Annotated in this window: 58 protein-coding genes (2 of these 58 cut by a window edge); 1 reads left to right on the top strand and 57 read right to left on the bottom strand. The window is 29.0% G+C overall.

Translation table 4 applies throughout. The annotated features are described in order from the left end of the window. From QPK10_RS05095 to rsmG, 47 genes are all read right to left on the bottom strand, one after another. Nucleotides 1-2,559, bottom strand: partial view of an Mbov_0397 family ICE element conjugal transfer ATPase gene (locus tag QPK10_RS05095; RefSeq protein ID WP_368486924.1) — the 5' portion only. Its footprint begins 336 nt before the window's first position; the window shows 2,559 of its 2,895 coding nt (coding positions 1-2,559); the start codon lies at nt 2,557-2,559; its stop codon lies off the left edge, out of view. After that, nucleotides 2,552-5,479: an Mbov_0399 family ICE element protein gene (locus QPK10_RS05090; RefSeq protein WP_368486923.1), complete on the bottom strand. Its 2,928-nt coding sequence runs from the start codon at nt 5,477-5,479 to the stop codon at nt 2,552-2,554. The genes QPK10_RS05095 and QPK10_RS05090 overlap by 8 nt, the downstream gene beginning before the upstream one ends. Then, on the bottom strand, nt 5,479-5,868 hold the full coding sequence (locus tag QPK10_RS05085; RefSeq protein ID WP_368486922.1) for a hypothetical protein: 390 nt from the start codon (nt 5,866-5,868) through the stop codon (nt 5,479-5,481). Before QPK10_RS05085 ends, QPK10_RS05090 begins: the two co-directional genes overlap by 1 nt. Nucleotides 5,869-5,879: 11 nt before the next feature. Beyond that, the gene (locus tag QPK10_RS05080; RefSeq protein ID WP_368486921.1) at nt 5,880-6,158 is read right to left on the bottom strand and encodes a hypothetical protein; all 279 of its coding nucleotides are present in this window, start codon (nt 6,156-6,158) and stop codon (nt 5,880-5,882) included. Beyond that, nucleotides 6,158-7,561 (bottom strand): relaxase MobL, encoded by a 1,404-nt coding sequence (gene mobL, locus QPK10_RS05075; protein ID WP_368486920.1) that lies wholly within the window; start codon nt 7,559-7,561, stop codon nt 6,158-6,160. Before mobL ends, QPK10_RS05080 begins: the two co-directional genes overlap by 1 nt. Then, nucleotides 7,561-7,725 carry a hypothetical protein gene (locus QPK10_RS05070; RefSeq protein WP_368486919.1) on the bottom strand — a complete coding sequence of 55 codons (165 nt, stop codon included), beginning with the start codon at nt 7,723-7,725 and terminating at the stop codon, nt 7,561-7,563. The genes mobL and QPK10_RS05070 overlap by 1 nt, the downstream gene beginning before the upstream one ends. A gap of 177 nt (nt 7,726-7,902) precedes the next feature. Further along, nucleotides 7,903-8,610 (bottom strand): hypothetical protein, encoded by a 708-nt coding sequence (locus QPK10_RS05065; RefSeq protein ID WP_368486918.1) that lies wholly within the window; start codon nt 8,608-8,610, stop codon nt 7,903-7,905. A 315-nt stretch (nt 8,611-8,925) separates the two neighbouring features. Beyond that, nucleotides 8,926-10,980, bottom strand: a complete 2,055-nt coding sequence (locus QPK10_RS05060; protein WP_368486917.1) for a VirD4-like conjugal transfer protein, CD1115 family — start codon at nt 10,978-10,980, stop codon at nt 8,926-8,928. Nucleotides 10,981-11,144: 164 nt separating this feature from the next. Next, the gene (locus QPK10_RS05055) at nt 11,145-13,613 is read right to left on the bottom strand and encodes an ATP-binding protein (protein ID WP_368486916.1); all 2,469 of its coding nucleotides are present in this window, start codon (nt 13,611-13,613) and stop codon (nt 11,145-11,147) included. Next, nucleotides 13,603-14,931, bottom strand: coding sequence for a DNA methyltransferase (locus QPK10_RS05050; protein WP_368486915.1), 1,329 nt, complete (start codon nt 14,929-14,931; stop codon nt 13,603-13,605). Before QPK10_RS05050 ends, QPK10_RS05055 begins: the two co-directional genes overlap by 11 nt. Nucleotides 14,932-14,991: 60 nt before the next feature. Further along, nucleotides 14,992-15,393: a hypothetical protein gene (locus tag QPK10_RS05045; protein WP_368486914.1), complete on the bottom strand. Its 402-nt coding sequence runs from the start codon at nt 15,391-15,393 to the stop codon at nt 14,992-14,994. Nucleotides 15,394-15,478: 85 nt separating this feature from the next. Next, complete coding sequence (locus QPK10_RS05040; RefSeq protein WP_368486913.1) at nt 15,479-17,041, bottom strand: Mbov_0396 family ICE element transmembrane protein; 1,563 nt, start codon at nt 17,039-17,041, stop codon at nt 15,479-15,481. A 5-nt stretch (nt 17,042-17,046) separates the two neighbouring features. Then, nucleotides 17,047-17,262, bottom strand: coding sequence for an Mbov_0395 family pilin-like conjugal transfer protein (locus QPK10_RS05035; protein WP_368486912.1), 216 nt, complete (start codon nt 17,260-17,262; stop codon nt 17,047-17,049). A 111-nt stretch (nt 17,263-17,373) separates the two neighbouring features. Continuing rightward, complete coding sequence (locus QPK10_RS05030) at nt 17,374-17,919, bottom strand: hypothetical protein (protein ID WP_368486911.1); 546 nt, start codon at nt 17,917-17,919, stop codon at nt 17,374-17,376. A gap of 244 nt (nt 17,920-18,163) precedes the next feature. Beyond that, nucleotides 18,164-18,697 (bottom strand): hypothetical protein, encoded by a 534-nt coding sequence (locus QPK10_RS05025; RefSeq protein ID WP_368486910.1) that lies wholly within the window; start codon nt 18,695-18,697, stop codon nt 18,164-18,166. Then, complete coding sequence (locus QPK10_RS05020) at nt 18,697-19,644, bottom strand: hypothetical protein (RefSeq protein WP_368486909.1); 948 nt, start codon at nt 19,642-19,644, stop codon at nt 18,697-18,699. The genes QPK10_RS05025 and QPK10_RS05020 overlap by 1 nt, the downstream gene beginning before the upstream one ends. Beyond that, nucleotides 19,632-19,859, bottom strand: a complete 228-nt coding sequence (locus QPK10_RS05015; RefSeq protein WP_368486908.1) for a hypothetical protein — start codon at nt 19,857-19,859, stop codon at nt 19,632-19,634. Before QPK10_RS05015 ends, QPK10_RS05020 begins: the two co-directional genes overlap by 13 nt. Nucleotides 19,860-20,052: 193 nt before the next feature. Continuing rightward, complete coding sequence (locus tag QPK10_RS05010) at nt 20,053-20,667, bottom strand: hypothetical protein (protein ID WP_368486907.1); 615 nt, start codon at nt 20,665-20,667, stop codon at nt 20,053-20,055. Nucleotides 20,668-20,803: 136 nt separating this feature from the next. Next, nucleotides 20,804-21,337 carry a hypothetical protein gene (locus QPK10_RS05005; protein ID WP_368486906.1) on the bottom strand — a complete coding sequence of 178 codons (534 nt, stop codon included), beginning with the start codon at nt 21,335-21,337 and terminating at the stop codon, nt 20,804-20,806. Nucleotides 21,338-21,381: 44 nt separating this feature from the next. Continuing rightward, nucleotides 21,382-21,798 carry a hypothetical protein gene (locus QPK10_RS05000; RefSeq protein WP_368486905.1) on the bottom strand — a complete coding sequence of 139 codons (417 nt, stop codon included), beginning with the start codon at nt 21,796-21,798 and terminating at the stop codon, nt 21,382-21,384. Between the two features lie 16 nt (nt 21,799-21,814). After that, nucleotides 21,815-22,465, bottom strand: a complete 651-nt coding sequence (locus tag QPK10_RS04995) for a hypothetical protein (protein ID WP_368486904.1) — start codon at nt 22,463-22,465, stop codon at nt 21,815-21,817. Between the two features lie 15 nt (nt 22,466-22,480). Then, nucleotides 22,481-22,819 (bottom strand): hypothetical protein, encoded by a 339-nt coding sequence (locus QPK10_RS04990; RefSeq protein ID WP_368486903.1) that lies wholly within the window; start codon nt 22,817-22,819, stop codon nt 22,481-22,483. Beyond that, nucleotides 22,782-23,339: a hypothetical protein gene (locus tag QPK10_RS04985; protein WP_368486902.1), complete on the bottom strand. Its 558-nt coding sequence runs from the start codon at nt 23,337-23,339 to the stop codon at nt 22,782-22,784. The genes QPK10_RS04990 and QPK10_RS04985 overlap by 38 nt, the downstream gene beginning before the upstream one ends. Before the next feature lie 47 nt (nt 23,340-23,386). Then, nucleotides 23,387-24,103: a ThiF family adenylyltransferase gene (locus QPK10_RS04980; RefSeq protein WP_368486901.1), complete on the bottom strand. Its 717-nt coding sequence runs from the start codon at nt 24,101-24,103 to the stop codon at nt 23,387-23,389. A 2-nt stretch (nt 24,104-24,105) separates the two neighbouring features. Further along, nucleotides 24,106-24,399, bottom strand: coding sequence for a hypothetical protein (locus QPK10_RS04975; RefSeq protein ID WP_368486900.1), 294 nt, complete (start codon nt 24,397-24,399; stop codon nt 24,106-24,108). Between the two features lie 2 nt (nt 24,400-24,401). Then, nucleotides 24,402-24,800 (bottom strand): hypothetical protein, encoded by a 399-nt coding sequence (locus QPK10_RS04970; protein ID WP_368486899.1) that lies wholly within the window; start codon nt 24,798-24,800, stop codon nt 24,402-24,404. Nucleotide 24,801: 1 nt separating this feature from the next. After that, nucleotides 24,802-25,173 (bottom strand): single-stranded DNA-binding protein, encoded by a 372-nt coding sequence (locus tag QPK10_RS04965; RefSeq protein ID WP_368486898.1) that lies wholly within the window; start codon nt 25,171-25,173, stop codon nt 24,802-24,804. Further along, entirely contained in the window at nt 25,173-25,400 is a 228-nt protein-coding gene (locus QPK10_RS04960; RefSeq protein WP_368486897.1) for a hypothetical protein, read from the bottom strand. The genes QPK10_RS04965 and QPK10_RS04960 overlap by 1 nt, the downstream gene beginning before the upstream one ends. Before the next feature lie 99 nt (nt 25,401-25,499). After that, a complete protein-coding gene (locus QPK10_RS04955) occupies nt 25,500-26,858 on the bottom strand; it encodes a hypothetical protein (protein WP_368486896.1) in 1,359 nt (452 codons plus the stop codon). Nucleotides 26,859-26,940: 82 nt separating this feature from the next. Next, a complete protein-coding gene (locus QPK10_RS04950) occupies nt 26,941-27,177 on the bottom strand; it encodes a hypothetical protein (protein ID WP_368486895.1) in 237 nt (78 codons plus the stop codon). Nucleotides 27,178-27,552: 375 nt separating this feature from the next. Continuing rightward, nucleotides 27,553-28,425 (bottom strand): hypothetical protein, encoded by an 873-nt coding sequence (locus tag QPK10_RS04945; RefSeq protein WP_368486894.1) that lies wholly within the window; start codon nt 28,423-28,425, stop codon nt 27,553-27,555. Nucleotides 28,426-28,677: 252 nt separating this feature from the next. Further along, on the bottom strand, nt 28,678-29,439 hold the full coding sequence (locus QPK10_RS04940) for a hypothetical protein (protein WP_368486893.1): 762 nt from the start codon (nt 29,437-29,439) through the stop codon (nt 28,678-28,680). A gap of 22 nt (nt 29,440-29,461) precedes the next feature. Further along, a complete protein-coding gene (gene rsmI / locus QPK10_RS04935) occupies nt 29,462-30,334 on the bottom strand; it encodes a 16S rRNA (cytidine(1402)-2'-O)-methyltransferase (protein WP_368486892.1) in 873 nt (290 codons plus the stop codon). Between the two features lie 2 nt (nt 30,335-30,336). Further along, nucleotides 30,337-30,906, bottom strand: coding sequence for an aminoacyl-tRNA hydrolase (gene pth / locus QPK10_RS04930; protein WP_368486891.1), 570 nt, complete (start codon nt 30,904-30,906; stop codon nt 30,337-30,339). Nucleotide 30,907: 1 nt separating this feature from the next. Continuing rightward, nucleotides 30,908-32,209: an adenylosuccinate lyase gene (purB, locus tag QPK10_RS04925; protein WP_368486890.1), complete on the bottom strand. Its 1,302-nt coding sequence runs from the start codon at nt 32,207-32,209 to the stop codon at nt 30,908-30,910. Nucleotides 32,210-32,214: 5 nt separating this feature from the next. Next, complete coding sequence (locus QPK10_RS04920) at nt 32,215-33,501, bottom strand: adenylosuccinate synthase (protein WP_368486936.1); 1,287 nt, start codon at nt 33,499-33,501, stop codon at nt 32,215-32,217. A gap of 304 nt (nt 33,502-33,805) precedes the next feature. After that, complete coding sequence (locus QPK10_RS04915; protein ID WP_368486889.1) at nt 33,806-35,407, bottom strand: CTP synthase; 1,602 nt, start codon at nt 35,405-35,407, stop codon at nt 33,806-33,808. 85 nt (nt 35,408-35,492) lie between these two features. Further along, the gene (gene rpoE / locus QPK10_RS04910; protein WP_368486888.1) at nt 35,493-36,032 is read right to left on the bottom strand and encodes a DNA-directed RNA polymerase subunit delta; all 540 of its coding nucleotides are present in this window, start codon (nt 36,030-36,032) and stop codon (nt 35,493-35,495) included. Nucleotides 36,033-36,062: 30 nt separating this feature from the next. Next, the gene (locus QPK10_RS04905) at nt 36,063-37,295 is read right to left on the bottom strand and encodes an HD domain-containing protein (RefSeq protein WP_368486887.1); all 1,233 of its coding nucleotides are present in this window, start codon (nt 37,293-37,295) and stop codon (nt 36,063-36,065) included. Next, the gene (gltX, locus tag QPK10_RS04900) at nt 37,285-38,748 is read right to left on the bottom strand and encodes a glutamate--tRNA ligase (RefSeq protein ID WP_368486886.1); all 1,464 of its coding nucleotides are present in this window, start codon (nt 38,746-38,748) and stop codon (nt 37,285-37,287) included. Before gltX ends, QPK10_RS04905 begins: the two co-directional genes overlap by 11 nt. Nucleotides 38,749-38,853: 105 nt before the next feature. Beyond that, nucleotides 38,854-43,254 carry an ABC transporter permease gene (locus QPK10_RS04895; protein WP_368486885.1) on the bottom strand — a complete coding sequence of 1,467 codons (4,401 nt, stop codon included), beginning with the start codon at nt 43,252-43,254 and terminating at the stop codon, nt 38,854-38,856. A gap of 80 nt (nt 43,255-43,334) precedes the next feature. Beyond that, nucleotides 43,335-45,272 (bottom strand): lipoprotein, encoded by a 1,938-nt coding sequence (locus QPK10_RS04890; protein WP_368486884.1) that lies wholly within the window; start codon nt 45,270-45,272, stop codon nt 43,335-43,337. A gap of 127 nt (nt 45,273-45,399) precedes the next feature. Further along, on the bottom strand, nt 45,400-45,852 hold the full coding sequence (ispF, locus tag QPK10_RS04885) for a 2-C-methyl-D-erythritol 2,4-cyclodiphosphate synthase (protein WP_368486883.1): 453 nt from the start codon (nt 45,850-45,852) through the stop codon (nt 45,400-45,402). Nucleotides 45,853-45,863: 11 nt separating this feature from the next. Further along, on the bottom strand, nt 45,864-46,964 hold the full coding sequence (gene ychF, locus QPK10_RS04880) for a redox-regulated ATPase YchF (protein ID WP_368486882.1): 1,101 nt from the start codon (nt 46,962-46,964) through the stop codon (nt 45,864-45,866). Nucleotides 46,965-46,979: 15 nt separating this feature from the next. Next, nucleotides 46,980-47,870 carry a ParB/RepB/Spo0J family partition protein gene (locus tag QPK10_RS04875; RefSeq protein WP_368486881.1) on the bottom strand — a complete coding sequence of 297 codons (891 nt, stop codon included), beginning with the start codon at nt 47,868-47,870 and terminating at the stop codon, nt 46,980-46,982. Next, entirely contained in the window at nt 47,860-48,630 is a 771-nt protein-coding gene (locus QPK10_RS04870) for a ParA family protein (protein ID WP_368486880.1), read from the bottom strand. The genes QPK10_RS04875 and QPK10_RS04870 overlap by 11 nt, the downstream gene beginning before the upstream one ends. A gap of 64 nt (nt 48,631-48,694) precedes the next feature. Beyond that, on the bottom strand, nt 48,695-49,393 hold the full coding sequence (rsmG, locus tag QPK10_RS04865; protein ID WP_368486879.1) for a 16S rRNA (guanine(527)-N(7))-methyltransferase RsmG: 699 nt from the start codon (nt 49,391-49,393) through the stop codon (nt 48,695-48,697). A 94-nt stretch (nt 49,394-49,487) separates the two neighbouring features. Between rsmG and QPK10_RS04860 the strand changes: the two genes are divergently transcribed. After that, complete coding sequence (locus QPK10_RS04860; protein WP_368486878.1) at nt 49,488-49,988, top strand: isochorismatase family protein; 501 nt, start codon at nt 49,488-49,490, stop codon at nt 49,986-49,988. A 107-nt stretch (nt 49,989-50,095) separates the two neighbouring features. On the opposite strand, the gene QPK10_RS04855 is transcribed toward QPK10_RS04860, so the two are convergent. The 10 genes in view from QPK10_RS04855 to mnmG are tightly spaced (at most 53 nt apart) and all read right to left on the bottom strand, a layout consistent with a single transcriptional unit that may run on beyond the window. After that, entirely contained in the window at nt 50,096-50,665 is a 570-nt protein-coding gene (locus QPK10_RS04855) for an HNH endonuclease signature motif containing protein (RefSeq protein ID WP_368486877.1), read from the bottom strand. A 19-nt stretch (nt 50,666-50,684) separates the two neighbouring features. Next, nucleotides 50,685-51,281 carry a DNA-3-methyladenine glycosylase gene (locus tag QPK10_RS04850; RefSeq protein ID WP_368486876.1) on the bottom strand — a complete coding sequence of 199 codons (597 nt, stop codon included), beginning with the start codon at nt 51,279-51,281 and terminating at the stop codon, nt 50,685-50,687. Nucleotides 51,282-51,292: 11 nt separating this feature from the next. Continuing rightward, a complete protein-coding gene (gene nusG / locus QPK10_RS04845) occupies nt 51,293-51,916 on the bottom strand; it encodes a transcription termination/antitermination protein NusG (RefSeq protein WP_368486875.1) in 624 nt (207 codons plus the stop codon). A 34-nt stretch (nt 51,917-51,950) separates the two neighbouring features. Continuing rightward, nucleotides 51,951-52,415 (bottom strand): preprotein translocase subunit SecE, encoded by a 465-nt coding sequence (gene secE / locus QPK10_RS04840; protein WP_368486874.1) that lies wholly within the window; start codon nt 52,413-52,415, stop codon nt 51,951-51,953. A gap of 10 nt (nt 52,416-52,425) precedes the next feature. Then, nucleotides 52,426-52,575 (bottom strand): 50S ribosomal protein L33, encoded by a 150-nt coding sequence (gene rpmG, locus QPK10_RS04835; RefSeq protein ID WP_073797335.1) that lies wholly within the window; start codon nt 52,573-52,575, stop codon nt 52,426-52,428. Between the two features lie 42 nt (nt 52,576-52,617). Then, nucleotides 52,618-53,205 carry an RNA polymerase subunit sigma gene (locus tag QPK10_RS04830; RefSeq protein WP_368486873.1) on the bottom strand — a complete coding sequence of 196 codons (588 nt, stop codon included), beginning with the start codon at nt 53,203-53,205 and terminating at the stop codon, nt 52,618-52,620. A gap of 24 nt (nt 53,206-53,229) precedes the next feature. After that, complete coding sequence (gene rlmB, locus QPK10_RS04825) at nt 53,230-53,970, bottom strand: 23S rRNA (guanosine(2251)-2'-O)-methyltransferase RlmB (RefSeq protein WP_368486872.1); 741 nt, start codon at nt 53,968-53,970, stop codon at nt 53,230-53,232. Nucleotides 53,971-54,023: 53 nt separating this feature from the next. Next, entirely contained in the window at nt 54,024-55,346 is a 1,323-nt protein-coding gene (gene trmFO / locus QPK10_RS04820) for a methylenetetrahydrofolate--tRNA-(uracil(54)-C(5))-methyltransferase (FADH(2)-oxidizing) TrmFO (protein WP_368486871.1), read from the bottom strand. Between the two features lies 1 nt (nt 55,347). Next, entirely contained in the window at nt 55,348-56,670 is a 1,323-nt protein-coding gene (cysS, locus tag QPK10_RS04815; protein ID WP_368486870.1) for a cysteine--tRNA ligase, read from the bottom strand. Continuing rightward, nucleotides 56,670-57,671 carry the 3' portion of a tRNA uridine-5-carboxymethylaminomethyl(34) synthesis enzyme MnmG gene (mnmG, locus tag QPK10_RS04810; RefSeq protein ID WP_368486869.1) on the bottom strand. Its footprint extends 882 nt past the window's final position, so only the last 1,002 of its 1,884 coding nucleotides appear in the window; the start codon falls outside the window, past its right edge — the gene reads right to left on this strand; its stop codon occupies nt 56,670-56,672. Before mnmG ends, cysS begins: the two co-directional genes overlap by 1 nt.

The following is a 57,671-nucleotide window of genomic DNA, read 5'->3' as shown; positions in this document are numbered from 1 at the left end:
ACCATATGCTCTATATACTTCACAAACATCTTTTAAATCACTGGGTGCTAAATTCATAATCATTGAATATTGAGTATTATTAATCATGGCCGTTGTTTTCTTTTTAATTTCTTCAGTACCAATAAAATCATTTCAATTTTGTGTAGTTATAATAATTGCTCCCTTGTATTTTCGAATCCGTTTTACCATTTGGTACATAAAATTTAAAGCTACTGGATTATCTTTATCAATTGCTAAATGGGCTTCATCAATAACAATAATAATTTCATTATTATTTTTAAAGCGATTTCGTTTTACTTCAGCTTTAACAAAAGCTAATACTAAATGTAACTGTGCCGCTGTAATTTTTGGAATATCTTGATCAAATAAAGTTCAAACATCATAAACAACAAAATTAGATTTTAAATTCAAAGTAGTATGACCATTTCATAATTGCTTGTATTGACCATCATTCATAAAATCATAGTAAATAATTTCTTTTAAAGTATTTAAAATTGCATCATTGGAATTTATAGCTAAACTATTGTTGATAGTTTTGTACACATCATTAAATGTTGGGAATTGTTCATTAGCTAATTCGGAAATATTTGTCTGATTATTAATTCTAAAAGTTTTATATGTCATTTGAATTTGATTTATTAGAATTCGACGTTCACGTTCAGTCATTTCTTTATACAATGTTTTAAATCACTGATCTAATAATCTTAAGTGATTTGAAACTGGTGCTTCATTAAATTCTTCCATTGCTTTTTCTTCTTTTAATTCAATTTTTAAATTATCATTGTTTTCTCTAAAATTATTGTCCAACACTTGTAGGGGATTAATTCTTCCTACTGTCGCATCACCTGTATCTACTCATTGTCCATTATAAAATTGACAAATATTTTTATATTCACGCTCTGGGTCAATTGCGATAACAGTTCTTCCTAAATTTAAATGGTAACTAATTTCTTTTTTAGTAGTATATGATTTACCGCTACCAGAAGTTCCAATAATAATTTTGTTATGATTTTTTCGTTTATCATCTAATTTAAATTGATCAAAAAGAATTGTATCTCCTGTTGTATTAACTCCCAAATATAATCCTTTTTCATCATAAACACCGCCATTTAATAATGGAAATGAATTGGCTAATGATTCGGAAGGCATTTCTCGACCGATTTTTGACATTAAAGGATCTGTTAGTTGTGGTAGAAGAGCAGAATATGCTTCTAATTGTCGATAAGTTAATTTATCAACTTTAATATTTAAATCTTTCAATAATATTTTTAATCTGTTTTCTGCTTGACGTAATGTTTTCAAATTTAAACCATAATTTAAAAATAAAATATCAACATTATTAACTCTTTCATGCGCACCATTAATCGATTCAACTAAATTTTCATATGCTTCTAACTGATAATTGTTTTCACTTTTATCCACATTTGACTTGGTCATAAATTGTTTAGTTCTTGTATTGTTAATTGCTTTATTTAATGCTTTTTTAAAACTCTGAGTATCAATTGGATTAATGTTTCAAATCATTGTCTGTTCAGCAGTTGCTAAATCAGCACCTCACCCATTCTTAGGAAAAATCGGATAATCATAAACACCATGAATTGCATAAAACAATTCATCCGCTTTAAAATGATTATGATTAATTCTAAACTCTTTAAATGCTAAAATATCTTCTAAATTATTTTTACCACTTTCATATTCTTCTTTTGTAATTGGCTTATCATAAGGATTGAATATTAATTTAATTGTTTTTACTAAATCATAACCATCTAATTTATTAGGGCGAAATCCACCTTTATAAAGTCGTTCAGTTGTTTGTTCAATTCGTAAATTCAATTCGTCAATTGTTTTTGCATAAACAAACAAAAAGAAAGAACGATTGATTTTAAAATTTCCTTCTAGATTAATTGTGTTACCATACATCTCATTAATATAAGAATATAAGCCAAACTTACGAGCTTCATATTCTTGCTTCGTTAAATTCCCTAATTGATATAATTTTTTTAATTCTTTTTCTTTGGCAACATAAAAACTAATTGAATCATTAAAATTCATCGGTAAATCTAATTTTAACAATGAAATTTCAAAATCAGTATTCTTAAAAAAATCGTGTAAATCACTAATTTTTAACATTTGTGTTTCTGGATTTAATAACGAAATATTATAACCGATGATTTGAATTCCACCAATGTAATGACTCTTACCATTAATTTTTTGAGTTTTAATAAAGTCATTTTCAACACAATCATAAGGAACCAAAAAACCAGTATTACTTTTTGAATTAAACTGACTATATTTTTTATTCTGAGATTTATACTTAAAAATCAGTACTAAAGCATATCATCCTTTTACACCAGGCATTATTGTAATTATTAATGGGATGGAAATGAGCGCAAATAAAATTGAAAACCCTATTTTCATAATTGTTGACATTGGTAGCCCAATGATAAAAAGAGTTGTCAAACCAACTCACAGTAGAACAATTAAAATTTCGACTAATCCAATTCCGCGTCAAAATTCTAATTTTGATTTTCTAATATTTTTAGGGATTAAGTTATTCATGATTATTCTCCTTTTTTATTTTTGTTCGTTTTTTACCACCAATTCCTCTTTTTCTTTTATTATGAATATAAAAGTAAATTCCAATTCCTGCACCTGCTGTTCCAATTGTTAATGGTAATAACCATGCCAAATATTTCTGATTAGCTTTGGGAGTTGGTTTAGGTGTTGGGATTGGTGGAATTGGTGGGTCTGGTGGTGCTGGGTCAGCACCAGGATCATTTATTAATGAAAATTCAGAACTACCAACTGCTAAATCAGACGCATCATCGGCATATACTGTAATTAATAAATTAGTTTTTCCTTGGGTTGTATCCAAGAACTTTTGTAACAAAGAATCTGATAAATCACCAGGAGTGTTGTGATGTGTTACTGGGTCTTGCTCAGGAATTCCATTACCAGAAATTCCATAGTCAACATTTAATGTGATATCAAGATAGTTATATTTTGTTAAATAATTCTGAACATTATTAAGAATTCAATTACGAATTTTAACAATATCAAAATCTTGAAAATTATATGAATAATTATCAAACTTAATTTTTGATAAATCATCAGCTTTTGTTGGATCATAATGAGTTGAATTTCTAACTTGAACGCTTGCTGTTCCAATTAGCAAAGTTGACGTTGTAGCCGCTTTAATTGTTAATTTTAAGTATTGTGGATCAGTTTGATTGTTTAATAAACTATCTAAGCCACTTGCATCAACATTGATGTCTTTCCCATCAGGAGTGTAAATAAAATAATCTGTGTTTAATTTTGCTTGAGCAGATTTTTTCGTTATATAAGAATTAACTGCTGAATCTACAGTATCTCTAATTTTTAAAACATCTCTTTCATTTAATTTAACTTCTGATAAAACTCCGGTAATATCAACGTAATTCGCTGGTTGGGGGTCTGGTGGAATTCGTTGAGCAATAACATCACTGGTATATTCTTTTCAATATGATGCCACTTGTTCAAAACTCAATTTACTAATATCACTAGAATCAAGGTTTTTATAAGTTGCTAAATAATTTTTTAAATGAACGCCATGAATTGTTGTTCAGAAATCAACAGCAATATTTGCATTATTCAAGACATCTAAAAAACGAGGATATTTATCTTGATATTGTGCACCAATTAAAACATATTTTTCATAAGCTAATCCATCTGCTGTTTTGGTAACATAATGTCAAAATCCTTCTCAACTTCAATATTTATTATCAGTATCAGAAACAATAGTTGTTAATTTTTGCTTTGAATCAGATGTTGGAAAAGCATTTAAATTATTGTCAACTCCTTCTCGCAAAACTTTATCAACTTGTGATGAATCAAATAACTGTTGCACTCCCATTCCAGCAACTGATCCTTCTGCTAGAAAACCTAAATCATAATCTTCTGGGTTTTTAGTAGGGTCAATTACTTCTCCATCTTTGTTTAAAGGATCTAAGGGAAAAGGATAATCTGATTTTCTTTTAACTCATAAAATTTGAGTTTTAGTTCCAGTATCTGGGTTGACTTCTTTGTCATATTTTGGATTTGTTTTACCATCAATCGTTGGTTGAATTAAAACATTTTGGTCGGGATTATTTTGTGGGTCTCAAGCATATCATTTTTCTTTTAAAGTAGGAACTAAATTATCAATTGTATATTTAATTTCATATTGTGATTTATAAACTCCATCATCATGATAAACAATAATGTCATAAACATTAGTTGCTTTTGATCCTTGTTCAACACGTTCATCAGTCATATCATAAATAAATTTATTATTTAAAACTTGAACCGGTTTACCATTAACTGTCATTCATTCTGAAGAATCACTCAAACCATCAAATTCAATATGGGCTGTTGTATGATATTGAATATTGCCACCATAATTGTCAGTTACTTTGCTAGGTTCTAATTGAATCCCAGTATCGGGAACCATTCCTTTAGTAGAATCTTGCGGGTTAACAATTTGTCCAGGCATAATGTGTAGTCTCTCACGTAATGATTTACTTCAATAGTTTTTTGATAATGTAATGTTAACTGGTGCTGTAAAAGGTCATACTACTTGCTGTTTTGATACTGGGTCAAGAAATTTGAAAGTTACTGTTGCAGTTCGATTGGCATCACTAAAAGCATATGGTTGAATATATTGTTGTCAATCACTATATTCAGTTCCTAATACTTTTGCAATAATACTATTAATTTTTGTCGTTTCATCATTACCTTTTCCGGTTGGATCAGTAATATTTCTTTTATCTTCTAAACTACCTGAATAATCGCTAACTAAGTTAATAGTATTTGATAATGCATTAGTTAAATTATTTTTAATGGTATTTAAATTTCATGAAGATGAAATAATTCCACCAGTATACTTGATATAGGCTTCTGTTCAAATTGATCCAGAACCATATTGGTATGCTTTTGTTCACAAATAAAACCGAATTTGAATTGATGATCCCGAAACAATTGCATCATAATATACCCCTGCCTGGTCATAACTTCCCCATTGAAAATTATGACTTGTATAAGCAAGACAATATGAAGATCCACTTGCTCTTAAAGTATCATTACTATGTCAACTTGAACGTTGTTCAATATTGGCAACTGTAATATAAGTATAACCAAAAGTATTTTTCGATGCTGATTTTCCATCAACATACCCATTTGTATATAAAGTTATAGTTTTATAATATTGCTTAAATTGTTCTCAAGAATTAGCATAATTTGTTCATGTGATTGAAGTATATCCAGGATAAGTTTCTTTTACGGAATGGTTTAAGTTTCCTGATTGACTGTTTTTATTTTCATCAGTATTAGTAATTTTAATGTCAGGATGAAATGGAGTTCCCCGTAAACTACTATACATTGAAATTAATTGTTTGATACTTAAAGGTAGCAATGGAGCGGAAAATAAACTACTTGTGACAATTAATGATAATAAGATTTTCATTATTTTTTATTATTAATTTGTGATAATGTATTATAATTTTGTTGATAAATATTTTGTTCACGTAGTTTTATTTTCTTTGCTTCATTCACCATATTTTGCAAATAAGGGTCTAATAAACTACCTGGAATTTTTCTGTTAGCTAGTATTCCTTCTTTGTCTCACATTAAATAAGAAATGTCTTGATTAATACCAATTCCAACATAATTTTTATTTTTTTGTTCATAAACATATTTTGTATTTATTTCAATTGTTGCATATGGTTTTATTAAATTAGCAATTTTTAATGGGATAATTTTATTGCCAAATTTATCAATTCTGATTTTGCTTTTAACTAAACTGTCTGCTTTAATCACATAATTTTTTCAATTATATTTTTTATTCAATTCCATATTTTCCCCTCCTATAGATAAATTGCTGAGTAAGTTATTAAACAAATAACAAAGATACTAGCACATATAATTATTAATATTAGCAAAAATCGTTTTTGTAATTTTTCATACAATAGTTCATCAAATTCATTTTTGCTTGGATTTTTTAACTTTAATTCTTTTAATTCTTTAATTGAACGTTTCTCCCCGTTATGTTTTGTTCTAATTCCAAACTTTCGAAAATACTTGTATAAACAAAACATTAATATTGAAAAAGATAAGAAGAAAAAAATACTTAAAAATGTTTGCATTAACGGTGTCCTCCTTTACCTAAATTATTAATTGCTTCATTTTGAATATTTCTAAAGATATTAAACGCTTGCATTTTGCTATTATGAAATGTTGAATTAACTGATGAAACTAATTTTGTAAATGAATTTCATTTTAAATTAAATCGAGGTCTTCGGTATAATTCATCTCTGATTAGCTTATTAACAGCTCATGCTCAGGCTCGCATTTGGCGTTGTTTGAAATTAAGATTTTTAATAAACTTAATAATTTGGTTACCACAACGGTTATAAAATTCTTCAGTTCGATTATTAACAAAGTTTAAAGCTACTTGTGTTGAAACTTTATCGCTAACTGATTGATCAATTAGCTTTTGCTGTAAAGTTGATAATTCAGTTTGATATCTCTGATATGGTTCTTTTATTGAAGTAGTTTCAATTAATAAATCAGTAATTCGGTCTAACTTCGGTCGTAAATAATCCATTGTGCTTGTTTGATAACCGGTTTTCCCTTTGGTTGGAAATTGTCTAATTACTTCATTTAAAGCTGAATTTAATTCATTGTATTCATTATTTTCGTAAATTTTTTTAACATTTTGTCAAACTAAACTATCATCATATTCTTTTGATTTCTTATTAAATTTACCTAAAATAGCATCACGATATGAATTAATAGTTTCATATAAATTTGGTTCATTTTCAATAAAACTAGTGACTCTAAACTTTAACTGATCAAAAGCAGCAACAAGTCTTTTCTTTGAAATTCAATTAGTATGAACATACTTTTGCTTGCTTCTACTTCACCAACGTGGTTCTTTTTCAAAAAATAAAAAGTGAATATGGGGATTATCAGTATCCTTATGAAAAGCTGCATGTCATTGAATATTACTTTTATCAAATCCTAAATCATCAAATAAAGTTGGCAATACATGTTGAGTAACTTTCATTCATTGTTCTTCAGTAAAAAATTTATGTTTATTAGCAAATTCTTCTGATAATGAAATAATTCCATCAGCAAATCCGGATTCTGTTTTCTTTAAATTTACCTTAAAATTCTTAATATCTTCATCTGAAAATTTACCATTTTCATTAAATAAACCGGATGAACCAGGACGACGGCCATGATAATCTAAAGCAGTTCCATAGTTTCTAATGTATTCTTCAACATTATTAGTATTACGATGTTTACAATATTCACTAGCTAATTTTTGTTGAAATGAATTACCAACTGAATAAAATTTATCTTCATAATCAGTTGCTCCACCATCAGTATAATATGAACGGTATACTTTGATATTATTTTTTTGATCATAATAAGTTTCAACCCCTGGTGGCATAAAACGAATTAATCGAGCAACTGTGTTTGGTGGTTTAACTGTTATTTTTTTTATAGCAACCATATTATAAAAATTTGACATTAATTGCATTACTTCATATCCCCACATTCTTTATAAGTTATTGATAATTCATGATATATTTTTCTTTTATGTTTTTTTGAACAATAACGACATTTCTTATATACAATATTTCCTTTATATTGCATTAATGTTTTTCCTGACACAGGACATTTAAAATTTTGAATTGCTGACACTAAATTTCCTCCTTAAACAAAAAAAGACACCCAACAAGTAAACACAAAAGATTTTTAATCTTTTACATAAACTTGTCAGATGTCTAGCATTCAAAACAATATTCACTATAAAGTTTTACAATATAAGTATAACACTAATCTTAGTAAATTTAATAATTAACAAAATAATCATTTTAATTAAATTATTTTTGATCCAACTAAAGCTGAAATAATTATTGCAATAATTGTTAAAAATGCCATTATAATTGAAATTCCAGTAGTTCAATAAAATTGCTTTTTTCATTTTAAATCTTCAGTATATTTATTTTCTTTATCCTTAAAATATTTTATGCTTTCCATTGAAAGAGATATTTCTAACAATTTAAGTTTATTAAAATTATTTGTAAAAAATAATGTTCCTGATGTTAATTTTATACTTTCTATTGTTAATTCTTCTTTACCTTTTTGTAGTAAATAATCCAAATAAATATTATATGCTTGAATTATTTCAAGAATAGATAAATTTATTAATTTAGATATATCTTCATTTGTTTCTTTTAAAGGTTTATTAGTTAAAACAAATTTATCATTTTTAAAAAAAGTTAATATTTTGACATTCTTTAAAAAAAGTAATAGGTAATTTGTTGCATTTTTCATATGTCTTTTAATAATTTCTAAATCAAGAATAGAGTTATCAACAATTAAATTGGTTAAAATTCTTGTGAGTTCATCATATACACTATATGCTAATTCATAATAAGTCATATAATAGCCATTTTTATATAGCAATTCTTGAAAATCAAAATCAGTATATTCATAATTCCTTGCTAAGTTTACTTTAATACTACGCTTAGTTAAAACTAAAAATTCTTCTGATTGTTCTAAACTATTTCTATCAATAACCATCTTTTACAACCTTTCATAAATATATTTTATAATAGTTTTAATAATTATTACATTTTTTATTTTATAGTTTCGCTTACTCTTCTGCTCTTACTTTCTTTTTTGCTCTTTTACTTTCCAACCAGGATAAGAAGTGCATACAGTTATGTTAAAACCCCATATAAAATATGGTGTTTAACTGTATGCACTTCAACTAAAAGTGTAAACAAATTTGCATCATACAAAACAAAAACGCTTATTTAAAAGCGTTTTATTTGTATACAAATTTGTCTACACTTTATGCAACTCGGAAAGCCGAGTTCATTTGGTCTAATAATTCTAATCTTTTTGTGTTGTTTCTTTCAATTGTTGATTAATAAAATTTAATTTTTTATTTAACTCTTCTACTATTTTCTTATCATCAACAGTTTGTTCAATAAAATCCTTAAGCTCAATATTTAAAATTTGAGTTTGGATACTTTGTTTTTCTAATTTTAATCTTTCCAATTTATCATTACTATCATCATTTGAATACTTATTTATAATTGAATTTAACTTATTATTGAAATTAATATTATTACTTGCTAAATCATAATAATATCTTTCTTTAAACTCATTATCTGTAATAGGAATGCTAGTTGAAGTATCAACACAACCTTTAATATAATTTTGTGATTTTCACATTGGAATAAATTTAGCTTTAAAAGGTTTTTCTTTTGAGTAAATAACTATTCCTTCACCAGGTGGCAATGAACGTAAATCACCAGGAGTAATTAATTTTGCCTCACGAACCGATGTTGAACTTGAATCATTTTTCCCTTTCGTGCTACTTGAAGTTGAAATAGATTTTGAAACAACAGTTCGTTCACCAATCATATCAGAATAATAACTAGCTGTCTTATTATCCATTGTTTGTAAGAAAATATGCATACTACAGTTATTATTAATACTTTGTGCCATATCCTCACCATATTTAGAAACCAATTGAGGTTTATCTTGAATAATTAAAAGTCATCAAATATTACGTCCTCCGGATACTGATATTTTAGGTCCCATGTCCGGAATTTGAGGAATATTAGCAAATTCATCTAAAATAAAATAAAATGGTCTGGTTAACATTTTATTTGATTTATCTGCCATTTCAATTAATAACTTGTAAATTTGAGATATAAATAATGTTGCAAAAACATGGCGATCTGTTCGATCATCAGGAACAATTAAAAACACGATATGAGGTTTATTAATGATTTCAGTTAAGTTAATATTATTATTTGCAATTAGAGTCCGTAAAATTGGATCACTAAATTTTTCTAATCCTGTTTTTAAACTTTGTAAAACTGATGCTGTTGTTTCTTTTGCCCCATCTAATAATGATGAAGCTGAAATTCGAGCAGGATGTGTTACATCCAAACTTTTTAGATAATCAATAATTTCATCTTTATTATTAATCATTGGTATAACCGAAGCCAAATTAAATTTGTTTTCATCAAATGTTTTATTTGATTTCATATCATAAAGAATTGCCATTAGCAATCCTTTAACAACACCTGCTGCTGACTCTTGTCAAAATCGTTCTTTAGGATCGGTTACCGAAAATAAAGTTTGACAAATATCAGATAAATAATCTAAAGCTTTTTGCTGATATGAATAATATAATGACGCATTTGTATCTTTTGGGTTATTATTATATTTATCTTCTAATTCACAACCAAATTTTCAATTATTAAAAGCAATTGATAAAGGATTCCAAAACAAAGATAGTTCTGGATTTCTTAAATCTAAACGAATTACTTCATAACCATTTTCTTGAAAAACTTTTGAATTTGTTTCAAATAATTCCCCTTTAGGATCAGTTACTAAAACACTAGGTTTAACATTACTTCTAGCAAATAATTGTAAAGTAGGAATAACTACTCCTTGTGTTTTGCCACTACGTGTTCCCGCAACTACCATAGTATGAGTTTCATTCCGAATATTAACCATCATATTTTTAAGTTTGGTTTCATATGAATTTGCTACAATACCATAATTGTCATTAGGTTCTAATAATGAAACCAATTTATATTTTTTATTTATCTCTTTTTTATCAGCTCATGACGCAGAACCATAAGTATTATCTTCAGAAGACGATATATATTTTTTTGATTTTTGTTTAAAAATCAGTAAATATAATGAATAAAGTATATATACTATTGAAAATAATAATCCAATATATAAATACTTATTTCCGGAATTATTCAATAGTTGGTTTTTTACTGTTTCATATGTTATTTTATGTTCATTGATAAAAGAAAAAAATACAGCACTAAGTATTAGAAATAAAAAAATACAAATAGGTAATAAAATTAGTAAAAAAGTAATTGCTAGTTTTCTTTTTTTAAATCATTTTTTCATAAGTCCTCCTTAAACAAAAAAGACACCCAACAAGCAAACACAAAAGATTTTTAATCTTTCACATAAACTTGTCAGATGTCTAGCATTCAAAACAATATTCACTATAAAGTTTTACAATATAAGTATAACATTAATTTCCACTATATAAATTATGATACAAAGTATTATTTTTTCTTTACAATATTTTTATTTTCAGAAGAAAATAAATCAATATATATTTGCCTATTTTCAATAGGCACATTTTCTTCTATTGAATCATTTAAAAATGATAAAATAAATTCCACAGACTGTGTAATAGTACACTTATCATTATCTAAATCAATAAATCTAGGTGCTAAATTGTGTAAACTTATTAACATATTATCAATTTCTTCTTTAGAATAAGATGTATCATAATTTTTATTAAATTCTCTTCTTATTACTGAAAGAGTTGGTGTTTCAGTATCTTCATGTTGAAGATCATAAATGATTTTAAGTAATTGTTTATATGGTGGCTGAACTTTTGTTTCTTTACATATAAAATTTTTTACTCAAATATCTACTTCGTTTGGAGTATGCGCTTCTTCAAGGCATATTTTAAAATCATCAAAATTAAATTGTTTAGTTGGAGCATAAATAAGCAATTTAATTAATGTATCTATTTTAAATAGGGTTATTTTTTGTTCCTTAGCTTCTTTAGATATTGCAGAATCATCTTTCTCTTGTCCTTGATATCCTCTAGATATTATTATTGCATAATCAGCTTTATAGTCATTTTTATGCCTTCTAATGCCACTTTGATTCGCAGTATCTGCCCGTATCCCATCTTTTTTTGTACTTTTAGCATCATATGTAAATTTATAATTTTTGCTAGAACCTACTTCTGCAGAGCAAGCTTCAGCAATACCATCTGGCTTGTTAGAACCTCCTATTTTTTCCACAGAAAATCCAAGTGCTCTAAATGCTTCAGCAGTTGCATTTTCTAAACCATCTGCATCATCTTTTGCTTCATTTAGCAAATGTACAGCTGTAAAAACTCCTTTAGGATTTGCTAAAACTAGACTTCGTAATAAGTTATCTCGAGTTTTCATAATACTTTTTATTATATCATTATCAATTCTTTTTTCATGCAATAAGATTTCTGTAAGAAATTCGGATGTCGCCATATATTCTACAATTGTTTTTGTAGTATTATTTGTCATAAAATTAGAAACAAAAGGATGAGATAGATTGACAATCATTCTATGAGAAACAAAATCAAAATTAACAATTGGAGCTGCATTACTCAATGATTCTCATTTTTCCTCTTTAATAATTTCTTTATCTTTAGAAACACTAGCATAATCAGAAATCAAGTTATCTATATTTTCAATAGGAGGCAAATTTAAGGTTGTTACACTATTAATTTTTCCCGCTTTAACTAAATTTAAAAATTCGTTTATAGGTTTTTTTATATAAACCTCAGAAGTCTGTTTTATTCTGTATTGTAAGCTACTTTTAATATCTTTTTCTTCTTGAGAATTATAATAAAATTCTCTGATTTCATTTATTTTTTTACTTAGATATTTTTTTAATTCAACATATTCTTTAGTATCTTTAATTGATTCTCTTGTAGATGTTAAAAATTGATCTAACTCATCAGCATAAACAAAAACTTGAAGTCTATTAAAAACACCATGAGAAATAGCATCCATCCCAAGCAAAGGATCATCAAGATTTACTAGGCGACCTCTAACAAATAAAAATATACCATTACTTCTTCCCAATCTATCTGATTTACTTTCAAGCAAAGAATCTTCATATAATATAAACTCACCTTTAATATTTTTAATGCTAGATAAATCTATATAATAATTGGTTTTATCTTTATGAGATGACATTGTATCATTTTTTTTAATTAATTGACTGTCATCTTTCCCTATAATTCATTTCTTTAATATAGGAATATTTAATTTTGATGACTGTATTTTTGTTCCATTTAATTTTAAATTAAAAACCGGACTTAATGGTAAAGCACTTCTTAAAATTCAAGATAATCTTCCAATCTTTATTTCACTGGCTTTTTCCTTTAAATCAGAAAGTATAGCAAATGTCCAAGATGTTTTTGATGTTTTGCCAAATAGTTTAAAGTTTAAAAGATTTTTATTTTTAATTAATGGTAATATTACTGATTCTACTTCTGCTTCAGATGCTTCCTTTTCATCAATATAAACTATTTCTTCTTGGTCTTTTATTAGGGAATAATCCATAGTTGCTAAAAAGAACTTATTATTATTTTTAGTAATATATGTTAATTTATTAGCTAAAATATATGTAGATAATTTCCCTATTCCAAATTGACCAATTTGTAGTCGCTTTTCATTTAATTGAAGATCATTTCTTTTATTAGAATAACCTATACGCCATAAATCCTTTAATTCTTGTTGATTCATACCGCTACCATCATCACAAATTCACATTATAGAATTTCCATCAAATTCACCATCTGGAATATATACACTTACATTATTAGCAATCGCATCATATGAATTACAAATTAATTCCTCAAATGCTTTATTTGCGCTTGAATATAGTCCAGCAGAAAAAAGTTCTATAATTTTATAATTTATTTTAACTGGTACATCGTCTATTTTTTTACCTATTTTAATTTCCATTTGTCTTTTTTCTTCCTATAATTATAAATTCTTTGCTATAAATTTCTCGACCATCTTTTTTATTACTAAATTTTCCATTCTCATCACGGTAAGGAGTTAAATATTTATTTGATATTTTTCGTCTTGATATCATTTCAATTTCAAATCCATTCTTTAATAAGGCTTCACATAGAAATTTTGAATTTTCCATTTTGATTTTTTTATAGTCTGTATCTCCTATTACAAATACTACCCTACCATCAGGTTTCAATAACTCATTACATTTATTAACTATAATATTCATTTCTTCATAATATCTTGCAATTGATTTTATTTTGGCAGAAGCTATTTTAGTTTTTTCTAATTCTTCAATTGTTTTCTTTGCAGTCACGTTCAAACTTTTATAATTAATACTATAAAAATTTGTGTTATATAAACTTCCAATTGAACCTTTTCTTAATTCTGTATAATCTTTAGAATAACCAAGTCATAAACTTGAAAGTTGATGCAAATCAGCATACTCATAAGATGTAACATAAGGTGGACTTGTAATAATCATATCAATTTCACCAAAATGTTCTGTATTATTTAAAATATTTTGGCATTTAATATCAGTAACCACATCGGGATTAAATTTATGATTTTCTACTAATTGATTAATTGATTTTAAAATTTTTTTAAAATTAATTTTATATTCTTCTATTGGAATTGCGCATTTTTTATTAGGGTCAATCTGTGGTTTTATTGACTTTGATAACCAACGAGAACATTTCTTTAAAGAATTAGAAAAAATACAATAAAACAAATCTAAGTATTTTCCAGATTTTATTACTTTATCTATTGAAACTTTTATTTTTAATAACTCAAGATATTGTTCTTCAAAAAACCAATATTTTAATCTTTCATTAGCTTTGTAATAATTATCAGAGGAAACAATTGTTTTACTATAAAAAGTTAATATTTTATTTTGGTATTCTTCTACTTTCTTAATATCATAATAATTACCTTTTGCTCTTGAAATCATTGCAGCAACAGGATTTATATCATATCCTATAAAATTATAATCTCTTTTTTGCGATTCTAAGGCTACTGTGCCACATCCACAAAAAATATCACCAATAGTTGTTAATTTTTGTTTTTTCTTTCTTGCATACTCAAATGATTGATTTGCAATTAATGCAGGAAACTTTGCAGGGTATATATGGATTTTATGCATTAAAGATTCATCTTGATTATCTTGATTCCAATTGTCATCTTCCTGTATTTCATTAAAATTAATCTTGAAAAGAGTTTTTAATGTTTTTATGGGAAAATTAATTTTTGTATTATCTAAAATCATTTTTCCTCCTTTTTTCTTTTAATTAATTTAGAACTTAATTAATAATATACCACAAATTTGCTATCTATTTTTTTCTGCTTCCATTAATTTAAGTTTTAATTCTAAAATTTCTTTTTCTTTATCTAATAACTCTTGTTTTAGTTGATTTGAATTTTGATTATTTTCACTAGAAAAATATTCAGAATATGTTTTACCTGTTACCTTATCTTTAATATTTAGATTCGTAGATCAAATTTTAGTAACTTCTTCTTTTGTCATTGGCCATAACTTCTCTGGTAAAGTTGTATATTCTTCTACTGTTTTTAAATATCCATAAAGTTCAATACTACCAAGAATATTTTCTACTCTTAATTTATTTTTTTTAGACTGTTTTTGTTGTTCTTTATACATTCTTTTAGATGCTTTTTCAGCACTTTCAGGTACTAAACCTAGAGCTCAAGCAATTCCTCTTCCAATCCCCATTTTAAAATCCTCTTTCTAAATTGTTTATAAAGTAGTGATAAGTTAGTATTTATAATTAAATTTTACACAAAAAAAGTAGCATCAACTACTCTTTTTTAATTTTTTCTTTTAAATTTTGTAATTTATTTAATCTTTGTTCGACTTTTGTTATTTGTTTTGAATATTTTTGTTTTTGTTTTAAATTAGTATTTGGATCAGGCAAAACAGTATTAAATTTTTGTTTTCTTCTTTCTATATTTTGAATTCTTTTTGATAACATCTCACTATGATCAGATAATGAATCATTAAATTGATTTTTTCCATCTGATATTAATCTTGGATTTACAGCATTTCCAAATCATTTAAATGGTCTAGCAATACCTTTCCCTACTTGTTTAAACATTCCTTTAACACCTCCCGCTTTTCGTGCTGCATGCATTGCTGCACTAGCACCAACTGTTGCACCAACTGCACCAAATAACAATCCTGGAATTCCTCTTTTTGCTCAATTTGGTGATGGTTTGATTGGCCCTGTATCCATAACTCGATCAGTTCCTGCCATTTGCTGTGCAAATTGAGTTGCTGAAGCTATTACACCTCCAGAATTATTATTTCTTCCAAATATTCCTTTACCACCACTTTTGTTTTTAGCAAATCCTAATGCTTTCCCAACCATTCCCATTCCGGTTGCAGCAAATCCCATGCCGGCAAATGTTGAACGCATTGATGCCATTCCTTCTGAAATTCCAACTCCTTCGCCAACTAATGAGGCAATAATATTAGAAAATCCTAATGTTGCTAATCCACCACCACATAAGAATAAAATAATAAATAGTTGTTTCCCAAAACCATTTGATGACAAACTGTCCATATCTGATTTTAATAATACTTGAGTAACTGCCATAAAGATATTAAAACCAATTAAAGTAGCTGTTGAAGCTAAGAATTTAGCAATAACCATGTCTTTTCAAACAAAAGCTCTTTTGCCATCGTCTAGTACCATACAAATCATTGGTGCTGGTGAAATAATGAACAAAAAGAATAACTCAATTACTTTTTGAACTAAAATTAAACCAATCATAAATACAGCAAAAATCATAAATCATGTTCCGAAAATTTCAGCCATCATATTATATGATTTTATATTATCTGGTGCACCAAAATCACTGGGTACACCATTAGCGGTACCATCTCAACTTGGATCACCTAAATGTCATAAATATTGAGCGATATTACCATTTCCGGAGAACCCAGCAATTGCTGCTTTTGATAATCCAGAGATACATAAATTAGCAATAAAGAAAAAGACTGGGATTAAAAACATAAATGCAAAAGCTTTACATCCACTATATAAAGCTTGTACTAATTTAGTTTTATTTTCAGTATGTTCTTTAAACTGAATAACTATTATTTGGACACCAAAGACAATAATAAAAACAGATGCAGCTACTACAACAAATCATCAAAAGCTACTTGGTAAATTACCAAAATCAAAAGTATTTGATGATCCAAATAAAATATCGGTAATAATTCCGCCGGTAATATAATTTAGTACTAAAGTAAAAACATTAATTAAAGCTAATGGTCCTTGAATAAAAATAGTTCATATTAGCTGTAATAAAGAACCATAAATATCGAAAGGGTTAAAACCCATTAAATATAAATGCATATTAATTATCCTCCTATCTGTGCCGCTTGTACTTGTTGTAAAATAACAGTTACCACTGTTGGTATTATTACTGCTGCTAATAATCCAACAATTGGTCATATTAATGATCTAACATACTCACTACGTTGTTCAGCATTATCTGCTGACTTTGCAATGTGAAAACCAATAATTGCACATTTTACTGCGCAAAATAATCCTAAAAGGCCAAATATTATCGACATAGCAATATTTACTCAAGGTTTAATAGTATTAATAATAGTTGATGGGTCTAATCCTCCACTATCTGCTAAAAAGTTTAAAGATGTTATTATAGTATTCATATTTTCACACTCCTATCTTGAAAATTCTTGCTTATCTTCTTTTCTTTGTTTTAATTCACTAGTTAAACAATTAACTTTGTTTGTAAGTTGCTTATTAATATTTATTAATTCTTTAATATCTTGTTTTAATTCTTGATTATCTTTCTGCAATTCATCAACTTTAATATTTAATTTTTGAATTTCGTTTGATAAATCATTTATTATTAAATATGGATCATGTTCCATTGTTAGATTACTAAATTTTGAAATTAATTCTTTTTGAATAGGTTTAGGAACTTTAATAATTTTTCCTGTATGAGAATTCCGCCACTTCCCGATAATTGCACTAGTTTTTACCTTTTGAATTCCGTTATCATAATAGTAGGTTTCACGTCCTGCACTTTTTAAAGTTATTGGTGAGTCTTTAGCTTTCACATTTTTTTGCGTTGTTCCAGTTCAAACTAATGATTCATCTCCATAGAAACTAAGAAAAATAGCTGGTCGTCCATACTCATGGTCTTGTTGATTATCACGGTGTAAAATGTAAACTTCCATTTTTTTAAAATTAATATTCTTCAATTTATTTTCCTTTCCATTGCTTTCATTTGAATTTGTGAGATAATATTATTGTTATAGGTTAATGAAATTAATTCATTATCCGGCGGGTAACCAAACCCCGAAGCGAGGTAACCAAACCATCGCAAGTTAAGGCAATTTGCAATGCCAAGTAGATATTCATATCTGCGCCCACTGTTTCTACAGTGGGTTTTTATTTGTTCTAATTAATTATTCTTAAATGTAATTTTTGCAAATATTATTCTTGTTACTTATATTTATTTAATTCAGTTGTTACTAAATTCATTTGAGTTTGTATGTCATTTAATTCAGTTGGTGAATAATCAGTTGAGTATTTTTGTTTAGTTGTAATCTCATTAGTTAAGAAATTTAGCTCATTTGTTAGATACTTTATTGCATCTAATTTCTGCTGTTCTGTGAAATTACCATTATAAGTTAAATATAAAATTTGATACTGACATTCTTCACAAATTGCTTGATAAGAATTCATTTCAGCAGTTAATTCATCCATTGTTCGATTATAATCAGCAATTGTGGGGAATAAATCTTTATCATTTTTGTATTTTGCTAATTCCTTCATATTTTCAGTAAAATCATTAATTACACCTTCTGAAGTTTTTAATAAATTTTGATAGTACTTAATATCTTTTACTAGTGGTGTTGGTGGAATTGGTTTATTGTCTGAACCACCGCTAATATTAAAACCAGTACAACTAACTAAACTTGCTGGTAAAACTGTTAATAAAGATAGCGAGGTAAAGATTGATAAAATTCTTTTCATTATCTACTATATCCTTTTTCTCATTCTTTATTATCATGGGGAATCGCATGCTCTCATTTATGATAATTTCTTTGCTGAGTTAATTGCTTATTTGCTAATAATGGTTTTACATCACTACCGCTTAATTGTACTGGTGGATTTTTTGCTAAATCACCTTTAAAATTTCATAATTTATTTAACTTGTAAACTTGATTGTCTTCTATTTTTAAACCTACTGCTGGATTATTTGGATGTTTTTCCGGATTGGGGTATCGAACATTAGTATTATTAACTCAAATTCCATATCCATGATAACCTGGTATTTCAACCAATACTGCTCCTTGGGTTGAAGTTGCTTGAACAGAAACTTTATTTAATCATATTCACTCACTACCATCTGAACTTTTATTTAGTTTTGGTTCTTTTCCTGCTAATAGTTTATTTGAGTTACATTCTTTTTTAAAATGTTTCTTATCTTCATTAGAAGAATATTGCACTTGATTATTTTCTAAACTATTTTCACTTATTTTTTGATTTAGTGATCTAAAATCCAAAAAGTTTTCTGAACAAAAACATGTTGCATGATCAGTATAAGTCATATTATTCATAATTTCATCGCTTAAATTATTCATTAAGAGTAGCATTGGATTTGCTAACGCAGCTCTTTTGTCTTCATCAATTGCATAATGATATTGAATATCTGACAATAAAGTAACTTGCTGTTTTTGAGTTAAATTTAAATCAGTTGCTATTCTTAAAAAAGTTGCATTTGTATGTGTATATTTATTAATATCAATACATTTCTGGATAAATTCTTCTCGTGCTTTTTTAACTAATGAAATATCATAGAATCCACCTTGGTTATAAAAATTATCAACACTATAATTTTGATATTCCAAAATAGTTTGTTTATTTTCTAATTCAATTTGTTTCATAAAAGCTAAATGTTCTTGACTTACTTCTTCCATTTTTCCGCCTCTTTTCTTTTTACTATTGCAAAAACTGTTAATAGAATTGTGTTTAATTTTGCTAAAGGTAATTGCTTTAAATAAAATAATTCTGGCTTACTATTAATCTGATCAATTAAAAATCGTTTTTTATGATTTGATGATTTCAGCTTAGATAAATTAATGCAATTAATGATTTTTTGAGCATTTGAATTTCAAAAGTTTAGTTGGTCCATATTTACTCCTTTCTATAAAAACATTTGGGCAGGATTGGTTACCTACGTCTAAGATTATTTAGGCGTTATCTTAGGTTTTAGATCAAACTACCAAATTTTTCTTTTTAAATAAAAATTCCAAATAAAATAGCTTGCCTACTTTATTTGGACATGGCAGAAACACTTGTTTCAATAGTCGCTAAATTATTAAATTTTATCTTGAAAATTCTAATTGTTTATCTTCTATTAATTTAGAATGCTTGTTATCAATCAATTTTAAACTTTCTTTTAATTTTTCATTTTCTTGTTGAATTGTAATTATTATTTTTTCCAATTTAGTGACATAATTTTTTGAATTATCATTTTGGACTTGATTATCTAATATAATTTCTTTATAAATTTTTAAGCACTGATTTAATCCTACATTAAAACCCATTTCATTGTGATGCTCTTGACCATCATCAATATCATTATATGGCTCATCATTATCTCATTTTTCTAATTTTGCATCTGATTGTTTTACTAATTCATTAATTTTTAACAGAAAAAGATCTGTGTTTATTTTTTCCCTACTAGCTTTTCACTCTTGATAAGATGTAAATGTTGCATAATCATTATGAATATTTATTATCTCTAGTTCTGCTGGAGCATAACCACTTTCCTGAATTAAAAAATTCATCTCACTTATAACTTCATCTTTTGAATTTGAAAAATATAAACTTTTAATTAACTCTTTTTCATTTAATACATCTACAAAATTTAAGACATATTCTGGTATTTCAGTTGAAATAACTGCATTGTTTGTATTTTTAATGTTTATTACACTCATAAAATTTCCTCCCTTAAACAAAAAAAGACACCCAACAAGCAAACACAAAAGATTATTTAATCTTTCACATAAACTTGTCAGATGTCTAGCATTCAAAACAATATTCACTATAAAGTTTTACAATATAAGTATAACACTAATTCTTCTTATCCAATGTTAAAATATGAATCTTTTTGCATTTACCACATTTAATCTCAATGGATTTATTAAACTGCTTAAATAATAACTTATTATCATTTAAGCAACGAACTTGATTAGTTTGTTGAAGACTAGAAATAAAATAAACAATGAATCTATCTTCTGCTTCTAAATACTTTATTATTCAATCTCAATTATCAATAATTCAGTGACGATTTATTGCCATATCAAATTTTCAGTAAATTTCGCAGCAAATACTACATTGACACTCATTTTCTTTTCATTCATCTTTATTTGTGTTTTCATAAAAATGAATCAAATCAACTTTTTTAATTTCAAGAAAACCACTAAATTTTAATATTCCTAAACAATCTTGACCATTTAAATTTATTAAAGGGATAGCAAAGCCTAAATTTTGATTATATGAAAATCGAATAACTTTACTTAATGATTTTTGTTTTCTAATTTCGATTGTTTTCTTTTTGTTAATTATTAAATCATAAAATTTGTCTTCAATTTGAAAATATTCCATTTTACCCCTCTTTCCTATTTTTAAAAATTATTAGTATCAAGAAACTATCCTTTTTTTGGACTTTCCTTGATTGGGTAAAAGACATTAAATTTTGCATCATATTTTAATTCAGCTGATTTTAATTCAAATTTATTAATGTTACCTTTAGGATTAACAATTTGGTCTTTGATTTGATTTAAAGTATAAGTTTCGCCCGGAATAATGACTAGTTTGTTTTGATATTCTTTGCCATCAATTCTCAAAATTGCACCAGATGGGATATTAATTATCTCATTAACTTCTTTTTCTTTTTTCTTATTTTTTGATTCTTTAACTGAATTATCTTCTTTATTAATTTCAATAGTATCTATCGTTGAATTCGTATTTCCAGTTTTTAGTTTAAAACTTGGTAAAATTAAACTTGTTTCTTTTTTTGATGTTATTGTTTCTTCTTCACCAAAAATATTTAATTGCTTTGTCATATAACTTTCCTACTTTCTATTCACTCAAAAACTCTTCAAAAGTTTTTGCTTCATGGTAATTTGAAAGTCCATTTAAACCGTTGGTAAAATGAGAGCTTTCTTCTCAAATTTGATAGTCTTCAGTTCATTCATGAATAAACCTGGTATTAAAAATAATATTTATTGCTTTGCTAGCTTCATTAAAATCGTTGATGTCCAATTCTCTACTAATGTTTCCTTGACATAAACCACTATCAGTAAAGAAGTGTGGCAATTTAAGAGCATACAATTTAGTATCTTTTGTTAATGTTCCTTCGAAAGCGTAGATGTAAATCTTTCAATTGTTTTTTTCACTGAGATTTTCACTAAAGACTACTTTGTAAACTAATTGGGGTAAATAAATTGTTTTATGAACATATTTGCCTCTTGCATATGCTTCAATATCTTTGATGCTTTGTGGACTATAAAAAATTGCATAATATAATCCGTTTTCTAAATCTTTGGTTGCTAATAAATTAGTTGGAATTGAATAATTAATAGGCAAATGGGTTATCAAAAAGTTAATAACATGTCTAATTTCAGCATAGCCATTATTTTTTAAACCATTTGCTAATTCAATATCACAATAAATATAATCTTTTGATTTTTTAAAATCATATGTTAAATTAACTTTACTATAAGAGTACATTTTTCTTACTCCTTTCTAAAAAAGTATTTCATAATCATCTGTTCTTGCGAACAATATCTCAATATATTTTTGTTTCTTTCAATAATCACGTTTTGGCATCGTTGCTAGTTCTTGTTCTGTCACATTCGGAATTGGTGAATTTTTAATTAAACTAATATATTCAATTAATTTTTCTAAATCTAACCCATTTGAAGAATATCGTTTTATATAGCCAACATCTAAAACATCATAAAATGCTTCTAAGATATTGTAAATTCTAATTTGGCGCCAAAGCGGCAACAATTTTTCATACGCATATACTATTTTCTCTTTTTTACTAGTAATATTTTCAGCTAAAGTTTCCATTAGACTCATATAATGTATCTCGCAAATATCTATTAAATAGTAATGCCTCATTAAATTGTTCTCAGCGTTCTATTGATGGAGCAAGTTTAGCTTTAATGACATAATAAAATTTATGTTTCTTTTTAACTAACTGATTTAAATGGTTATAGGCAGTCCACTCTTTCAAAAGCGGGTCTTCATATTTTAAAACTTCAAAATATTTAAATTCTTTAGTTACCGTTGTAATTCATTTTTGATACCATTCATGTAATTTTTTGTATGAGTAACCTTTAAACGAATGATTAGAGAAAATAATATATTCAGTATTTTCTTCAAAGATATAAATTTCTGGTTCCATTCCATAAATATTAAAATCACTAACCACAATAGATAACATATGATTTCAATCACTTTGTGAAATAGGAACATTAAGCAAAAAATAGTCAACAGCTGTTAATTTGTGTCATTTGCGAATTGTAAATCTGTTATTACTTTTATAGTCAAATAATTTGTAGAACTCAATTAACAAATCAATATCGCATTTTTGCAATTTTTCAATCCCTTTTAAAAAGTTAACATACTTCAGATTAGTGTTAATTACTGATGACATATTTTTAAATTAAAAGTATCAAAATATACTATTGCCGGTAACTTTATGTTTTTTAAATCTGAAATAATTTTTAAAATAAGATTGCTTGCATTATCATTCGTTGTATATTGTTGTAATGACCCTTCTGCAATAATTTGCTCACAAACTCCATTTAGTTTTTTGCCTTTATTGTCAGTTTTAATTTTAGGATAATAATTACTCCGTAGCTTTACCTTTAAATTATTGCATACAACTATATCACCATATGTATCTTCATTGGCAGAATCAATAAAAACTAACTTGTATGAATTATATGAATGATTAATATCCGATCAGTTCTTATATTGTAAAGCTGATTGCTTAAATACATTTTCAAATAGAATTCTTGCCGGATGATTATCAACACAAGAAATAAAATAAATTGAAGAATATTTTTGAATAATATCTTTCGTGATAATGGTGTGCCATTTAGTATTTTCATCTATATATTGATCAATGTAATAACAATTTGTATGTTGTGTAACACTATTAATTTTTTTGCATAATGCTTCCGCTTTATTTAAAGCCAAATCGTGTTTTTGGAATGGTTGGCGAAGTAAATTATTTTCAGTGACAATGTCACCATCAATCAATAAAATGGAGTCTTCATTGGATGTGAAACGAGCTAATTTAGGTGCTAAATTACCACCAGTTCCACCACATCCTAGTATGATATAATAATTCATTATTATCCCACGCTTTCTATTTGTTTTAGTTTTCTTATAATGTCTAAAATAGCAATATTAGAAATTGTTTCTTTATTTTGTTCATTAATAAACTTGTATTCAACATACTCAATGCCATTTTTATCAATTTTGATTTCATCAGATAACCCATCATTTAAAATTTGCTTTCAGCACTTTAAGCAGAGTCAGGCATTTACTAATTTATCTCACTTTTGCACTCTTACTTTTTTATCATTACAAAGATAGCAAGTAGAAATTTGAAACACCATAAAATTATCTATTTTGTATACTCCCATCCTTATTTTCCTTTCTTTTTTAAATACTCATCATGAGTTCGATAATGTCCTAAATATCAGCCACAAGGTTTAGGACAATCACATATTGCTAATTTTTTTGTTTTATGCATTTTAATTCAAGGTCTTTGCTCTGTGTAACCAGTTCAATCTCCTTCGCCAAAAAATGTTTCTATACCATCAAAATCTTTCTGAAATAATTGCTGTTTTTTAAATACTTCGTTTTGCTGATACAATTCATATTTTTCCTTTACATTTTTGTGACATTCTTCTTGATCTTTTTTGTATTCAGATTCTAATTCCTCTAGAATATCTTGAAATCCAACAATTAATTCTTGCTCATCTTTGGTTTGACATTCATAAGTATCTAGCCATGCTTTAGCATCTTTAAATGTTCTTGGCATTTTAATCTCACAAAATGGCATCATCACCATCAAACTTAATTGGTTCAGTTTCTGAAACAAGCTCTTTTTTTGTTATTGAATTCAAGAATGAAATTGAATTAGCTACAACTTGAACAATTGTATATTGTACTCCATCTTTGACTTCTACTCTTGTATCTATTCGTCCATCTAAGGCAATTAATGATCCCTTGTTTAAATACTTAACCATATTCTCGGCAGTTTTATTTCAAGCATAGCAAGGAATAAATGCTGCTTGATCAGTAAAATTACTATTCACTGCTAATGTAAAACCCACATATGGTTTGCCGTTAACTGAACTACGTAGTTCTAAATCTCTTGTTAATCTTCCAACTAGTGTTACTTTATTTAACATTATTGTTTACCTTCTTTCTTCGTTTTAATTAATTCTGTTTCAATTTTTTCAACTAATTTTTTACTATCTTCATGACATAAGTCCGTTTTGGAGAATGGTCCAGTAATACGAATTATTTCTGAATGCTGCTTGTCTAATCCACAAGCATCACAAAATTCATGAGGATTATTTATAGAAGTTACATTGACCCTATCTTTAATTGATTTTGAATTATTATTTGACGACAAAATAGCACTTCCTTTCTCTTTGCAACAAAAATCGGGTGGGATTTGACCCACGTCTACTTAAAAGCAGGTTTTAGTTCAAACTACCGATAGTTTATTTTCTTACTTGGTAAGAGTTATGTTGGTACTATCAAGTAGTCTTCGATTGCGGAATTTTCGTTTTTCATAATAGTTCTGTTCATAATATCGACGACGAAGCATTCCGCCTTTCATCCCATATTGTTTTTTTAATAACTTTAAATTAATTTGTAAATCATCTGAAAATGTGACTGTCGGATTATGGGCATATCCTTTAATTTTCAAATCCAGACTATCAAATGTTGAACCATTAGCAAAAGTATTTTCATCTTTCATTTTTTCTAAATCACATAAATATTCAAAAATCAATCTAGCTGATTCAATATCAAATTCAAAATTAATTGTGTAACCTATTTTCTTTAAAGTTCCATCAGATGTTTCTACTTTAATATCATTTTTTCGACCACCATATAACTTTTTCTGAAATAACTCTTGAATGACAACACTCATTTTGTGTTCATAGTCAGTTACTAAACGTTTTTTGACGGGTCTAATTAAAGTCCTACTAGCTCTAAATAATCTTGATTTATAATCATTAATATTTTTCATTTTGCATTCTTTTGTATATTTAGAAACTTCATCAGTTTCAGAATTATTATCATAAAACATTTTAGTAATATATTTTGACATATAGGTAGATAATTTACCAATGGTATCTTTTTCACTAAAACTTCTGTTTTCAATTTTTAAACATGTATTAAAACCGTAAGGTCATAATTTTTCAATAACATTTGATTTAAAAACTGTCTGGTAACCTTTTCATTTTCCATCTTTGAATTTATTAACTGTTAATTTTTGTAAATCTAAATTAATAGTGTTTTTAAGCATTATGTGAAAATGTACTGCACCACGTTGTTGATATTCATAAACCAATAATCATTTATATTCAGCATTTCTTGTTTTTAAGTATTTATTAAAGCGGATATTAAATTTATTAAAATATTCATTAGCTTTTTTAATGTCTGTTATATTCTCCTTAAAAGTTAAAGTTAAAAAATAATCACCAGGAGCAAAGTTTAACTTGCATAAGTGTTGAACGTTTTGTCGACTACGGTTTAAACTACTTCTTGATTTTACAAAATCCTCTTCCATTAAATTTTCATTTAACTCATCATCTATTTGCATCGGTGAGTCAGTTCCTAATATTTTCTTATTAGCAAAAAGATATGAAATCGGAATTCTAGTAGGTTTCGTTTGAATATATCTTCCTAATGTATAACTATAGTATGATTCACCATTATCCACTTTTATACTATCTGGTTCACTTCATACTTTATAAGGCATCTGTGTGAAGCGAAGATTGGCAGTATCACCCAATTCAGTAAGGGTAATAATATTTTTTAATCTATATTCTCTTGAATTTGGTTCAATTATTTTAAACACTTTGCTTACTCCTCTCAAAATGGAGGCGTTAAAAATTACATTATTTCTAAAACGCCTAAATTAGAAATAATAAGTTATATTTTTAATTTGATACTTCTGATAAATCAATAAAACCCAAATCATTTAAAAACTCTTCAGTTTTTTCAAATTGCTGGTCTTCAATGTCATATTCAAAATATTTGGGAGCTTCTTCAACAGCACAATCAAAACAAATTAAAGTTCCTAATGTTTCTTCAAAATATTTCATATCTTGGTTATGTTTTTTACAATAGAATTCACATGTTAAACGTAATTCCAATAAAAATTCTCTTCTTGTCATATTTAGTTAACCTCTTTCTGAAAGTTTGTGCATATATATAAATCTTGAATTTAATTAAAGCTAGAAATTATTATTTAAGTAGTTAATTTAGTAAATCATTTTAGAAAGAGGCCCAACCTAACTAAACCCAAGATTTATATATATGCACTTTGCAACAAAAAAAGACTGAATTTCTTCAGTCTTGTTAACTTTATTAAATTTATGCCTAATTTACTGGGTTTTTCCAGCAAACACTTATTTTATTCCGTCGCTGGTAAATAAAAAACGGGCATACCCGTTTTTGCCGAGAGTAGATATAAATCTAACTCCATACTTCTATTATATCTGGAATTTAAAATATTTCAAGATAACAAAGTTATTATTTTAAAATTTTGGTTATTGTTTATCAGCATTAATAATGTTAGTTGCTGTTAAAATGTTAATTAATAAATCATGTAAACATTGAACAATTTGGACTAGTGGTAAAACTTTATTGCGGTAATTAATTGCTTTATCAGCTACTTCTTGGCGGGTTTCCGCAGTCATTTCTGTTACAAAACTATGGTATTTATTGACTTCTTCTACTAAACGATCTTTATTAAATTCTGGTAATTGAATTTTTCCATCTTTAAAGTCTTGTTCAATTTTATCAATATTTTTAAGTTGTTCATCAAATTTTTTGTCTTCTTCACTTTGGTTGTATTCAGTTAGGGCCATATCACGTTGTAAGAACAACCCAAATTGATTAATAAAATTTCAAATTTCTAAAGCATCCTCTGATTTATTTAAATCAGCAACACAATTATCAATTACCGGGTCCATTCCTTTAATTTCTTCATCATAAATTTTAGTTAATTCATTAACTTCTAATTTCATCATATTGACAAATAATTTATTTAAATCAACTGGTGATGATTCTTTGGCACTCACCATAAAATCATTTAAAAATCGCGGTAACGGAATAATCGCATTGAATAGTTTACTTACTTCAATTAAAGTATTAATTTTATTTTGTTCAATTTCTTCTGGTTTTTTATCCGCTAAATAGCTAGTACGGATTTGGTCAAATAAGGGTTTAATTTCTACTCGCACATAATTAAAAACTTGTTCAAACCCTTCTTTACCTTCTAAACCTTTTAAAAAAGCGTCAACTTTTTCATCTTTATATACTTCTGGTTTTTGGTAACTTTCTTTAAACAAACTTAAATATTTTGTTAAATAGTTATTCATCCCAGTTTCGACATTACTTCAAAAATTATTTTCTGACATATTGGTTTTCCCTTCTTTTTAGTATATTAACACTATTATTTTATCCTAAAAAACTAAAATATGATATTAATTAACCTAATTAGTTTTTCATTTCTAAATATTATTATTCGCTGTTTTAATTAAAAATACCAAAATTATCCTCACGAATAAATTTTGGTATTTTAAATACTCTAATTATGATTCAGTTTTAATATTTCGCCTACACTTAATTATTATACTCTTTAATTACATAAATATTAAGAAAAAATAAAATTATTCTTCTTTTAATAACTGGTTTTTTCTTCTATAATAACGAATATTATTAATGAGAATTAAAATTGTTAAAATTAAGAAAATAAGAATTGCTAAGACAATTAAATATAAAATATAATACGCAGTTTGGCGAAAATCTTGGAAAAAATAAGGGGCATAATAATTACCAACCCCGCTGGCATAATTAAACAACTTTTCATCAACTGGCAGGACTAATAAAACAACTTCCCGAACTGCAATATAAATTGTATAACCAATTGGGAAATAATAGAACTTATGCAAATCCTTTAAATAAAATCTTTTAAGATTAATTTCCTTAACTTCGGAATTAACAAAAAAATAAATAATAATAGCGATGGGTAAAATTCAATGGCCAATGGCCGTTGATATTCAGTAAATTGCTTGGCCATCATTATTAGGAGTAAATTTAGTATTAGTTGCTAAACTGACAAAGATCCCAATCGTAAAAAAGATTGAAGTTACCACGGAGATAAAAACTAAGAATAATTTAAAATTATCATTATTAATAAATTGTAAATATTTTGGCCAAAAAATATTAATGACCCCACCAAGCGCAAACAATAATAAAATTAAACTAGTTTGAACACTTCATCATGAAAAAGTGTAAAAAGCAAAGTTAATTCAATTTAATTTATAATGGAGTAACGTATACCAAAAAGATAAAGATAGTGAAAATAAAACTAGCCCAATAATTGCTAGATAAAATATTAATTTTGCCACCTTAATATTTTGTCTTTTCATAATCTACCCCTTTAATAATCTGCTAGTCTTTCTTATGATACTTATTATATAAAATATTTTTACTAATGTGGTATTTATTTGCCACAATATCAATTGCCTGCTTAGCTTTATAATTTTGTTCTTTAATTAAAGTATTAATTTCAGCAATTAACTGGTCATCACTAAGTGAGACCGCAGCTAAATTTTCAGTATTCCCCGCAATTACAATTGTATATTCGCCAAATTGATAATTATCATCTTTCATAATTTCCTCTATAATATCACTAATTTTACCACGATAAAATTGCTCATGAATTTTTGTTATTTCTTTAGCTACGCAAACTTGGCGATCATTAAATATTGTTAGCAATAATTGTAATGTCTCAATTAACCGGTGGGGTGATTCATAAAAAATAATTGGGTATGGCACCTGTTGTAAACTTTCTAGTTCCCCCTGTTTTTTATTTTTCTGATGACTTAAAAAACCATAAAATAAGAAGTGGCGAGGATCAAGGCCAGAACTAATTAACGCACTTAAAAAAGCACTTGATCCATTAACTGGGACAATATCATAGTTTAGTTCGTGCATTAAATGGTTAACAAAATAATACCCTGGATCACTAATCAACGGATATCCCGCATCACTAACTAATGCAATTGATTCAGGGTGATCAGGACTATGAAGTAACTCTTGATATCTGGTTTTTTCATTATCCTTATTTAAGGATATTAGTTTCTTTTTAATATTAAAATGGTTAAGCAGTTTAATGGTATTCCGGGTATCCTCACAATAAATTTTCCCGACTTCGTTTTGAAGAATTGCTATGGCGCGGGGACTAAATTCTTGTAAATTTCCAATTGGAGTGGCAATTAAATAAAGTTTGGGATTATTACTTTTAAAACTATATTGTTTCATTATTATTTTGCATTAAATAAACTCATTATCTTATTAAAACTTTCTTGTTTTAATAAATAACGAATGAAGATTTCTTCAACCCGCACCAAAATATCATTATTAATAGTTGCTAGCTGCTGTTTAGTAAATTTTCCCAAAACCCAATCTTTTAAATCAATTTGGTGGTCCCGACCAATCCCGATTCGAATCCGTTTGAAATTTTCACTCCCTAATTTATTGATTAAGTCCTTAATTCCATTTTGACCAGCACTTGAACCACCGGTTTTTATTTTTAACGCTCCAAATTCAATATCCTTATCATCATGAATAATGATAATATCTTCTAAATTTATTTTATAAAATTGTTTGATAGCTAATACGGCATTCCCACTTAAATTCATATAAGTTTGGGGTTTCATAAAAATAACCTTTTCATCATTGATTTTTGTTTCTCAATAAAAAGCATTAAAATTCTTTTTCGGCCCAACAGGGTTAAATTTTTCCACTAAACGATCTAACGCTAAAAAACCAATATTATGGCGAGTGTATTTATATTCATCCCCTGGGTTCCCTAAACCAACAATTAACTTCATTTTATGACTCCTTCTGTAATACCCGATCGTAAATCTTATCGACATTCCGAATAAAGTAATTTAAATTAAATAATTTTGTTAATTCTACTTTTGACAGATATTTTTCAACATTATTTTTAAGTAACACTTGGAAAAAATCTTGGTTGGTTTGTTGTGTTTCTAAAGTACATTTTTGCACAAAATCATAAATTTCTTCACGACTATATGTTGTTTTTTTAATAATTTCCGTTAATACTACTTGGCTATAAAAAATATTATTTGCCTGGGCTAAATGTTGATTAATATTATCAATATTAACAACTAGATTATCAATGACATTAATCATTCGTTTTAATAAATAAACTACTAAATGATAAGTATCTGGTAAAATGATCCGTTCATTACTACTATGGGAAATATCTCGTTCATGTCATAATAAATTATTTTCAAAAGTAACTAACATATTACTGCGCACTAACCGCGCCAGACCTGAAATATTTTCTGAACTAATAGGGTTTTTCTTATGGGGCATTGATGACGAACCTTTTTGGTTTGCACTAAAACCCTCTGCCATTTCGTTAACTTCACTTCGTTGAAAATGACGAAACTCAATAGCCATCTTTTCTAATAAACTAACAATCTGACTAAAACTAGTAAATAAATTAATATGGCGATCGCGAGGAGTAACTTGGGTTGTAATTGGATCAATTCCTAATCCTAATTTTTTAGCAACATGAGCTTCCACTTCTGGTTCAATATGTGCAAAATTACCAACCGAGCCACTTAACTTCACTACCTCAATATTTTCTTTAGCAAAATTAAAACGTTTAATATTTCGTGTTAACTCTGCATACCACAGCAAAAATTTTAACCCTAACGAAGTTGGTTCACCATACATTCCATGTGTTCGCCCCATAATTAGTTGGGTTTTATATTGCAATGCTTTTGCTTTTAAACTTGCTAATAACAATTTTAAATATTTCTCAACAATCAAATTAGATTGCTTGATTAAATAATTTTGACTAGTATCAACAACATCTGTTGAAGTTAACCCTAAATGAATCCATCTTTTTTCGGGACCCATATGTTCTGATAACATTCTCGTAAAAGCAACCACATCATGTTTAGTTTCGGTTTCAATTTCAAGCATTCGGGGAATATCAACTTTTAGATTCTGTTTTAAAGCAGCAACTTCTTGGTCACTAATTAACCCTAACTGATTTCAACCTTCACAAGTTAATAACTCCACTAATCCTCATGTGGCATACTTATTGTCATCACTTCAAATGTCAGCAATTTCTTTTACCAAATATCTTTCAATCATAACTATTAAAATATCTCCTTGTCAATTAAAATGGTTTGGGCGCGATCAGGGCCAACCGAAAATAAACTAATAGGAACACCAACTATTTCAGATAATTTAGCTAAATATTTTTTCGCATTAGTTGGTAATTCTTCATAAGTTTTAACTTGACTAATATCTTCTGTTCAACCATCAACTTCCGTAAAAACTGGCTGGCATTGATCATATTCGGCAATTGTGCTTGGAACATAATCAATTTCGTGCCCCTGGTATTGATATTTCGTGCAAATTTTAATTTTATCAAGACTAGTTAAAACATCTAATAACATAATTGCCATACTTGTATAGCCACTAACTCGTAATGAATGCTTCATTAATACTGCATCAAACCAGCCAATCCGGCGTGCTCTTCCTGATACTGTTCCATATTCATGACCAGTTTCTCGAATATAATCGGCAACTTCCCCAGTAATTTCCGAAGGAAATGATCCGGTCCCCACTCTAGTATTATAGGCTTTCACAATTCCAATTACATTACTAATATAACGAGGAGCAATTCCACACCCAGTTGGGATTGATGCAGCGGAAGGATTAGAAGAAGTTACAAATGGATAAGTACCATGATCTAAATCTAGCATCACTCCTTGGGCTCCTTCAAATAAAACCTTCTTCCCTGCTTTGATAGCATTATCAATTAATAATGAAGTATCAGTTACTAAATCTTTAATTTGGTTAAACAATTCCAAATATTCATCATAAATTTCTTGCACACTAAATGGTTCAGCATTAAAAATTTTAGTTAATAACTCATTTTTAAATTTTAAATTAGCTGTTAATCTTTTTTTAAAGTTTTCTGGTTCAAATAAATCACCCACGCGAATTCCAATTCGTTCAGCTTTATCTTGATAACATGGTCCCACACCTTTTTTAGTAGTTCCAATCAAATCATCTTGACGATATTCTTCTTGTAATTCATCAATTTTTAGATGGTACGGTAATATTAAATGGGCCCGGTTACTAATGCGAAGGTTTTTACAGTCATAACCATTTTCCGCTAAATAATTAATCTCACTAACTAACTTACGCAAGTTAACAACACAGCCATTTGCAATGACATTCATTGAGTTTGCATTAAAAACTCCTGAGGGAACAATACTCAATTTATATTTTTTCCCATCAATAACAATTGTGTGGCCAGCATTATCCCCACCAGCTCATCGCACTACATAATCTGCTGATTGGGCAAAATAATCGGTAATTTTTCCTTTTCCCTCATCACCTCATTGGCTACCAACCACCGCCAAAGTTCTTATTTTATCTTCTTGCATTTTATTCTCTCCTTAAATTTTAGATTTTTTATTTACAAAGTAATAATAATATAAAATAAGATAAATATATAGGATTTTAAAATAATTAATAAAAAAACATACATATTATAAATATTTATGTTAAAAATAATTTATTTTTTAGTTTATAAATTAGTTTATGCTAATATTTTTGCGAAACTCTGGGTTAACAAATTACAACCGGGAAAGCAAAAAGAATATTTATTAAAAATTAAATTTATTAAATAAAAATAGTAAGGATTAAAGAATAATCTAAATCCTTACTATTTTTTTATTTATTGTTATAATCAATAACTGCTTTTACAAACCCATTAAATAACGGATTTGGTTTATTTGGTCGGGAAGTAAATTCTGGATGGTATTGGGAAGCTATAAAGAACCGGTGACTAGGAATTTCAATAATTTCGACCAAGTCTTTTTCTTGATAAATACCACTAAAAATCATTCCGTGGTCTTGTAATAATTTACGATAGTCATTATTAAATTCATAACGGTGACGGTGGCGTTCTCAAACTTCATTTTGGTGGTATAACTGCGCTGCTAGTGATCCTTTTAATAAAGTTGCCTTATAATTTCCTAAGCGCAATGTCCCTCCGCGAGCTTCATCTTTTTCTTTACCCCGAATTAAGTCTATTACCGGGTTCAGCGTTTCTCCAAATTCACTTGAATTTGCACCCTGAATTTTACAAACATTACGGGCAAATTCAACAACTGCTGCTTGCATCCCAAAACAAATTCCTAAAAAAGGGATGTTATGTTCACGCGCATATTGAACTGCTAAAATCTTACCTTCAAACCCGCGTTCACCAAAACCACCAGGAACTAAGATTCCACTGGCCCCTGCTAATAATTCCGAACAATTATCTTCATAAACATCATCAGCTTTAATTCAGTCAATTTTAACTTTAACATTATTTTCATAGCCAGCAATGTGTAATGATTCCATTACCGATAAATAAGCATCTGGTAATTCAACATATTTACCAACTAGTTTAATAACAATTTCTGCTTGCGAATTATGAATCTGGTTCACAAAACGGTTTCATTGGCTAATATCTGTTCGCGGTAATTTTAAGTTTAATAATTTTGCTACTGATAACTGCGCATTTTGTTCATACATATGTAACGGAACTTCATAAATTGTTTTGGCATCATTAGCAACTAACACATTTTGCAATTCAACATTACAGAATAACGCAATTTTGGCTAGCACACTTTCATCTAATGGTTGTTCTGTCCGAGCCACAATAATATCGGGTTGAATTCCAAATGATAATAATTCGCGGACCGAATGTTGGGTTGGTTTTGTTTTTGATTCTTTGGAAGCAGCAATATAAGGAACTAGTGAAACATGCATAAAAATAACATTTTCCCGACCTTTTTCAATCCGCACTTGCCGAATTGCTTCAATAAAAGGCAATGATTCAATGTCCCCAACTGTTCCCCCAATTTCAGTAATGATAACATCTGCTTGGGAATTTTTTGCAGCTGAATAAACCTTATTTTTAATTTCATTAGTAATATGGGGCACAACTTGGACAGTTCGCCCGTCATATTCACCCCGGCGTTCTTTTTCAATAACATTTTTATAAATAAAACCAGAAGTGATGTTTGATTCTTTTGTTAAATTTTCGTCAATAAAACGTTCATAATGGCCTAAATCTAAATCAGTTTCACCACCATCAGCAGTTACATAAACTTCCCCATGTTGATAAGGACTCATTGTTCCGGGATCAACATTTAAATATGGGTCAAATTTTTGCATAAAAATCTTCAGACCACTTGCTTTTAACAAGACCCCAATTGAAGAAGCCGTAATTCCTTTTCCTAGTCCTGACACTACCCCACCAGTTACAAAGATATACTTAGTCATAGTTTTTCCATCCTTTCTGCACTAAAAATAAAAATTAGAAACAATCGAAAATTAATATATAATTGTTTCTAATTACATATAAAATTTAATTATTCTCTTCCATTTCTTTTTCTAAAGCTTGTCAGTCAATTTCTTCAGTAATTCCTAATTTAGCAGCTACTGTTTGGTCATCATCATCAACCGAAAACTCGGTTTCTGCTAAATCATCATCTAAATCAATTTCAGTTAAATCTTCATCATCGTCATCATCATCAATGTCTTCATCAAGGTCGTCATCAAAATCTAATTGATCAGAAAGATCATCTTCATCTTCTTCTTCATCTAAATCAATATCTTCAAACTCTTCAGTTGTTTCAAATTGATCAGTATAATCATATTGTTTTTTAATTTCATCATATTTTAAAAGTTCACGTAAACCTCACATACCTTCACTTGTTAAAACAAAACGATTATCTAATACTAAATCAGTATATAATTCAGCAATAACATCTTCTTTACTATGTCCTTGAACACTGATATCATTGACAGCGATGGCATTTCATATATTTTCAAAAGTATCACTGTGTTTAATTTTCTTTAAATATTCATATACTAATTCTAATAATTCAACATTATCATTCATCATCTGTTCTACCCCTTTTAAATTATTAATAATTTATTTCAAGACATCATTTACTGTGTAATATGATATTGAACCATGTAATTTTTTATCACTATTTGCTAAAAAGATTTCAGAAATTTCATTTAGATTTTTAATATCACTATTGACTTGAATAAATATTGGTTTTTTTTCACCATCATAAAGTTTTACTGGTTTTAACTCAAATTCAACCATAAAATAATTATAATAGTTTTTGTATTTTTTTGCCAAATTTTTTTTAATTTCTTCTAAATCACCTCGTTTGGCATCAATTTGCCGTAAGAAATTACGGTTAGTTAACATTGTGATTAGTTTTTGTAAAATTTCATCATCTTCCTTACTTAACATTTTAATGTAAGTAAAAAAAGTGTAATCATCAAGTTGGCAATAAGCACTTGCTGTCATTTGTTTCCCTTCCAATAATGGTTTTAATAAGTCTATTATATCATTATTTTTAAATTGAAATCCTGTGTGGTATAAATCATATAATCTTTGAAAAAACATCTTAAAAGTTAGGTCAAAACCAATACTTAACGGGTGAAGATAAATTTGTTTATACATATGATAACGCCCAATTAAATAACTTTCAATGGCATACTGGGTTTTTTGTGGGAATACAATTTTGTGATCTTTAATATCAATATGACGAATAATTCATTGCACATCTAAATGACTATATTCAACCCCGCTGTTTTTCCCATCCCGTAATAAATAATCCATCCGGTCCGCATCAATTTGAGAAGATACTAAGGAAGATAATACTTTATCCGGATGCTTTCCTTCAATCATTAAACATAATTCCGCAATTTCTTCATCAGTTAATTCCTGTTTTAAAATTTGGTTAACTTGTGTTGTTGGTGATTTAATAATTAATGCTGAATATTCTTCATGACTAATATTAGCTTTATTCACATCATTGACCATTTCAAAAGTATGGGAAAATGGTCCATGACCAATATCATGTAATAACCCTGCTAATTTAACTAGTAACTGCTGGCGAGGATCAGGATAATTCGCTTGGAATGATTTTGTTTTTAAAATTTCACTAATTAAATGATAAACCCCAATGCAATGAGTAAAACGGGTGTGCGAAGCACTCGGAAAAATAAACTGCCCACCACCAAGTTGGTTAATTCGCCGTAAGCGTTGAAATTCTTGGCTATTGATAAGGTTAACAGCAATTTGTTCCCATAACTCAATGTCACCATGGACACTATCACGAATAATTAATGGTAATTTACTTTTCATTACTATTTAATAAGTTATCAATGTTTTTAATAACTTGTTCCTTTCCTAATAAATAAATAACTTTAGCTAATTCTGGACCATGTTCTTGGTGGGAAGCAAAAATTCGAATTGGCATAAACAAGTCTTTTCCCTTAACATTTAAAGTTTTTCCCAACATGCTAATAATTTCTTTAATACTTATTTCATTTCAATTTGTTAACTGGTTAATTTGACTGCGAAACTCGGTGATTAATTCTTGATAATTATTTAAATTACTTAACATTCCAATTGTTTCTGAGCTTAATTCCGTAACCGGAACAAAGAACGGTTTTGTTAAAGCAACAATTTCTTGACCATATTGCAGTTCTTTTTTATAAATTAATAAGAGCATTGTTAATCAATCATCCGCTTTATTTGTTAAATCATAAGCGCTTGCTAAAAAAGGTTTGGTAAAGGCTAAATATTCCTCATCACTCATTTTTTTAATATATAAATTATTCATTCAAGTTAATTTTTTAACATCAAACATACTTGGGGATTTACTTAGTCTTGTTTCATCAAAAATTTTAATTAGTTCTTCTTTAGTAAAAATTTCTTCTTCTCCTAATGGTGACCATCCTAATAACGCGATAAAATTAAAAATGGCATTAGGTAAGTACCCAATTTCACGGTATTGGCTAATAAACTGCATTAAATGACCATCGCGTTTTGATAATTTTTTATGTTGTTCATTAACAATTAAAGTCAAGTGGGCAAAAATTGGCGGTTCTTTTTCAAAAGCTCGATAAATCATTAATTGTTTGGGAGTATTAGAGATATGCTCTTCCCCACGAACAACATGACTAATTTCCATTAAAATATCATCAATTACTACGGCAAAATTATAAGTTGGAATCCCGTTTGATTTCATAATTACTCAGTCACCAAGATCTTTTGATTCAAAATGAACTGGTCCGCGCACTAAATCATTAAAATCATAACTTTCCTGATCAGGAACAAAAAAACGAATACTTTTTGGTACATTATTTTTTAATTTTTCATTAACTTCAGTTTCTGAAAGACGGTAGCATCGACGATCGTAACGGGGTGAAGCATAACCTTGGGCTAGTTGTTTTTCCCGAGATGCTTCTAATTCCGCAGCCGTACAAAAACAATAATATGCTTTTTTAGTGGCTAACAACTTATTGGCATATTGAGCATATGTTTGTAATCTTTCTAACTGGGTGTATGGTCCATATTGACCAGGTTTATCAATAGTTTCGTCTGGTTCAATCCCCAATCAACGTAAATTATCTAGTTGCGAGGCAATTGCTCCTTCCACATTTCGTTCAACATCAGTGTCTTCAATTCTTAAAATAAAAGCACCCTGGTAGTGTTTTGCTAATAAATAATTAAATAATGCTGTTCTGGTGTTTCCAATATGTAAGAATCCCGTTGGGCTGGGAGCATATCGTAATCTAATTTTCTTTTCCATTATAACTCCTTCTCAATGTTGGTATTTTTCCTACCCTTAACATAATAATTATATAAGTATTTTCTTAAAAAAGACAAAAAAATTACGAATTAATCCTCGTAATTTCTATTCATCCAATAAGGCAACTTGCTCTTGGATGTGCATTTTTCGTAAACTATGGGCCGATAACAGATAAGTTACTAAATAAATGATGGCAATTGTACATAAGACAATAATAATTAAATACCAAGTAAATGAATAAGGGAGCACAAGCAGATGGGCATTTTCAAAAATATTAATTCCCCCGACAATGGCAAACCAGCCGGCAACAAAACCAAGGATAAGAGCAATCACCACAATTGGGGTAAATAACCCTAAGGTAAAGGAGTTTATTTCCCGGTTGGTATATCCTTGAATCCGCAATAAGGCCATCATCTTACTAAACTGGTTAACAAATAAATTAGTAATCATAGTAACAATCGCAATTGCGGCAAAAATAATAATTAAGATAAAGGCAATTCCTAACATTAAGGCAATTAGAGCAACCCGGTCTAAAATATCAATTTTTGTACTAATCATATTATTATCCTTGACCATTCAGTTAAAGTTATCATTAAAATTATTAATATCATATCCCCCAGTTATGGAAGCTAACCCTAATCTGGTTGTTTGGTCAGTTGGTTCGGAGTCAAAGGTAAATTTCCCATTAAAATAAGTGGGAATCCCCAGATCCTGGTGATAAGTTGTGGCATAACCTAATAACTGGTTGGCAATATTTTGATTTAAATAAATTAATGGCTTTTCATAAGAATTTTGAACACCAACGACCTGATAATTAACTTTCTTTTGATAAGGATTACTTGCTAAATCATTGGCATTCGCAATCTTTAACAATCCGGTTTTAAATGCTTCGGTATATCATTGGGTTGGAATTCCAGCGTCACCAAATACTTGTTGCACACTAGTAATTGCAATAACACTATAATTTCAATCAAAAGGACGGATAACATAACTATTATCACGGGTACGAACAACCCCGTATTTGCCATCAATTAACGAGGGGAACGGATTGCCCGACGGATTTTTGTCATTCACAATAACTTTATTGAGGTCAATCCCATTGACCCCCGTTGCTGGTAATTTTAATAAAATATTTTTCATTAAATAATATGGGCGAACGTGATTTCCACTACTATCAGTATAGGTAGGATCATAATAGCCATATTCTAAGGCCGTATAACGGCTAGGATTAGTTACCCCGTTATATTTAACTAAATCAGAATTTCCATAACTTAGGTGGCTAAAATCAATTTGGTCGAGGGGAATATCCTTGCTCGGATCATACGAATCAATACCGTGGTCATTGTCTAAAGTATCATTATAAACTCACCAGGTCGGATCAATTGGAACTGCTTGGCCTAAGGTATTTGTATAAGTTAGAATATCAACGTTTGGTTGGGCCCTAATAATATCATTAACATGATAGTTATAACGTTTTTCAAAAGCCTGATTGATTAAAATTGGAATTGTATTATTTTGATATTTATCTTGTTGTAATAAATCCTTATTAAAAGTAATCATCCGACTATTTGGATTAATCCCATATGTTGCAATCCCTACCGCTTGGTTGTTTAATTGCACAGTTGAAGTAAATTTTGTGAAGAACTCATCATTTGCTTGATCATAGGGCACGGTTTGCGCAGCAATTGTAAACTCATTTTGACGTTCAACTGATTTATTCCAATATTCCATTAAATAAGCGGGGGCTAAGGCACTCACCGTTTGTTGAATACATGATTTTCAATCACCAACTAAACTATGGTTAATTCCGGCAATTTTGGGTAAAACTGTACAAGCAACATTATCAACCATAAACTGGATTTGGTCATCTGGTTTTCCGGTAGTTGGGTCACGATAATCATCTAAAATTTTTTGTAATGATCCAATGGAAATATTAGCGCCCCGAAAGGCTAGTAAGTTATACCCTAGCATATTAATAAGTTCACTGGGGTAATTACCACCTTTATCAATGGTTGGATCATATTCATTGGTATTAATTTTGCTAGTTTCTCGTCATGTTGGATTACCGATTGAATGATAATACTTAGGAATCACTCCGTTGTTTGCTAAGGGATAATCAATACTATTACCGTGCCCTACTCCTTGTCATTGGTAAACATCATAACGCGTAATTGGTGAATTGGGAATCGGCGCTTCATAATCGGTTTCGTTTTTAAAATTCCAATACTTATAATAATCACGGACAATTGAAGAACCAGTTACTGGCAAAGCAATTGCCATCGTAATTGCAAAAGTGGCAATTAACATTGTGCCAAAAATCATCACAATTTTTTTAACCGAAACTGCCGCAATTGAAAATTTAAATTTCGTATTAAATCGTTTTAATGGTAAATTTGCTCTTAGTTTTAAAATTAACGAATTAGGACGTAAATTTTTATTAAAGTTAATTAAATCTAAGGTATTAATGGAAATCATTCGCAGTGAAATAAAGAAACATACTAGACTACATAGGACTAGAAAACCAAGTAAACTATAAAATAATGATGGATAATAAGCATTAAACTGGCTTGGCAAGGTAAAGAAATTACTAAAAACCCCAATAATCGGAATTTGCAATACTAACCCAATTACCCAACCAAAAATAACACCGACAATAATTGGAATTAAGGGATAAAAAGAATACGCCAATGCAATTTGAACTTGGTTATAACCTAATGATTTTAAAATTCCAATTTTATTTTTTTCTTTTTCAATTTGTTTTTTAATAATTATTCATAAGGCAAATAACACAATAACTCCAAAGAAAATAATAATGGCCGTTGTAACAATGGTAAAAATATGAATTACATTTCCCAACATTTGATAACGATTATAAATTTTTGGTCCTTCATCTTTGCTTTGAATCTTTAGTTGACTTGCCACCGGAGTATTGTTTTTAATCCCTAGATAGTTTTTTAAAATATTGTTATATTCATCAGTGAAATGCTGTTGAAACAGATTAATATTACTATTATTAGTAATTGCTTTTAAAAATACCCGGGAAGTTTCTGATGTTGTTGTTGGATTACCTAATTTGTCATTGGCAAAAACATCAGAAGTAACATAAATTGTCGCTTCACTATTAGCATTTGGTAACACATCAACATCGTAAATTGTTGGATAACCATTTTGCGAGTCACTTCCAAACGCCCCAATTACTAAATCCTGGTCCTGTTGATAATTATTAACACTAATATGATCACCTAATTGTAAATGATGTTTTTTGGCATAGCCCGGCGTAATTACCACATAGCGTCAAAAGTTGGGATTATAACTTGGTAATGAGCGAAAGATTTTTAAATTAACACTATTTTTATCAACTAATTTAAACTTGACATTATTTTTGGTATCCCAAGTAATGAACTCGCGGCGGTCAAAAACATTAAAACCCGCATTTAATCCTAATAACTTATTATAAAGTTGGAAAAATTCTAAGTTTGTGTGCCCACGAAAACTACTATTGAAAAGATAATAACTACTATCATATAAACTCCCAATTGTTAACGAACCATAATTTTCGGGCGCTGAGGGATCCTTAAATTGTGTGGAAGTTAAAATACTACCCCCATAAAAATAACTATAGCCATTTTTTCAGTTCCCACTACCATTATCATAATATTCATATTGATAAACACTGCCCAAATTCCCATTTAAACCTTGTTCAAAAAAATCATTACTAATAATGGGATTCGCTTTGGTTTGGTCTTCTTTAATGACAGCAATATTAGTAGGATGGTTAATATCAATGTGTTGATTTCATTGCGTACCAGTACCATTATAATTTACTCAATCTTTAAACTTGGCATTAACATTATCTTTTGTTCATGGATTAACGGCTTTATTTAAATTATAGTTAATTAAACCAGTTAACATCTGATTAATATTATCGGTAATTTTAGTGTGCGTTAAAAATAAAAGATAGTTAGCAATACTAGCGTTAACTTCCTGTTGATAAGCCCCATCAAAACTAGCTTTGGCTTTAGAATATAACTGACCAATTAGGGAGTTTTTAAAATCAGCACCATTATAATTAAAATTATAAAATTGGTTTTTTGATGTTCATGTTAAGATGGCGTGGTTAGTACTATCAACAGTAATAAGATAATCACTGGTTGTTAAAGCTCGTAACGCACTATCCTTACCCCCAATTGTTAAAGTTGGAAACGAAAAAACATGATCTTGTAAATCATTATATGAGACATAGTTATCACTAAGGGCAAAAAGCGGGGTAAATGATTGTAAGTTTGCTTTATTGGTATCACGCGATTCAAAAGCATACGAATAATCATACTCCGCACTGGTTGGGTCTAAAAAAGCATTTGCTTTATTTAACCGGTCAATTGTAGAAGAAAATAAGGCAATAATTAAAGAAGATAAAAAAAGGAGCACGAAAAGAACAATAAATTGAATTTTACTTTTTAAAGCGCTTAGTAAATTTTGCTTAATTAACAAAAAATTCTTTTTCATATTATCTTCTTCCTACCTAAGAAAAACATTATCCTTTTTTATTCTTCATAAACTGAATAATGTTTTTCTACCCTATTAAATTACAAGTAATAATAATCAACACCATTTGGTTGGTATCATTTCATATCAGTTAACATCATATCATTAAGAACTGAAGTTCCAATGTTTGTTCACTCAACATGGTATTTATTTTTTACTTGTCCGTATAGAACTTTGCTAGGGTCAGCTGGATCAAAATATAATCCAGTTCCGTTTCAACTAGCACGATATTGTTCATCATTTTTTAATTTATCTAAATCAACAGCTTGTTTATGGGCATCAAGATTTGTTGATAAATCTCCTAACCCATGGTATTCAATATCAAATGAGACTGCTGCTAATTTTCCTGTTGCATCATATTGATGTTTGATATTTTCATATGTTCAATATTTATTGTCATCTAACCATGGTCCATATAAATTATCATAGACAAAATCAGCTGATTTGTTAAAATCAATTAATCCTTTGGCAAAGGCACCCTCCGGACCGTATAAAGCATTATACATGTCACCATTGTTATCGTGTCCTCATGAATATAAAACATCATATAATGAATTTTTAACAAATCCAGTTGGTGATGTTCCGCTAGGATCATAACCCATTATTTGATTTACTTCATCACGATAATTAGTATTGTTATTTGAAGCTCAAAATTTATCATAAGCTCCAGTTTCATCTTTTCCTAACGTTGCGTGGTGTAATTTATCAATTGTCGTTCATTTGTAATTACTATCATTGCCTAAAGCATCTCAGCTTGTATCATCACCTTCAAAATTAACTAAGGAAGTTAAAAATTGGTTTATTCCTGATAAAAATAATTTATAATTAACATCACTAAATTTTAAATTAATATGTAATTTTATTTGCATCCCTAGTTCCATCGCTTTAATTCCGGGATCATTATCTGTTAAATGCATAAATTCATCAAACTGCGCAGGTTTAGCATGTGCAGCAGCCATTGCAATTCCTAATAATGTTGTACTATCTTTTAAGATTTTTTTTACACCATCTTGCCAAACAGCATAGTCTGATCCAAAGAAATCATCATCGTGAGCAGTTGATGGATCAAGATTAGGTTTAACTAAGGCAATTTGATCTTTAATAGTTTGTCCAAATAATCCGGTGTCATCACCAATTTTTTTTGTATCACTTTTATTTCAAAGGGCTTTATTTCCATCATCATCTACAATTGAATTATTATCTGGATTACCAAATAACTTAGTATAAAGGTCCTGACCATATAAAGCAGTGGCCTTTTGTCTTCCGTCACCATTTGCAGCAACTTTATACACAGCATTCAAAAACATTCCTTGAACTCCATTGACGATAATCCCCACCGCATAATCTTTATAAATCATATTAAGGTTTCCTGAACCATATGGCCCTTGTCCTTCAGTTTTTGTTGTTGGTAAAAAAGTTGATAATAATTTAACCATACTATCTAGTGAATTTTTATCAAATAATTTTAATACTGTATCCATATTGCTTAAACCATTATTAACAGTGGTTGAGTTAGTATATAAATTAGAATCTAAACTATTGATTCCTCCCGTATTTAAATTAGACGAATCACCATTTAATCAATAAAACTGGTCCATTGTTTCGGGATCATCTTTTTGAATGAAATCTCCTAAATCCTTAAATTCATCTTGACTTGCGGTTGCAAATCAATTTTTTCATTGGTTATATAAAGTATCTAACTTAATAAAACCATGGTTATCCCCTAGATTAATTCCCCCGTTACTTAATGCATTATTAACACTATCATGACTAATAAATGAATTAGCCCCCGCTTGTGTTAAATTTAAATTTTCATGACGGCTCATAATCATTAATTTTGATAAACTTTTGGTACTTGTTAAGGCTTCTTCTAATAAAGCGTCTGTATCACTACCACTAGTACCAGAACAAGCAACAACAGAAACCGCTGAAGTCCCAATTAAAGAAAGCGAGCCTAAAATACTTAATAATTTTTTCATTTTCTTCCCCTCACTTTTTCGCTAAACAACTTCATTATTCCAAAAAAAAAAAAAAAAGCAAGGTATCTCTTGCTAGTTTTTTAAGAAATTTTGAAATAATTGGTAAACTTTTAAAAAAATTTTAATATTATTTTTTAATTAATAACACTGTTGTATAAGTTTGAATAATACTAGGAAAATTTTGTTCAGAAGTTGTTGCTTTAATATTAACTTGACTTGAATTTACATTTAATAACTTCACTAAATTATCTTTGATATTTTTTTTATGGGGTTGCAGTTTGGGTCTATCAACAATAATAGTACTATCAACATTAGCAATTTCGTAGTTTTGGTCCTTTAATAATTGCAGTGCTTTGGTCAGAATAACTTGGGAAGATAATCCCACATTAGTTTCATCAAACCATTCTCCTAAATCACCTAACCCTAAGGCACCAATAATAGCTTCACTAATGGTATGTAATAAAATATCGCCATCTGAAATTGCTTGAACTTGATATTGACAAGGAATTTTTACCCCTCCCAAGTAAATAAATTCTCCGGGAATTAAATTATGTAAATCATAACTATTACCAACTCGCATAAAAACCACTCCTAAACATTAAATTTGAAGAAACAAATATCACCATCTTGCATAATGTAAGTCTTTCCTTCACTGCGCATTTTACCATTTTCTTTTACTGCTTTTTCACTACCATAAGTAATTAAATCTTGGTAAGCATAAATATCTGCTTTAATAAAACCTTTTTCAAAATCAGTATGAATAATTCCAGCACATTCAGGAGCTGTTGCCCCTTTTTTGAAAGTTCAAGCGCGAACTTCTTGTTTTCCAGCGGTAAAGAAAGTTTGTAAACCTAACAACGCATAAGATTTTTTAATTAACTGGCTTAATCCGGACTCTTGAATCCCATATTCTGCCATAAAAATTGTTTTTTCTTCCTCATTTAAAGTTGATAACTCTTGTTCAACTTGGGCACAAATCGTCACAACTTCAATATTATTGTCCTTAGCATACTGTTGCACTTTTTCAACATATGGGTTGGTTTTTGTTTGTAAATCAGTTTCGGCAATATTTGCGACATAAATAAAAGGTTTAATTGTTAGGAGATTAAAATTTTTAATTGCTTTGTGTTCTTCGGGAGTTAACACTAAATCTTTTAATAATTTATTTGCGGCTAACTGCTGGTCTAGTTTTTGCAAAAGTTCATATTCAAAAACATCATCTTTTTGCTTTAAGGTTTGGGCCCGTTTAGCAATTTTATTAATCCGTTTTTCAATTTGTTCTTGGTCTGCAATAATTAATTCTAAGTTAATAATTTCAATATCACGGAGCGGATCAATGCTTCCTTCAACATGGGTAATATCTTTGTTTTCAAAACAACGAACAACCATACAGATGGCATCGGTATCACGAATATTAGCTAAGAAAGCATTTCCTAACCCTTCACCCTTGCTAGCTCCGGCAATTAACCCAGCAATATCATAAAATTCAAAGGTTGTATAAATTGCTTTGTGGGGTTGGAAGATTTCAATTAAATGCTGCATTCGTTCATCAGGCACTTCGACCACCCCGACATTTGGGTTAATTGTCGCAAACGGATAATTGGCTGCTTCAACTTGGGAATTAGTAATCGCATTAAATAATGTTGATTTACCAACATTTGGTAAACCAACGATTCCTACTTTTAACGGCATAGTAATACTCGCTTTCTATTCATCTGTTAAACCTAAAATTTCAAGAATCCGGTTCAAATCTTTAACTCCTAAGTAATTAATAATAATTTTATCCTTATCAATAATTACTTTGGTTCCTAATTTCCGCATAATTTTATTTTCTAAGAATTCATTAATTGTTCGTTGTTCCGGTTTTTTAACCGGTTTTAGTTTAATACTAATATTATCCCCATTATTATAACGTTTAACTAATTCTTCAACTTGGCGGGCATTCATATTATCTTTAATAATTTGGTGAGCAATTTTTTTAACTTCACTAACATCTGCTTGTAAACTTACTAATGGTTTTACTTGCCCCATTGTTAATTTTCCTTCTAAGACATCGGCTTGCAATTCTTTTGGTAAATTTAATAACCGCATTGTATTGGCAATATGACTACGTGACTTACCAATTCGGTTTGCTAATTCTTCTTGGGTAATATCTAATAAATCTAACAATTCTTTATAGGCATTAGCTTCTTCAATGGCATTTAAATCAACACGTTGAATGTTTTCTACTAACGCAACTTCTTTCATTTGCTGATCATCAAAATCAACAACTATTGCCGGAACTGTGGTTAAACCAGCTAGTTTTGCCGCACGGGTACGACGTTCTCCCGCGACTAAATAATAACCATTTGTTGTTTTTTTAACAATTACTGGTTGAATAACTCCGTGTTTTTTAATTGAAGTTGATAACTCTTGCAATTCCTCTTCCTTAAAAACCTTGCGGGGTTGGTGAGGATTAGGCAGAATTTCTGCTAACTTAATTTCACTAGCTGTTTCTTTTAATTCTTCATTATTTTCAATTTCTTTAATTACATCATTAATACCTTCACCAAAGATTTTATCTAAACCTTTTGAACTTAATCTGCTTTTAGTTGCCATTATTTGCTAAAACCTCCTTTGTTAATTCCCGATAAGCAATTGCACCAGCGCCGCCCTTATCATAATCAAAAATACTTAACCCGTGGGATGGTGATTCACTAATTTTAATATTGCGGGGAATATAAGTCTTATATACCTTTTCATTAAAATATTTTTTAACTTCACTCATTACTTCAAAAGATAGTTTGGTGCGGGAATCAAACATTGTTAAGACAATTCCTTCAATTGTTAAATTCTTATTAAACATTTTTTGAACAAACCGAATTGAACTTAATAACTGGGCTAATCCTTCTAACGCATAGTATTCGGCTTGGATAGGAATCAAAACGGAATCAGCACAACCTAAGGCATTCCGGTTAATTAATCCTAATGAGGGGGGACAATCAATTAAAATAAAATCATAATTATCACGCACTGGTTTAATGCGGTCTAATAATAAACTTTGACTATCTTCTGATTGTTCCATTAAATAAATATCCGCTCCGGCTAAGGAAATTGTCGCGGGAGCCAAATCAACATTCGGAATAATATTTGGAATAATAATATTTTTCAATGGTACTTGCCCAATTAAGACATCATACATACTTTCTGAAATATCATCTTTATTGGTTCCAATCCCCGTTGTTGCATTCCCCTGGGGATCAATATCAATTAATAGTATTTTTTTACCATGTAACGCCAAGCCAGCTGCTAAATTAATCGAAGTTGTTGTTTTTCCAACGCCACCCTTTTGATTAGTAACCGCAATGATTTTTCCCATCTAATTCCTATCCTCTTTTCTATCTAATTTAATAATAAAATATTCAATTATATTATATAACACTTTAACCAATTGGTGATTTTTTTATTTGACTAAAATGGCGGGGGTATTTACTATTAGTTGGTTGACGTTTTTTAAAATAACAAATATTTCGTTCGCCTAAGTGGTCAATATTTTCATATTGTAAATCAATTAGTTCTAACCCTAAAACCGCAATTGTTTTTTGACTAGCAGCTAATTCTGCTTTTATATTAGCACCTTTATAACAAATTAACAAACCACCAACTTTTGCTAATCGCACAGTTAATTCTAATAACATTCCTAAGTTAGCAACTGCTCGCGAAAGAATAATATCAAATGTTTCAGGATGATCGTAACTATATTCTTCAGCTCGAGCATGAATAATAGTAACATTAGTTAAATTAAGTTTAGTAACTAAGTTAGTTAAAAACTTACAGCGTTTTGCTAACGCTTCAATAATAGTTAACTTAAAATGAGGATTAATAATTTTTAACACAATTCCCGGAAAACCAGCCCCACTTCCCACATCACAAATATTACTATTTTCACTAATTTGATAATGTTTTAATAATAATAATGAATCTAAAAAATGTTTATAATATACTTCTTCTTCATCGGTAATGGCAGTTAAATTCATTACTTTATTTTGGGCAATTAAATAGTCATAATAAATTTTTAACTGGTTTTGTTGGTCCTCACTAATTATTAAATTGGGCAGAACATTTGTAATTATTTCAATCATCTTGCAGTTTCCTTACTATTTATTCCTTTATTATTTATTATATCAATTTCTAGTGTTATCATAATAATATTAATAAATAAAGGAGTAAATAAAAATGAAAAAGGCCTTAATAGTTATTGATTACCAATATGATTTTGTTGATCCGAGCGGGTCATTATATGTTAAAGATGGAGAAAAACTGCAAAAACCATTATTAGCATTAATTAACGAATATAAAAATAATAATGACTTAGTCATTGCCACAAAAGACTGACACCCGGCACACCATTGCTCATTTGAAATCTGACCGCCCCATTGTATTCAAAATAGTAAGGGTAGTGAATTATATAATTTAGCAGAAAGTAGTTTTGACAAAATTATTTTAAAAGGAACAAAGTTAAATGCCGATAGTTATAGTGGTTTCTTTGATGATGATCATACTAGCAACGGATTAGATGAATATTTAAAAGCGCACGATGTCACTGACCTTTGTATTGTTGGAGTGGCTCTGGATGTTTGTGTCTCCGCAACTTTAGTTGATGCAATTAAATTAGGTTACCATGGTTATGTTGACTTAAATCTTTGTGTCGGAATTGATAACCACGTAAAGTTTTAAAAGGAATAATGTTAATTATTCTTTTTTTTATTTTTAAAAGTACTAAATATAAAAACCACTAATATTTAAATTAGTGGTGATTATTAAGATTAAATTTTTTGCGGAAATTACTCATCAAGTAATTCTTCCATTTCTTTAAATTTAACTCGCTTAATTACTTCGCCATTTGGCAAATAACCAATTCTTCCCTCTTTACTGCTTCTTCACCGAACTTGATAATAAATAATATTTTGGCGATAAAGCAGTTTTAATAAATCAATTCAATTATAAAGGGTATCTTTATATAACCATCTTTTTTCATTATGGGCTTGGATTAACTGGCGGTCATAAAAACTATGCGGATGAGACCACATTTTAATTTGCCGAACGGTGTTTTCTTTCCGTGAAACAATTTCCAAATTTTCCACCCGGTTATCACGGGGGTTTCCGTTAATATGATCAACAGTCATATTATGGGGAACTTGACCAATAAATAGTTCAACTAAAATACGATGGAGTGGTTTTGTTTTTGTTTTATTATCAACCCGACGGCGAATTAAAAAATAGTTAGTATTTTTCGGTTTTTTTAATTCTTTAATTTGTTTCGTTTGACTGTTCCGAATTCGTCCTAAGTTACTAAATTCCAAGTGAGGAAAATCAGGATGGACTTTTCATATTTCATTTTTCTCTGTACTCATTGTTTCACCTTTTTATTATTTATTTCTTTGATATGGCGGGATTATTTTTAATATAAAACCGGTATAAATGATCTTTTGCCACAATAGCATAATCAACATTAATCCGGGGCGTTGTTACAATTGCGCTTGGTGGCAATTCTTCATTATCTAGTAAAAATAATTCATCATTCGTTAATAAATCTAACCCATCATTAGTTTTATCAATCTTTAAATAGCGACATACTTTTCCGGGACCATTAGCTAGTTTAAAGTTAGGTTGAAAAAGTTCCTGACGTTCATCACTAATAATTTCACAAGCGCGAATTAAAACCGCACTGGGGTAATTTTCCTGGTCACAAACAAAATTTAAACAATAATACATCCCATAAATAATAAAAATATGAACAAACCCGCCTTTTCAAAATAATGTTTCGTTGCGAGCTGTCCTTTTATTATTAAAAGCATGATTAGCATCATCGGTTGGACCATCATAGGCTTCAACTTCGACAATACGCGCAATAATTTTTTTGCCATCAATAATCCGCACCAAATACTTATTTAATAAACTTTGGGCAACAGTAATGGCATTCTTAGCAAAAAACTGGGGGTCAGTAATTCTTTGTTGTAAATTTGGCATGGGGCTAAATACTATTTAATTGGTTCACATTGATCAAAAGGAATTTCAGTTGGTGTTAAGCGTCCAAACATTTCTAAATTAACAGTTGCCATTCCCTTTGTGGTATCTAATTTTGTAACTTGTCCTTCCATATCAGTAAACGGACCAGCAATGATTTTTACATAATCATTAACTTCAAAATTAGCAACATAAACCTTTTTAACTTTTTTATTTGTTTGGGCTTCTTTAAAAGAAGTTGCTTTACTTAACATTGTCCGCGCTTCTTGATCGGTTAGCGGAAATGGTTTTGTTCCCCGCCCTGATGACCCAATAAACCCAGTAACACCAGTGGTATTCCGTACAATATATCAAGCATCATCATTCATAATCATATTAATAAAGATATAACCTGGATAAAGGTTTTTTTCAACTGGTTTTTTGCCCTTTCCTTTTGGAGGAATAATTTCTTTGACGACGCGGATGTCAAAAATAACATCTTTCATATTCAAAGATTCTACCCGTTGGATTAAGTCATCGCGCACACGATCTTCATGTCCGGAATAACTATTAATAACATATCATTTCCCTTTATACTTATTAATATCATCAAGTTCTGGTTGGTTAGTTTGTGTTACATTTGAATTATTTTCACTCATTGTTTTACCCCTTTTTTAAATTATTTTATTCTCTTTAAATAATATGTGCGACTTTTAAAACATGTGATAGTATTTCATCTAGACAGAAGAAAAATACTGCAAATGCGATAATAAAAAGAATTGTAATTAAAAACTTTCTCCCGAGACTACCTTTCCGTGCTCAGCGAATCCGGCTTACTTCTTTTGCCATTTTTACTGGAAATTCACGGAAAGCTAATTTTCAATTAATCCGGTCTTTATCTTTTTTTTCACCTTTACGACTAAAAAAACTTTTTTTAGGTTTTTCCGCGGTTGGTGCTTCATCCACTGCGGTTGGTTCCTTAACGCTACCAATTTTAATTGGGGCCTCTTTTGCTTTACGTTTTTGGAACATTGCGGCAGCCCGTTCAACTTTTAATTGGGCACGTTGTTCTTTACGTTCGGCTCTGGTTAATTTTTCCGCTTTTACTTTTGGTTCTTTGGGAGCTTTTGTTGGTTTTTTATCCTTATTATTACTCATCTTTTATCACCTACCGTGTTTCCTTATGAATTGTATGCTTATTACATGTTTTACAAAACTTTTTAATTTCAAAACGTTCCTTATGAGTTAACTTGTTTTTATAAGTAATATAGTTACGATTTAAACATTCTGAACATACTAATATGATTTTTTCGCGCATTTTATTTCACCATATTTAATTATAGTATATTAATACCAAAAATTATACCAAAGATGCATTATTTTTACTAAAATCTCGAATTTTTTTCATAATCCGTTGTTGGGCATTATCAACTTGGCGGTATGTTAACCCTAATTCGTGTGAGATTACTCTTATATTATATCCTCTTATCCAAAAAAGAAAAACCTTTTTCTCAAGGGGTGATAAGACTGTCAACAAATATTCTTTAATTAAAATAAGGGTTTCTGCTTCTAATAAATCTTGTTCAAGATTCACCGCACTATCTTGGTCAAAATTAGTGGTTCCCAACATTTTTAAATAACCATTCAGAACATAATGTTTGCTGTTCAAATGCTTTCGTAAATAATTATGGATATCTCAAATAAATCTTTGTTCAATAAAATCACTTAATTTTTTCTTTGAAGTTGGATTATAAATCTGGGCGCTTTTCATAATTGAAAAATATTTAATTGTTTCTAAATCTTCTAATTCCACGGGCAAACTAAAGTATTTATGGTAAGTTCGCCGTTTACTAGTTTCTAATTTTTGACAATAAATTTTATATAAATTTAAGAGGGCTTTTTCATTATGTTCATCTTGATATAAATATAATAATTCATATTCATTCATCTCTCATAATACCTCCTTACTATTTTATAGTTGCTGTTGGGAGTTTTTAATTTGGTAAATTAAAATTCCAGCGGCAACTGATACATTTAAGGAATCTAAATGGCCATTTGTCGGAATAAAAATATTAAAATCAGCGTGTTGTAATAATTTTTGACTAACTCCCTCCCCTTCATTCCCTAAAATTAAGGCAATCGGAGTGTCATATTCTAAACTATCAACTCGTTGGGCCTTGTCATTTAAACTAGTCGCATAAATTCAATAACCTTGTTTTTTTAAGTATTCCACTGCATTTGTTAAATTATTAACTTTACAAATTGGAACATAGTTAAATCCTCCCGCTGATGTTTTTGCCACTGTCGCATTTAACTCAACTTGACGTTTATCCAAAATGATAACCCCATCAACGCCAAACATATCACAAGTTCGTAAAATTGCCCCAAAATTATGGGGATCAAAAATTTGATCAAGAATTAGTAAAAACGGATATTGTTTTTGACGTGCTTTCATTACTAATTCTTCCAACAAATAGTATTGTGGCTTATAAATTTCTAACACCACATTTTGGGTTTTTTCACTATTTGTTAATTTTAATAAAGTTTGTTTGCTAACTTGTTTAACTGGAACATGTCCTTTGTGAGCGATTGTAATAATTTCTGTTATTAACTTACTGTTTTCACTAACATATAAACATTTAATTTTAATATTCTTATTAAGTAAACTTTCTTTAACAGCATTGATTCCATAAATATACATATATTCTTGCATAATATTTACCCTTTCTTAACAAAAAATGCATAAATTACATATTAATAATACAACTAACGCGCAGGATTTAAGATGCTATTATCAGAAATTAAAGTTGCTAATGCTTGCATTGCCCGCTCATAAATTGCGAGATTTTTCGCCTTCTTACTATCATAAGATTGACCTAGTACTGGAATGATCCCGATATTTGCTTTCATTGGCTTTAGATTTTTTTGCCGAGGATTAGTAACATAATTCATTAATGATCCTAATACTGTTGTCGGGGGAAAGATCAGCGGTTTTTGGTGATGATAATATTGATAAACATTCAGAGCACAATATAAGCCACTCGCTGTTGATTCTAAATAACCTTCAACACCAGTAATTTGACCAGCAAAGAAAATATTCGGATTTTTCTTTAATTGTAATGACTGGTTTAATAACTTTGGGGAATTAATATAGTTATTTTTATGCAACACTCCATAACGAACAATATCTACCTTCGCTAACCCCGGAATAAAATTATTAATAATCCTTTTTTGTTCGGGTCAGGTTAAATTTGTTTGTCATCCTACAATATTATATAAAGTATCAATTAAATTATCTTTTCGTAGTTGTACAACAGCATAAGGCAAATTACCATGGTCATCTTCTAAATGATTGGGGCTCATTGGCCCGTTTAATAATAACTTCTTAGATTGTTTGGCTAGTACTTCAATTGGTTGGCAACCCTTAAAATATTTCTCAAATTCTTTTAATGCTACTGTCGAAGCACTAACCAACTCCTGGTGCAATAAATTAAATTCTTGTTCTGATAATGGACAAACTAGATAATCTTTTGCCGCACTATGACGAGCTTGATAATAAACTTTTGTAAAATCAATATTTTCTTTGGTAATAATTGGTGCGGAAGCATCATAAAAATATAATGCTTTTTTACCAATAATTTTAGTTAATTCTTCTTGTAACTTTTCAGTTGTTAACGGGCCAGAAGCAATAATGGTAATGTCCCGCGGATTTATCGTTTCAAACTCCGTATGATGGATAGTAATATTGGGATTATTAACTAACTGTTGTCTTACATAGTTACTAAAAAGTTGACGGTCAACTGCTAAAGCATCATCAGCTGGAATTGCACTTGTCAATGCTGCTTTAATAATTAAAGAATCTAACATTTTTAATTCTTCTTTTAAAATCCCGCTCGCATTCTCTACTGACTTACTACGAAAAGAATTAGAACAAACCAATTCAGCAAAGGAATCTAAATTCTGGACGGGATTCTTTTTAACTTGTTTTACTTCGTAAAGGTTTACCGGCAATCCACGCTTAGCTAATTGGTAAGCAATTTCACAACCGGCAAGACCAGCTCCCACAACATTAATGTTTTTATTTTTCATTTTAAATAATATCCTTTTGGATTAACTGACTTCTAATTTGATCAGCTTTATCATATTTTTTTTCTTTTTTATATGTTTCCCATTGGGCTAATAATTCAAGTACTTCAGGAGTTATTTTTGGCAATCTAAAATTAAAATTTAAGAGATTAAAAATAATGTTATAAAAATCACCTGTCATTATTAAATCTAAGTTGTTTTCTTTTAACTGGTGGTTAAGAGTTTTCATTAAATTGTTAACGACAGTTAAAACATTGGGAGTATTTAAATTATTGGCTAAATGATCATTAGCTAATATTAAGTTTTCCCCCCGCTCTTTTAAATTAAGCTGTAAATTATGTTGTCCTAAATAACGGTTAAGATTTTTTAATAAATTAAAAATTTTGTTGGTTTCATTAATGGCATACTGGATTAGATCATCTGTTATATTTAAAGGTTGGGCGTAATTTGTTGAATACATTAAATACTTCAAACTATTTGCACCATACTCATCAAGATATTGGCGTAAGGGAATAATATTTCCTAATGACTTACTCATTTTTTCATTATCTAAGTTTAAATGACCATTATGTAACCAAATATCAGCAATTTCTTTTTGGTTCTTTGCTAAATACTGAATTCGTTCATTTTCATGGTGGGGAAAAATTAAATCAATCCCTCCTGTGTGAATATTAATTGTCTGATGATCAAAATATAAATCAATTAAGAGCGCACATTCAGTGTGCCATCCCGGGCGGCCCTTTCCTCACGGTGAATCAAATAAGATGCCAGTGGTTGTTTTTTTTCATAAAGTAAAATCAAGGGGATTCCTTTTTGCCGGATCAACTTCAATACGAGCCCCCGATGTTAATTCACTGATAACTTTATTGGATAAGCGGCCATATTCCGTTTCGTATTTATCAATCGCAAAATAAACATTCCCTGCCACAGCATAGGCCGCACCTTTATCAACTAAAGCAGCAATAAAATTAATAATATCTTCAATGTGCATACTAATTGGAACATAGCGATCAGCTTTGCGAACTTGCAAACGGGTAATGTCTTCTTGAAAAGCCGCAATAAAAAATTCACTAACTTCCTTTTCCGTTTTTTGATCACAAAGCGCTTGGTTAATAATTTTGTCATCAATATCAGTGTAGTTTTGCAAAAAGTTAACCTTTACATTATTAAATTCTAAATAATTTATTAATAAATCAACCGTAATTAGCGGGCGGGCATTCCCAATGTGAATATAATTATAAACAGTTGGTCCACAAGAATAGATGTTAACCACGGGTTGGTCTAAATTGCTTAAGGTGCGAGTTAAACTATTATATAATTTCATCATTAAGCATCACTTCCATCTCTATCCTTACTAATTTTTTTTAAATGAAATAATAACATCTGAATATCAGAAGGATTAATTCCTGAAATTCGGTTTGCTTGGCCAATTGAAATTGGCTTAATTAATTTTAATTTTTCGCGTGCTTCAATGGCTAAATTATCAACCTCATCATAATTAAGATCAGTGGGGATTTTTTTATTTTCAAGTTTAATTGTTTTTAAAGCAATTTCTTGCTCTTTTTTAATATAACCTTCAAAACGAATATTAATTAGCAAGTTTTGTTTTAAGAATGATGGTAAATTTTTTAAGGCACTAATCGCTGCTTCAAGATATTTAATATTAATATCGGGACGTTTTAATAAATTATAAGCACTAATTTTTTCATTAATAATAATCCCATCATTTTTTAACTGTAAAATAATTGGTGACTGGTGATCAAAAATTGTTTCTTTTAATAATTGGTAAACACGATTATAACTAGCGACATTTGCTTGGTAATCTGCCCATTCCTCATCACTAATTAAACCAAATTTTTTGGCATAATGTTTCAAGCGCTCTTCAGCATTATCATTGCGTAATAAGAGGCGATATTCAGCTCGTGATGTTAATAACCGATATGGTTCTTCAGTACCCTTAGTCACTAAATCATCAATTAACACCCCGATGTAAGCTTCATCGCGACGTAAAATAAAAGGTTCCTGGTGATCAATTTTTAAACAAGCATTAATTCCGGCCATTAAACCTTGGCAAGCTGCTTCTTCATAACCACTGGTTCCATTAATTTGCCCTGCAGTATATAAGTTAGCAACTAACTTACTTTCTAAGGTATGTGTCATTTGGGTGGGATCAATTGCATCATATTCAATTGCATAAGCTCATTTAGCAACTTCACAGTTTTCTAACCCCGGAAGGGTTCTTAACATTTGATCTTGAATATCAATTGGCATTGAAGTGGAAAAACCTTGGACATAAATTGTATCTAATTCTTTTGACTCAGGTTCTAA

The organism is Spiroplasma sp. DGKH1 (assembly GCF_040940205.1).
Taxonomy (GTDB): domain Bacteria; phylum Bacillota_I; class Bacilli_A; order Mycoplasmatales; family Mycoplasmataceae; genus Spiroplasma.
Note: the sequence above shows the minus strand (reverse complement) of the source record. Positions and strands in the feature narration are given on the sequence as shown.